The sequence below is a fragment of the Deltaproteobacteria bacterium genome, from assembly GCA_016178705.1.
GTDB lineage: Bacteria > Desulfobacterota > Binatia > HRBIN30 > JACQVA1 > JACOST01.
Genome location: JACOST010000006.1, coordinates 1 through 57671, shown reverse-complemented (window position 1 = coordinate 57671; position 57671 = coordinate 1). Strand labels below are relative to the sequence as shown.

General features: G+C 64.6%; 42 protein-coding genes and 4 pseudogenes (1 of these 46 running past the window's edge). 20 read left to right on the top strand and 26 right to left on the bottom strand.

Annotated features, from left to right (window positions below):
• Nucleotides 1–384: the 3' portion of a hypothetical protein gene (locus tag HYR72_02770; GenBank protein MBI1813880.1), read on the top strand. It extends 348 nt beyond the left edge of the window; only the last 384 of its 732 coding nucleotides appear in the window; its start codon lies off the left edge, out of view; its stop codon occupies nt 382–384.
• A 105-nt stretch (nt 385–489) separates the two neighbouring features.
• Here the strand turns inward: HYR72_02770 and HYR72_02765 are convergent, their stop codons facing one another.
• The 4 genes from HYR72_02765 to HYR72_02750 all read right to left on the bottom strand — a co-directional run bounded on the left by HYR72_02765 (nt 490) and on the right by HYR72_02750 (nt 4477).
• Nucleotides 490–693 (bottom strand): hypothetical protein, encoded by a 204-nt coding sequence (locus tag HYR72_02765; GenBank protein ID MBI1813879.1) that lies wholly within the window; start codon nt 691–693, stop codon nt 490–492.
• Nucleotides 694–934: 241 nt separating this feature from the next.
• A complete protein-coding gene (def, locus tag HYR72_02760) occupies nt 935–1483 on the bottom strand; it encodes a peptide deformylase (GenBank protein ID MBI1813878.1) in 549 nt (182 codons plus the stop codon).
• A gap of 109 nt (nt 1484–1592) precedes the next feature.
• Nucleotides 1593–4022, bottom strand: coding sequence for a primosomal protein N' (gene priA / locus HYR72_02755; GenBank protein ID MBI1813877.1), 2430 nt, complete (start codon nt 4020–4022; stop codon nt 1593–1595).
• A gap of 74 nt (nt 4023–4096) precedes the next feature.
• On the bottom strand, nt 4097–4477 hold the full coding sequence (locus HYR72_02750) for a response regulator (protein MBI1813876.1): 381 nt from the start codon (nt 4475–4477) through the stop codon (nt 4097–4099).
• A 136-nt stretch (nt 4478–4613) separates the two neighbouring features.
• On the opposite strand from HYR72_02750, the gene HYR72_02745 reads away from it, so the two are divergent.
• Complete coding sequence (locus HYR72_02745; GenBank protein MBI1813875.1) at nt 4614–5021, top strand: nuclear transport factor 2 family protein; 408 nt, start codon at nt 4614–4616, stop codon at nt 5019–5021.
• A 407-nt stretch (nt 5022–5428) separates the two neighbouring features.
• On the opposite strand, the pseudogene HYR72_02740 reads toward HYR72_02745, so the two are convergent.
• Nucleotides 5429–5536 (bottom strand): annotated as a pseudogene (locus tag HYR72_02740) (thrombospondin type 3 repeat-containing protein).
• Between the two features lie 1492 nt (nt 5537–7028).
• Here HYR72_02740 and HYR72_02735 point away from each other — a divergent pair.
• From HYR72_02735 to HYR72_02680, 12 genes and pseudogenes are all read left to right on the top strand, one after another.
• Nucleotides 7029–7748, top strand: coding sequence for a hypothetical protein (locus HYR72_02735; protein ID MBI1813874.1), 720 nt, complete (start codon nt 7029–7031; stop codon nt 7746–7748).
• A gap of 6 nt (nt 7749–7754) precedes the next feature.
• Nucleotides 7755–9266 (top strand): DNA polymerase Y family protein, encoded by a 1512-nt coding sequence (locus tag HYR72_02730; protein ID MBI1813873.1) that lies wholly within the window; start codon nt 7755–7757, stop codon nt 9264–9266.
• Nucleotides 9259–12051: pseudogene (locus HYR72_02725) on the top strand (error-prone DNA polymerase). Before HYR72_02730 ends, HYR72_02725 begins: the two are co-directional and overlap by 8 nt.
• Nucleotides 12052–12187: 136 nt before the next feature.
• A complete protein-coding gene (locus tag HYR72_02720) occupies nt 12188–12562 on the top strand; it encodes a four helix bundle protein (GenBank protein MBI1813872.1) in 375 nt (124 codons plus the stop codon).
• Between the two features lie 679 nt (nt 12563–13241).
• A pseudogene (locus HYR72_02715) lies at nt 13242–13457 on the top strand (tyrosine-type recombinase/integrase).
• Between the two features lie 1303 nt (nt 13458–14760).
• A complete protein-coding gene (locus HYR72_02710; protein MBI1813871.1) occupies nt 14761–15537 on the top strand; it encodes a DUF91 domain-containing protein in 777 nt (258 codons plus the stop codon).
• Between the two features lie 733 nt (nt 15538–16270).
• Nucleotides 16271–16507 carry a DUF4926 domain-containing protein gene (locus HYR72_02705; GenBank protein ID MBI1813870.1) on the top strand — a complete coding sequence of 79 codons (237 nt, stop codon included), beginning with the start codon at nt 16271–16273 and terminating at the stop codon, nt 16505–16507.
• Between the two features lie 119 nt (nt 16508–16626).
• Nucleotides 16627–17355: a hypothetical protein gene (locus HYR72_02700; protein ID MBI1813869.1), complete on the top strand. Its 729-nt coding sequence runs from the start codon at nt 16627–16629 to the stop codon at nt 17353–17355.
• 107 nt (nt 17356–17462) lie between these two features.
• Nucleotides 17463–18086, top strand: coding sequence for a LysE family translocator (locus tag HYR72_02695; protein ID MBI1813868.1), 624 nt, complete (start codon nt 17463–17465; stop codon nt 18084–18086).
• A gap of 26 nt (nt 18087–18112) precedes the next feature.
• Nucleotides 18113–18757, top strand: coding sequence for an SGNH/GDSL hydrolase family protein (locus HYR72_02690; GenBank protein MBI1813867.1), 645 nt, complete (start codon nt 18113–18115; stop codon nt 18755–18757).
• A 19-nt stretch (nt 18758–18776) separates the two neighbouring features.
• Entirely contained in the window at nt 18777–19451 is a 675-nt protein-coding gene (locus HYR72_02685; protein ID MBI1813866.1) for a hypothetical protein, read from the top strand.
• 54 nt (nt 19452–19505) lie between these two features.
• Nucleotides 19506–19723, top strand: a pseudogene (locus tag HYR72_02680) (type II toxin-antitoxin system HicB family antitoxin).
• 183 nt (nt 19724–19906) lie between these two features.
• On the opposite strand, the gene HYR72_02675 reads toward HYR72_02680, so the two are convergent.
• From HYR72_02675 to HYR72_02660, 4 genes are all read right to left on the bottom strand, one after another.
• Entirely contained in the window at nt 19907–22690 is a 2784-nt protein-coding gene (locus HYR72_02675) for an Hsp70 family protein (protein MBI1813865.1), read from the bottom strand.
• A gap of 32 nt (nt 22691–22722) precedes the next feature.
• On the bottom strand, nt 22723–23364 hold the full coding sequence (gene can, locus HYR72_02670) for a carbonate dehydratase (GenBank protein MBI1813864.1): 642 nt from the start codon (nt 23362–23364) through the stop codon (nt 22723–22725).
• 10 nt (nt 23365–23374) lie between these two features.
• Nucleotides 23375–25177 carry an Hsp70 family protein gene (locus HYR72_02665; GenBank protein MBI1813863.1) on the bottom strand — a complete coding sequence of 601 codons (1803 nt, stop codon included), beginning with the start codon at nt 25175–25177 and terminating at the stop codon, nt 23375–23377.
• An 83-nt stretch (nt 25178–25260) separates the two neighbouring features.
• On the bottom strand, nt 25261–25917 hold the full coding sequence (locus tag HYR72_02660; protein ID MBI1813862.1) for a DUF2760 domain-containing protein: 657 nt from the start codon (nt 25915–25917) through the stop codon (nt 25261–25263).
• 256 nt (nt 25918–26173) lie between these two features.
• Between HYR72_02660 and HYR72_02655 the strand changes: the two genes are divergently transcribed.
• From HYR72_02655 to HYR72_02640, 4 genes are all read left to right on the top strand, one after another.
• Nucleotides 26174–26725 carry an Lrp/AsnC family transcriptional regulator gene (locus tag HYR72_02655; protein ID MBI1813861.1) on the top strand — a complete coding sequence of 184 codons (552 nt, stop codon included), beginning with the start codon at nt 26174–26176 and terminating at the stop codon, nt 26723–26725.
• The gene (gltB, locus tag HYR72_02650) at nt 26722–31266 is read left to right on the top strand and encodes a glutamate synthase large subunit (GenBank protein MBI1813860.1); all 4545 of its coding nucleotides are present in this window, start codon (nt 26722–26724) and stop codon (nt 31264–31266) included. The genes HYR72_02655 and gltB overlap by 4 nt, the downstream gene beginning before the upstream one ends.
• A gap of 111 nt (nt 31267–31377) precedes the next feature.
• Nucleotides 31378–32832 carry a glutamate synthase subunit beta gene (locus tag HYR72_02645; protein ID MBI1813859.1) on the top strand — a complete coding sequence of 485 codons (1455 nt, stop codon included), beginning with the start codon at nt 31378–31380 and terminating at the stop codon, nt 32830–32832.
• Nucleotides 32833–34276: 1444 nt separating this feature from the next.
• Entirely contained in the window at nt 34277–35032 is a 756-nt protein-coding gene (locus HYR72_02640) for a 50S ribosome-binding GTPase (protein MBI1813858.1), read from the top strand.
• A 437-nt stretch (nt 35033–35469) separates the two neighbouring features.
• On the opposite strand, the gene HYR72_02635 is transcribed toward HYR72_02640, so the two are convergent.
• The gene (locus HYR72_02635; GenBank protein MBI1813857.1) at nt 35470–35733 is read right to left on the bottom strand and encodes a hypothetical protein; all 264 of its coding nucleotides are present in this window, start codon (nt 35731–35733) and stop codon (nt 35470–35472) included.
• Nucleotides 35734–35863: 130 nt separating this feature from the next.
• Complete coding sequence (locus tag HYR72_02630; GenBank protein ID MBI1813856.1) at nt 35864–37147, bottom strand: hypothetical protein; 1284 nt, start codon at nt 37145–37147, stop codon at nt 35864–35866.
• Here HYR72_02630 and HYR72_02625 point away from each other — a divergent pair.
• Complete coding sequence (locus HYR72_02625; GenBank protein MBI1813855.1) at nt 37116–38096, top strand: hypothetical protein; 981 nt, start codon at nt 37116–37118, stop codon at nt 38094–38096. The two genes, HYR72_02630 and HYR72_02625, sit on opposite strands and share 32 nt — an antisense overlap.
• 58 nt (nt 38097–38154) lie before the next feature.
• On the opposite strand, the gene HYR72_02620 is transcribed toward HYR72_02625, so the two are convergent.
• The 12 genes from HYR72_02620 to HYR72_02565 form a co-directional block, all read right to left on the bottom strand.
• Nucleotides 38155–38634 carry a DUF421 domain-containing protein gene (locus HYR72_02620; protein MBI1813854.1) on the bottom strand — a complete coding sequence of 160 codons (480 nt, stop codon included), beginning with the start codon at nt 38632–38634 and terminating at the stop codon, nt 38155–38157.
• Nucleotides 38634–44246 carry an ATP-grasp domain-containing protein gene (locus HYR72_02615; protein ID MBI1813853.1) on the bottom strand — a complete coding sequence of 1871 codons (5613 nt, stop codon included), beginning with the start codon at nt 44244–44246 and terminating at the stop codon, nt 38634–38636. The genes HYR72_02620 and HYR72_02615 overlap by 1 nt, the downstream gene beginning before the upstream one ends.
• Nucleotides 44243–44998 carry a 4'-phosphopantetheinyl transferase superfamily protein gene (locus HYR72_02610; protein ID MBI1813852.1) on the bottom strand — a complete coding sequence of 252 codons (756 nt, stop codon included), beginning with the start codon at nt 44996–44998 and terminating at the stop codon, nt 44243–44245. The genes HYR72_02615 and HYR72_02610 overlap by 4 nt, the downstream gene beginning before the upstream one ends.
• Nucleotides 44995–45759: a 1-acyl-sn-glycerol-3-phosphate acyltransferase gene (locus tag HYR72_02605; GenBank protein MBI1813851.1), complete on the bottom strand. Its 765-nt coding sequence runs from the start codon at nt 45757–45759 to the stop codon at nt 44995–44997. The genes HYR72_02610 and HYR72_02605 overlap by 4 nt, the downstream gene beginning before the upstream one ends.
• Nucleotides 45741–45989 (bottom strand): acyl carrier protein, encoded by a 249-nt coding sequence (locus HYR72_02600; GenBank protein ID MBI1813850.1) that lies wholly within the window; start codon nt 45987–45989, stop codon nt 45741–45743. Before HYR72_02600 ends, HYR72_02605 begins: the two co-directional genes overlap by 19 nt.
• A 25-nt stretch (nt 45990–46014) precedes the next feature.
• Nucleotides 46015–47292 carry a beta-ketoacyl-[acyl-carrier-protein] synthase family protein gene (locus HYR72_02595; protein ID MBI1813849.1) on the bottom strand — a complete coding sequence of 426 codons (1278 nt, stop codon included), beginning with the start codon at nt 47290–47292 and terminating at the stop codon, nt 46015–46017.
• Nucleotides 47289–47822, bottom strand: coding sequence for a beta-hydroxyacyl-ACP dehydratase (locus tag HYR72_02590; GenBank protein ID MBI1813848.1), 534 nt, complete (start codon nt 47820–47822; stop codon nt 47289–47291). Before HYR72_02590 ends, HYR72_02595 begins: the two co-directional genes overlap by 4 nt.
• A complete protein-coding gene (locus HYR72_02585; protein MBI1813847.1) occupies nt 47740–48468 on the bottom strand; it encodes a 3-oxoacyl-ACP reductase FabG in 729 nt (242 codons plus the stop codon). The genes HYR72_02590 and HYR72_02585 overlap by 83 nt, the downstream gene beginning before the upstream one ends.
• On the bottom strand, nt 48468–49061 hold the full coding sequence (fabA, locus tag HYR72_02580) for a bifunctional 3-hydroxydecanoyl-ACP dehydratase/trans-2-decenoyl-ACP isomerase (GenBank protein MBI1813846.1): 594 nt from the start codon (nt 49059–49061) through the stop codon (nt 48468–48470). Before fabA ends, HYR72_02585 begins: the two co-directional genes overlap by 1 nt.
• The gene (locus HYR72_02575) at nt 49058–50050 is read right to left on the bottom strand and encodes a ketoacyl-ACP synthase III (GenBank protein MBI1813845.1); all 993 of its coding nucleotides are present in this window, start codon (nt 50048–50050) and stop codon (nt 49058–49060) included. The genes fabA and HYR72_02575 overlap by 4 nt, the downstream gene beginning before the upstream one ends.
• Nucleotides 50047–50901, bottom strand: coding sequence for an SDR family oxidoreductase (locus HYR72_02570; protein ID MBI1813844.1), 855 nt, complete (start codon nt 50899–50901; stop codon nt 50047–50049). The genes HYR72_02575 and HYR72_02570 overlap by 4 nt, the downstream gene beginning before the upstream one ends.
• A gap of 390 nt (nt 50902–51291) precedes the next feature.
• The gene (locus HYR72_02565) at nt 51292–51561 is read right to left on the bottom strand and encodes a hypothetical protein (protein ID MBI1813843.1); all 270 of its coding nucleotides are present in this window, start codon (nt 51559–51561) and stop codon (nt 51292–51294) included.
• A 76-nt stretch (nt 51562–51637) separates the two neighbouring features.
• Here HYR72_02565 and HYR72_02560 point away from each other — a divergent pair, with 76 nt between their 5' ends.
• Nucleotides 51638–52069 (top strand): DUF814 domain-containing protein, encoded by a 432-nt coding sequence (locus HYR72_02560; protein ID MBI1813842.1) that lies wholly within the window; start codon nt 51638–51640, stop codon nt 52067–52069.
• Nucleotides 52070–52075: 6 nt separating this feature from the next.
• Here HYR72_02560 and HYR72_02555 read toward each other — a convergent pair whose 3' ends face one another.
• The 3 genes from HYR72_02555 to HYR72_02545 all read right to left on the bottom strand — a co-directional run.
• Nucleotides 52076–52567, bottom strand: coding sequence for a HEAT repeat domain-containing protein (locus tag HYR72_02555; protein MBI1813841.1), 492 nt, complete (start codon nt 52565–52567; stop codon nt 52076–52078).
• A 12-nt stretch (nt 52568–52579) separates the two neighbouring features.
• Nucleotides 52580–54331 (bottom strand): hypothetical protein, encoded by a 1752-nt coding sequence (locus HYR72_02550; GenBank protein MBI1813840.1) that lies wholly within the window; start codon nt 54329–54331, stop codon nt 52580–52582.
• A gap of 411 nt (nt 54332–54742) precedes the next feature.
• On the bottom strand, nt 54743–57671 hold a 2929-nt coding region (locus HYR72_02545; GenBank protein MBI1813839.1), incomplete at its 5' end, for a hypothetical protein.

Here is a 57671-nt window from a genome sequence, read left to right as displayed (position 1 = left end):
TTGGCGGTGGGGCGAGCCATCTGGAATCGTTTTGGCGACATCAGAAGCTTCGCAGTGAACGTGCATCTAAAATTCCCGTTCGCTGTGCTTGGCGGCATCATGACAGTGCCCACGAAAGAGCGCGAGGCGTCCGGGGAGGACACCGCTTGGAAGCCCACCACGCATCTCATTTCGCGGGCCATCGATCGGTTCATCCGCGCCGGTGGCCGGCTGACAGAGGGGCACGCAGCCCATTTGCTAGAAGCGATAGCGGTGCTTGTATTTGATCACGAAACGGGCGTTGTCGATGCATCCCTTCCGCCGGTTGGCAGCGGACTACGCTGGGAAGAGTTCATTGACGCCATCGCAAAGACCTATCGAGCCCGATTCGAGGAAATGTCCTAATTTCCCGCGCTCAGCGTCCTGTTCAGACAGTACCCGCTGCCCAACGGACAGAGCCGATCGCAAGAGGTGGGCCGGAGCGGCAGCGGCGAGAACTGTCGTCGAACTCTACCCGAGCAGTTCGCCAAACGCCTCCGCCTCAAATCCGACGAGCAGGGTCTTGCCGGCTCGCATCGTGGGCGCGCGCAGGTTGCCGCTCGGCCCGAGTAGCAATGCGAGCAATTGATCGTCGCTCGGTCGGTCGCGCTTCAAGTCGAGGTGAACGACCTTCTTGCCCTTCGCGACGTAGACCTGAGAGGCGGCGCGCGCCAACGCCAGCGCGTCCTTCGGCCCGAGCCGTTCCTTCTTGGCGTCGACGACGACCTTGGGGGCGATCTGTTTGTGCGCAAGAAACTCTTGCGCTCGGCTGCAGGTCAGTCAGCCTTTGCGGTGGTAGTACCAGTCAACCATCGGAAGTCACAAGTCCAAAGTCCAAAGCTGAAAGTTCAAAGTCCCTACGCCCCGCTCTCCGTCTTGCTTTCCGCTTTTCACTTTCCACTTTTCACTGACGCGCTCAGATCGCGGCGTCGGACGGCTTCTCTTTCGACTCGATCGGGATGCCGTCGCGGATCATCTTGTTGATCTTGCGCTTGTAGAGATCGCGCTTGAGGCGGCTGATGCGATCGATGAAGAGCTTGCCTTCGAGGTGATCGATCTCGTGCTGCAGCGCGACGGCCAGTAATTCCTCGGCTTCGATCTCGACTTCCTTCTCGTCGAGGGTCCAGCCCTTCACCAGCACGTGCGCCGCGCGCCGCACTTCGGCCCGGTAGTCGACGACGCTGAGGCAGCCTTCTTCCCACACGATCTCGCCCTCGGCTTCGGCGATCACCGGATTGATCAGCTTGATGAGATCCTTGCCCGGTTCTTCGTGATTGATGTCGATCACGATGATGCGCCGGCCGTCGCCGAGCTGCGGCGCCGCCAAACCCACGCCCGGCGCGGCGTACATCGACTCGACCATGTCGGTGATGAGTTCGTCGACCTGCCCGTCGATCGCGGCGACCGGCTTCGCCTTCGCCTTCAACACCGGCGCGGGAAATTTGAGAATCGACCGTACGGCCATGCTGCTTGGTGTGTAAACGCTTCAACAGAGTTGGTCAACGGTGTCGTGGTTCGTGCTCGTGTCTCGTGATCGTATCTGGCCGAACACGAGCTACGATCACGAACCACGATCACAACATCCCCTGCGGATCGATGTCGATCAGGACCCGCACGCTTGCTGCGCGAGCGGCGGCGCGCACCTGCTCGCGAGCGGCGGCGATGTGGCGCCGCAGAGCGGTGCCACTGCCGGAGCGGCAGAGGATCTGCCAGCGATGGCGGCCGCGCAGCCGCTCGATCGGCGCCGGCGCCGGGCCCAGCACGGCGAGTCCACGTTCGCGAGCGGCGCGTAGGTGCTCGGCCGCCGCGCGCGCGAGGCGTTCGACCGCCACGAGTTGCTCACCTTCAAATCGCATCAGCGCCAGCCGCGCGAACGGCGGGTATCCGAGTTCGCGTCGGTTGCTGAGTTCCTCCGCGGCAAACGCAGCGAAGTCGTGCCCAGCGGCGTGGCGCAGACTGAAGTGATCCGGTTCCAACGTCTGCACAATGACTCGCCCGGCGCGGTCGCCACGGCCGGCGCGGCCGGCGACTTGTGTCAGCAGTTGGAACGTTCGCTCCGCCGAGCGGAAGTCGGGGAAGTTGAGCGAGAGATCGGCGAGCAGTACCCCAACCAGCGTGACGCCCGGAATGTCGTGTCCCTTGGTGACCATCTGCGTACCGATCAACACGTCGATCCGCCCCGCCTCCCACGCCGCCAGCAACGCGCGCTGCGCGCCTTTGCGCGCCATCGTATCGCGATCCATGCGCGCGACGCGCGCGCCCGGTAGCAGCTCGCGCAGTGTGGCTTCGACTTGTTCGGTGCCTGCCCCCCACGACGTCAACGCGCGTTCACCACAGGTGGCGCACTGGCTCGGTTGCTTCACGGTGTGATCGCAGTGATGGCAGCGCAGCGCCTGCCACACGCGGTGATACGTGAGCGCCACGCAGCAGTTGGGGCAGGTGAGCGTATCGCCGCACACCTGGCACTGCATCACGTTGGCGAAGCCCCGACGATTGAGGAACACCAGACTCTGGCCGCCGGCGGCGAAGTTGGCTTGCAGCGCCGCGGTAAATGGCGCCGACAAGATCAATGAGCCCGCGTGCGCCGCGCCGCGGCGATGCTGGCGCAGATCGACGAGTTCGACCGCCGGCAATGGACGCGACTCGACGCGCTCGCGCAACTCGAGCAAGCGATACCGTCCGCTGCGCGCGTTGTGGTAGCTCTCCATCGACGGCGTCGCCGAGCCCAAGACGATGGGACACCGCGCCAAGCGTGCCCGCACCACCGCGACATCACGTCCATGATGACGCACGCCGTCCTCCTGTTTGTACGACGAGTCGTGCTCTTCATCGACGACGATGAGACCCAGGCGCGGCAACGGCGCGAACACCGCCGAGCGCGCGCCGACCACAATCGGCGCCTCGCCGCGGGCGATGCGCCGCCACTCGTCCCAGCGCTCGCCGACGCTCAGGGCACTGTGCAGCACGGCGACGCCAGTGCCGAAGCGGGCGTGCAAGCGATCGACGAGTTGGTGCGTCAGCGAGATTTCCGGCACCAGCACCAACGCCGTGCGCTCGGCGGCCAGCGCGGCGGCAACCGCGCGCAGATAGACCTCGGTCTTGCCGCTGCCGGTCACGCCCCATAGCAGAAACGGTGCGAACGCGCCGGCGGCGGTGATCGCCGCAATCGCATCCGTTTGATCCGGCGTCGGGACTACCGTGCGATCACTCGGCGTGGCGGCCGCCACCGGGCGATACACTTCTTCGTCGCGCCACTGAATCAATCCGGCGGCGAGCAACGCGCGCAGTTTGGCTGTCACGTTGGGAAAGCTGCCGCGCAATTCCGCCACGCTTGCGCGTTTGAGCGGATGATCGCGCAAGTAGTGATACACCGCAGCCAGCGCGGGGCGGCGGGCGAAGTCCGTCGTCCCGCGCACGTGGGTGCGCGCTTCGTAGAACCGCAAGTGCTTGGTCGGCGCGCGCTCGCGCAACGTCTCTCGAATCTCCACCACACCCTTGCGCCGCAGCCGATCAATCAGGCGCGCCACCGCCGGCGCTGACAGCGCCAGCGCGCGCTGGAGCGCGGCCTGCGGCTGCGCACCGGCGCGCAGCGCGGCCACCAGCGCGCACTCGTCGATGCGCATCGTCGTCACGTCGAGTGCGGCGCCGCTCAGCACAATCGCGCGTTCGGTTTCGATCTGCAACGTGCCGGGCAATGCGGTGGCCACCACGTCGGCGAGCGAGGCGAGATAGTAGTCGGCCATCCAGCGACAGAGCGCGAGCAGTTCCGCGCCGAGCACCGGCACCGGATCGAGCAGCGTGTCGATATCCTTCAGTTGCGCGCGCGCCGAAGTCGCCGGCACGTCACAGACGACGCCGAGCACGCGGCGGCGTCCGAGCGGTACCAGCACACGACGCCCCAGCAACTCCTCGCGCGCCAGCGATGGTGGAACACGATAGTCCAACTCGCTCAGCCCACCGACCGCCGGCAGCAGGACCACGCGCGCAACGCCGCCATCACTCACCGGACTCGCCATAGCTCCGGTGGTTACCACGAACCGCGACGGTGCGCCGCACGGCGCACCCGCTGCACGCTGGGTTAGTTGGGGGAGGGCAGATACTTCTGCACTTCCAGCAGAAGCTGCTTCATGTTGAACGGCTTGGGAATGAACCCATTGACGCCGACCTGTCCCGCCGACTGCGCGATGCCGTCCCACACATGAGCGGTGACCGCCAGGATCGGGATGTGTTGGGTCTCGGGATCCTTCTTGATCGCTTGAATGACCTCGACGCCGCTGACTTTGGGCATTGCCAAGTCGGTCAGCACCAGGTCGGGGCGCTGTGACTTCACCTTACGGATCGCATCTTCGCCGCCATACGCGTGCACCACGCGATACCCCGCCGCGGTCAGCGCGTGCGTGATGATCCGCATGATGTCGGGTTCGTCTTCAACGACGAGGATCTTCGGGCCCAGGTTCACGTTGCTACCTTCACTCAGCCCATTTTTACCACGGAGCTTCTAGGCACACCACCGCTTTTCGTTCCGTTGCGGCGCTCACTATGCCTTGCTACAAGCCCTGCTCATCGATCGCAGCCGCGCACTAGGAGGTTTCCCGATGTCATCCGTCTTGGAAGAAAAAGACGCCATCCGCGAGTTGCAAGCACAGTACTGCTTCCATTTCGACAACGCGGAATTCGACCGCTGGCTCGATCTGTGGACCGCTGACGGCGCGTTCGACGTTGGTCGCATGGGGCGTTTTGTCGGTCGTGAGGTGCTGCAGAAATTTCTCAAATCGATCCCACTGACCAACGGCTCGCCGATGATGAAGCACTGCATGATGAATTCCATCGTCGCGGTCACCGGCGAACGCGCCACGGCACAAAGCTACGTCGTCGTGGTGCGCGGCGGCGACACGCTCGGCCTCAGCATCGCCGGACGGTACGAAGACCAACTGGTGAAGACCGCGGGCGGCTGGCGGTTCCAAGAGCGGAAAGTCCTTTTCGACCTGATGGCACCGCGCTAGCGCTACGGGAACACCAACATCCCATCGTTGCGGCTGTGCAGCGGGGTCGGGCTATTAGTGGCCGCGTTGCGCAGCGTCACCGTCACACTCACTGGTTGCGAGCGCGCGCGACTCAAGTTGTGTGGCCACGCGGTCATTTCGAAGACGAGGCGATCGCCACGGCGATGTAAGCGGAAGCGCCGCACCTCGTTGCGCGGCTCTCTCCGCAACCGCCAGCGCTGACCATCACGGCTGCGCACCCACGACCCCGGCGGGATCGAGGCCTGATAGACGGCCCCTTCCGGCAACATCAGCGCGACGCGCACGGTATCGCGCGCGGGATCGAAGCCATCAGGCGGCACGACGGTGCCCGAGACCTGCAAATGATCGCCCGACCCGGTCGCATAGCGCACCATCACGCGGCGCACCGTGAGCGGATCACAGGCATCGCCGGCGCCGTCTTGGTCGCGATCGTGCTGATCCGGATTCGCCACGGCCGGACAGTTGTCGTCCGCGTCAGGCACCCCGTCGCCATCGCCATCGGGCGCCGCCTGTCGGTGCGGATAGACCGCACACACTCCGTCGATGTCGTCGGCTTCGATGGTGGCGCCGCGGCCATCGAAGTGGCGGCCGAAGAACATGGTGGCATTGCGCAGCCGTTCGTCTGCCTCGGCGGGATTCTCCGAGCTATGGCCGAAGCCGAGGGCATGCCCCAACTCGTGCGTGAGCATCTCGGCGAGATTCTCCGCCGTCCAGAAATTGCACGCCGCAAAGCCATCGTTAACCACCACGTCTCCCTCGATGATGGTTTCGAAGCTGGTGCCGCCGACCATCGAAACCGGATCAGACACCGCGCAGAAGCCGCCGGTCGACACGATGCCGCTGCACCCGATCGGCGGCGGCACTTCGCCGAAGGGATCACCAAAAATGATCTGACTATGACCGTCGCACGCCCCGAACGGCGCCGGCACCGCGTCGCCGCCATCGGTGAGTCGCAAACCGGAGCACTCCTGCCCACTCCATGCCGTCAACGCGGCGCGCGCCGCAGCCACGGATGCGGCTGCGCCGATATCGGGATCACCGGCCGGATCAATCAGAAACGGAATCGGTGTTCCGCTGTCCGGCTCGCTCCAGCGCGCCGCGGGAGGGCCCAATGAGATGTAGTGCATGGGGATGTGGCCAATTGGCGTCGGAGCCGGAACAATGCTGCCCGGCTGGTACGTGTCACGCGCAGCCTGCTCGATGATCTGCCGCAACCCGCGCAGCGATCGCGTGGTGTGCGTGCTGGCACGACGCAATCGACCGGCCGACGGCTCGAAGGCCATCGCCCCGTCTCCGAGGGAGCGCATGAGCTGCTCATCGCCCGCGTCGCCACCAGTGACGTGATAGGTTCCGAGCGCCAGCGCCACCGACTCGAACGTCCCGTCGGCCCGGCGCTGCAGAAACACCATCACGCGCTCGCCCGCTGTGTAGCTCGGTGCTCCGGCAACGATCCGCCGTACGTTGTCGACCGCACCGCCCGGCACGCGCACCTCGAGGGATGCCGGCACCTCGCCTTTCAGTGCTTCGATAACGCTGAGCGTGACGAACGTGGCGATCGCACCCGTGGCCGTCGTTTCACTGCGCAGTTGTTCGACGCGACCGAGCACTACAACATCGGCCGCCGCCGCAAGCTGCTGATCGCTGGTGACAACGAAAGTCGCACAGCGAACCGAAGGCACCGCGACCAGCGAGAGCGCGATCGTCATCACCAGAATCTGTCCCACTCGCCACCACACCAACATCACGCGGACCTCGCTTCCCTTGAGTGGCGCGGCGAAGACGCAACTCATGTGCCAGTACGCGACGCAGGTGCCATGGACGGAACGCTCTTCCCGAAATGCGAGCGGGGATGATCGCGCCGTCGATGCGTTACGCAGACAACGACGGCGACAATGTGCGCGGAGGATTTCGCTATGCGGCCTGCCTGATCTTCATCGCCGCTTGCGTCCACTTGATCGAAAGCGAAAATTAAGCGAAGATTCACGCGTGCTGGCCTCCACCTCACCCAGTGACGCTCGCCGTCTGCTCGCTGCGCTCACGCTCCCCGGTACGGTGCGAGTGGGTGTGGCCGACCCGCCGGTGCGGCGGCTCGCGACCGGATTGCCGCGACTCGACGCGGCGCTCGACGGCGGCTTGCCGCGCGGACGCCTCACCGAACTCACCGGGCCCGTCACCTCGGGCAAGACGTCCGTGCTGCTGGCGTGCTTGGCAGCGGCCACTCAACGCGGTGAGGTGACGGCGCTCATTGATCTTCCAGACTGCTTGCACCCCGCGACCGCGCACGCGTCGGGTATCGAGTTGACGCGGCTGTTGTGGGTGCGCCCGCCGTCGCTCCCGGCGGCTTTGCGGTGCACGGAACTGTTGCTCGAAGCTGGCGGCTTCGGCTTCATCGCCGTCGATATCGGCGCGGCATCCCATCACCGGCCACTGCGCGCCCCGGTGTGGCCTCGCCTGGCTCAGGCCGCGCGGCGCAGCGACGCCGCACTTGCCATCGTCGCCGATCACCGCCTGGCCGGCAGCTTCGCTGCGCTGAGTCTGACGCTGACCGCCCGCAGCCATTGGAGCGGTGGCGCCTGGCCACTCTTCGATGGGATGCAGCTCCACCTCACGGTGGCCCGCACCAAACTCAACGCGACACGCAGCGCCGAAAGCGTTCAGTTGAAAGCTGTTCCGACTGTCAGCTTTTTGCTTTCAGCTTTGGCCTGAGCCGCCATGTCCCGTCTCGCCTGTCTTTTCGTTCCCGACTTTCCATTAGCGGCAATGCTGCGCAGCGAGCCGGAGCTGCGCGGCGAGCCGGTGATCGTCACCGACGGGAGCGGACCGCGCGCCACCATTGTAGCGATGTCCGCCGCCGCCGCGCGCCGCGGCATCACCACCGGACTCAGTGCGGGGCAAGCGCACGCGATCTTCGCCGCACTGATTACGCGCGCGACTTCACGCGACGGCCGGCGGGCCGCCCAAGCGGCGCTCGCCGACGTCGCGTACTCGTTTTCACCGCGGGTCGAGGAAGCGAGCGACGGCGAAGTGTATCTCGACATCGTTGGCTCCGCCGCGTTGTTCGACAGCGAAGCCAAACTCGCCCACATGCTGGCGGTGCGCGCGGAACACGTCGGACTATCTGCGCAGGTTGGCGTGGCCGGCTCGAAAATCGCCGCCTACCTCGCCGCGCGTAACGGCGGCGGTGTCACTGTCGTGCCAGCGAACGAAGAGTGGGCCTACTTGGCGCCACTCGCGGTGAGTTTGCTGGCGCCAAGCCCAGCGCTGCGCACCACGCTGACACGCTGGGGGATTCAGCGCATCGGCGACTTGGCGGCATTGCCGGCCAGCGCGGTCGGTACGCGGCTGGGTCCAGAGGGACTGGCCTTGGCCCGGCGCGCGCGCGGCGAAGACGAGCAACCGCTGGTGCCGCGCTCCGCACCGTTGCAGTTCGAAGAGAGTGTCGAACTCGACTACGGCATCGAAACCATCGAGCCGCTGACGTTCGTCCTGCGCGGCCTACTCGATCGACTGACGGCGCGCCTGGCGGTACGCGGTCTGGTGTGTGGCGATCTGCGGCTGTCGCTCGGTCTCACCAATCGCGCGCGCGACGATCGCACCGTCGTCGTCGCCGCGAGCAACGACGTGAAGGCGTTGCTCACCCTCGTGCGTTTACACCTCGAAGCACAACCACCCGCTGCGCCGGTCGAAACGATCCGCGTCGGCGTCGTGCCCGAGCGCTTGCGCACGATCCAACTCGATCTCTTCCGTCCCAACGGCCCCGCACCGGAGCGTTTGGCGGTGACGTTGGCTCGGCTCACCGCGTTGTGCGGCGCCGATCACGTCGGCACACCGGCGGTCATCGATACGCATCGGCCGGAAGCGTACGGGGTGAAGGTTGCTACGTTGTTTGGCTGTTACGTTGTTAGGGAAGAAGGGGCCAGCTCGGAATCCGGCCTAACAACCAACAACCTAACAGCTAACAACCTTCTTCCCCTTGCGCTGCGCGCCATTCGTCCACCGCGGCCGCTGGAGGTGCACTGCGATCGCGGGCGGCTCGCGTTCGTGCGCGGCGATGGCGTGAGTGGCCGAGTCGTCTCGTGTGCCGGCCCGTGGCGGATTACTGGCGAGTGGTGGCACGACGGCGCGTACCGGCGCGACTACTACGACGTCCAACTCAGCGACGGCGGCGTGTATCGCGTGTTCCACGATCGGCAGCAGTGGTTCGTGGCGGGGGAGTATGACTGAGGAAGGGTTCTCCGCGTACGTCGAGTTGCGCTGCCGCAGCGCGTTCAGCTTTCTCGCCGGTGCGTCGCTGCCGGAAGATCTGATCGAGCGCGCGGCGTCACTCGATTACGCGGCCATAGCGCTCGGCGATCGCGATGGCGTCTACGGCGCGCCGCGCTTTCACAAAGCCGCACAGCAAGCCGGGGTACGCGCGTTGATTGGGTGTGAAGTCACAATGCAGGTTGTTACGTTGTTAGGCTGTTACGCGGCTAGGGTTCCCCCTCCTCCCCTAACAGCTAACAACCTAACAGCTAGCACCCTAGCTCCTAACAGCCTGTATCTGCTCGTTGCCAATCGCACCGGCTACCAGAATTTCTGCCAGCTCCTCACGCAGGCGAAGCTACGCGCGCCGAAGGGCGAGGCGGTCGTAACGTGGGATGATCTCGATGGCCGCACCGACGGCCTCATCTGTCTTTTCCGCCCCACCGCAGCCCAGCTCCAAGGGGTTAAGGGGCTACGGGGTTATGGGGTTAGGGTCGGAGAAGAGGGCCGCCTAACCCCTAGCCCCTTAACCCCTAACCCCCTTCTCTTGAAGCGTCTCTTCCCCGATCGCCTCTACCTCGAACTTCAGCGGCATCTCGATGCCGACGAAGAACGGCTCAATCGCACCCTGATCGCGCTCGCCGAACACTGCCGGCTTCCGCTCGTCGCCACCAACGACGTGCGCCACGCCACGCCCGCAGGACGGCCGCTGCTCGACGTGCTTACCTGTATCCGCGAGAAGACCACGCTCGATGCCGCTGGCCGTCGCTTGCTGAAGAATGCCGAGCGTCATCTCAAGTCACCGCAGGCGATGGCCGCGCTCTTTCGCGATCTGCCGCAGACCGTCAACAACACGCAGCGCATCGCCGAGCAGTGCGAGTTCACGCTCGCCGATCTCGGCTATCGCTTTCCCGATTTTCCGCTGCCGCCGGGTGAAACGATGCACGGTCACCTGCGCCAGCTCACCTACGCCGGCGCGGGCGAGCGCTACGGACACCTCACCGAGAAAGTCCGCCGCCAACTCGAACACGAGCTGACGATCATCGGCAAGCTCGACCTCGCCGGTTACTTCCTGATCGTGTGGGACATCGTCCGCTTCTGCCGCGAGCAGCGCATCCTCGCGCAAGGCCGCGGCTCGGCCGCCAACTCGGCGGTGTGTTACGCGCTCGGCATCACCGCCGTCGACGCCGTCGGCATGGAGTTGCTGTTCGAGCGCTTTCTCTCCGAAGAGCGCGGTGAGTGGCCCGACATCGATATCGATCTGCCGAGCGGCGATCAGCGCGAGCGCGTCATCCAGTACGTCTACCAACGCTACGGCGAACGGGGCGCGGCGATGACCGCCAACGTCATCACCTACCGCACCCGCAGCGCCGTGCGCGAAGTCGGCAAAGCGCTCGGCTTCACCCTCGAACAAGTGGCCAAGCTGTCGAAGCTGCTCAACCGTTTCGAGTTCCGTGACGACATGGACGAGCTGGCGAAGCAACTCCGCGCCGGCGGCGTCGACCCCACCGCTCCGCGCGTCGCGCTGCTCGTCGATCTGGTCGGACAGATGCAGAACCTACCGCGTCATCTCGGCCAACATTCCGGCGGCATGGTGATCGCGGCGGGACGGCTCGACAGCGTGGTCCCGCTCGAACCCGCGTCGATGCCCGGACGCGTCGTCGTGCAGTGGGACAAGGACGACTGCGCCGACCTCGGCATCATCAAAGTCGATCTGCTCGGGCTCGGCATGATGGCGGTGCTGGAAGAGACGATTCCGCTGGTGCGCGAGCACGAAGGCCGCGACATCGATCTCGCGCATCTGCCGCAGGACGATCCCGCCGTGTACGGCATGCTGCAACGCGCCGACACCATCGGCGTGTTTCAAGTCGAGAGCCGCGCGCAGATGGCGACACTGCCGCGCATGAAGCCGGAACGCTTTTACGATCTCGTCGTCGAGGTCGCGATCATTCGCCCAGGCCCGATCGTCGGGCAGATGGTGCATCCGTATCTGAACCGCCGCAACGGCCGCGAGCCGGTGACCTATGCGCACCCCGAACTCGAACCGATTTTGAAGCGCACGTTGGGCGTGCCGCTGTTTCAAGAGCAGCTCCTGCGCATGGCGATGACGGTGGCCGGCTTCACTGGCGGTGAAGCCGAAGAGTTGCGGCGCGCGATGGGCTTCAAGCGCTCGACGCAACGCATGCAGCAGATCGAGGCGCGACTGCGCGCCGGCATGACGGCCAAGGGCATCGTCGGCAAGAAGGCCGACGACATCGTGCGCAGCATCACGTCGTTCGCGCTCTACGGCTTTCCGGAGAGTCACGCCGCCAGCTTCGCGCTGCTGGCATACGCGTCGGCGTACTTGCGCGCGCATCACCCGGCGGCGTTTACCTGCGCCCTGCTGAACAACTGGCCGATGGGGTTCTATCACCCCGCCACCATCATCAAAGACGCCCAACGCCACGGCGTGCGTGTGCTGCCGATCGACGTGACGCGCTCCAACTGGCGTTGCCAGTTGGAGCAAGGGGCTATGGGGTTAGGGGGTTATGGGGTTAGGGGCGGAGAGAAGCCGTTGTGTCTCCGCTTGGGCTTGCGCTTTGTTTCCAACCTGCGCGCGGACGCCGGTAAACGCATCGCGGAAGAAAGAGCACGTGCGCCGTTCAGTTCGATCACCGACGTCATCCATCGCTGCGGTCTGCGCGAGGCTGAAGTGCAGACGCTCGCGCACATCGGCGCGTTCACCGCGTTCGGCCTCACTCGTCGCGAAGCGTTGTGGCAGACAGCGGCCATCTCGCGCGAGCCGTTGTTCGCGCGGCTAGGGGTTACGGGGTTAGGGGGTTACGGGGTTAGGGGCGGAGAGGGACCCCTAACCCCCAACCCCCTAACCCCTAGCCCCCTAGCATTGAAGGAGGAGAGTTATGGAAGGACGCAAGGAACGGGGGTTTCGCGAACTGCTCGTGTGGCGCCAGGCGATGGATCTGGCCCGCGACTGTTACTTTCTGACGAAGAGTTTTCCGAAGGAAGAATTGTACGGTCTGACCAGTCAGATCCGCCGGGCGGCAGTTTCGGTTCCGGCCAACATCGCCGAAGGGAACGGGAGGGGGACGAGAAAGGATTATGTCAGCTTCCTTCGCATCGCGCAGGGGAGCCTGCGCGAGTTGGAGACCTACCTGATCCTGATCGTGGAAATAGGGTTGGTTCGGCAAGAAGCCGTCGCGCCGCTCTCGGCGCAGGTGAACTCAGTGGCAAGACTTCTGAACCGCCTCATCCAGTCCTTGCTTCCGAACCCCTAACCCCTAACCCCGTAACCCCGAACCCCCTTCCCACCATGTCGCCAATGGACCGCACTCTCGCCGATTACGCCGGCACCGGTCTCACGACTGGACCGCACATCATGACGTACCTACGCGACGAGTTGACGCGTGCGGGTGTGTTGCGCGCGAGTGATCTCAAGCGCGCGCGCGCTGGGAGTTGGGCGAAAATCGCCGGGCTCGTGATCGTGCGCCAGCGACCGGGCACGGCGAAGGGATTTTGTTTTCTCACGCTTGAAGACGAAACCGGCACGGCCAACGCCGTCGTCGTGCCCGACATGTTCCAGCGCCACCGCGCGCTGATCCACACAGCGGCGCTGTTGCAGGTCGAAGGCCCGCTGCAGAAAGTGGGTGCGGGGGTTAGGAGCCAGGGGTTAGAGGTTGGTGCCGACCCCCGATCCCCGACCCCCGACCCCCAATACGTCATCCATGTGAGAGCGCGGCGCTTCACCAAGCTGGAGATTCCGCAGCAAGTCATCACGCAAGCTGGCCACGGCTATCGCATGCGCGTGACGCCCGCATCGGAACCTAACAACCAACAACTTAGCAACGAACAACCTGCTACTCTGCCCAAGTCGCATGACTTTCGATGACGCTGTGAGCTGGCAGCGCTTGACGGGGTTTCCCGGATCATGGCAATGCTGCTCTGTGACTCGGGACTGCGACGCACCTGCTTGAAGCCGGCTACGATATCCGCACCGTGCAGGATCTCCTGGGCCACCGCGATGTGAAGACGACGATGATCTACACGCACGTGCTGAACCGAGGCGGGCATGGGGTGCAGAGCCCTGCCGATCGATTGCTCACGCGTAACGCCGGGGCGCTAGCCCGCGAAGACGAGTCGCGTAGCAACCCCAAGCGAGAGCGTCCTTGGTGAGCTATGAACTTGATTCGCGTAGCGATTGCCAAGGGACACTGGATGAACCCGAGGGCTGCTATGCCGACGAGAAGCCGCGTGGCTAGCCGATTCCATTCGGGAGTCGAATTGTAGTTATGCGCCATGATCACATGTGGGACGAATTCCAGATGGGGTTCTGGCACCCCTTTGGACCGTACACTGGTCTTAGCACCCGCGAGATTCTCGAATGGAAGCGTGATGAGACGAACCGTTACGGCTGCACCTTCTGGTCGTTTGCATACTCACCGACCGCCGACATCTGGCTTGCGCACCTGAAGGAGGCGAAAGGTCAAGTGTATGCGCTGTGTTCATACAGCCCCGGCGCACGCGACCCGGACAGATACAAAGGAACTCTGCCCGCAACCCATTATCGCGAACTCGACGAAAGCGAGTGGCGGGCGATGCCGGACCCCAACGTGATGAAGGTGACCAACCCATTTAAGAGGCGAGGCCTTGCGCTAGCCTTCAAAGTTCGCCGCGTGATCGCGCTTGATCCCGTGATCCCCCCAATCCGGGTGGAATGGTTTCGAAAGCGAGATTGCACTTGGCGGTCAGACGTCCTTCCAACGCGAGGAGAGTTCCTAGTTCGGAAACGGCACAGCACTTTGGCTAGCGCTAAGCTCCGGCGTGTCGAGGCGTTGCTGGAACTGGTTCCACCCTATCTGGTGGTGTTGACGCGACGAGGGGGTCTTGCCCCTGCCGCATAACTTCGCGCTGCAGGGGACGCAGGCAAGCGCCGCTGCGCTTGCTTGCCTGCCCCCCTGAGCGCGGGCGTTCGGCGGGTAGGCCGGGGACGATCGGTAGGATGCCATTCCGTTCCATCAAGGAGTCGGCGCTGTGACCAACGAATTGGAGGGGCGATGCGTGTTGAAATGCGATGGATGCTGATGATGGTGATGTTGGCGTGTCACGGGTGCTACGCGAACCCATACGTAAGGCCCGCACCCAGGGTTGTCTTGCCGCAGACGACGGAGGCGCAAACATGCTCACGGCAATGCGAACAGCTGTTTGAGACGTGCTATGCCGGATGTGACAAGCCACTCATCGCACTCGGCCATCCGTGCGGCAACCGATGTGGAGAATCCTGGCAGAGCTGCCTGGCGAGCTGCCCGGGAGCGGGACCGTCGAGGTAGCCCCGCCTCTGGCGGTGCGGACCACGTCGCCCGGGGCCGAAGCCGCTGGAGGCGACGGCGGGGAGGTGCTGCGCGCTTGTACCGAGACACTTTTTCACCCGCCGCGCCTCAGCGGCAAACCGTTCGCCCCTCTGTAATGGCATGAACGTATGAAGACATACACCAAGAACGATGTCTCCGAGCGGGAACTTGAGGATCTCGTCCGATGCAACGCCGGATTGATTGAAGAGGGTCTGGTATACGTCGACCACCAGAAGCCTACTGCCGGAGGGCGCCTCGATGTCCTCATGGTGGACAGCGGCAAGTCGCTGGTGGTCGCGGAACTCAAAGTTACGCAGGACGACGGCATGCTGCTCCAGGGGCTCGACTACTACGACTACGTATCAGCTCACGTGGAGTCGTACGCCCGGCTCTACAAGGCGCACTCGATTGACCCGACGCAACAAGTGCGGCTCTTCCTTGTTGCCCCGACTTTTTCTCAAACACTAGTCAACAGATGCAAATGGCTTGACCTTCCAATCTCCTTGTTCACATTCGACTGCCTCAAGTTCGAGGGTGATGACGACGTCGTTCCGATCTTCCAAGAACGGGAGATCACCGCCCCACCGGAGATTATCGAGGTTACACACCTGGAGGACCACTTGGGATACATTACGGACGCAGCCGTCCGAGCCAAGGTCACGGCCCTCCTTGAGGAAATCAAGAACTGGAAGCCGGGGAGCATTTCACTTGACCCGATCAAGTACGGCATCTCCATGAAGGTCAACAATCGCGTTTTTGCTTACCTGTTACCGCGGCGGAAGCACTACATCATTGCGACGTTCGATGCCGATGACAAATGGAAGGAGTATCCCGTCAAGGGCGACGACGATCTGGAAAACGTCAGACCTATAATGCAGGCAGCGATGGAACGCCGCACGAAATGAACGGGCGAACCCGACGATGGACCTGGCGGCCCTGCTCAGCACCGCCCCACACCGCAGGTCATCGCCAGGCCGTTAGGCAACACGATAGACAGGCGGCGGCGCGTTCGAGACCGCGGCGGCTGATGCGCGCACAATCGCGTCGAGCGGCGCGACCGGGCAGAATAAGTCGGTGATCACTTCTCCCGGAGTTCAGCGGGTCGCGCTGCTCGCGCCGATGCGACCCGAGCTACGCCCTCTGCTACGCTCTCTCTCCCTCCGCCGGTCGCAGTCCGGCAATTTCGTTTTTTCCCGGAGACGATCGATCAGGGCGAGATCATCGCGACAATAACGGGCACGGAATCCGCGGGGACGAGGTTGCTGCCCATCTGTCGACCGCATAATCTCCCCTCGTGCGTCTACCGAATGGAGAGCGGGCAATCGTCGATGTCAGAAAGTTGTCGGACTATTGTTTGAATCCAGACAGCGCATCGGGTCGGCACAAGGCCCGGGTCTTCGCCGCAGTGCTCGGCTTGACTGCCGCTGATGCTCCGAAGTTGCGGGCCAAGTTGCTGGAAATCGCACGAGCTGGCCAGGCGAAGCGCGGCGACCTCGACGCGTACGGTCAGCGGTACACGATGGACTTCACGATGGTGACAGCAGTCGGAAAGGCGACGGTCCGTAGCGGCTGGATCGTCATCCGTGGTAGGAGAGAACCACGGCTGACCACGTGCTATGTCCAGCAGAGGAAACGGTGATGGCCCAACGAAAGAGAAGCCTCAAAGTACTCGACACCGTGGCATTGCTTGAAGACCTCCCGAGCCGCAAGCTCAAGCGGGGCGAGGTCGGCACGGTTGTGGAACTCCTCGCTCCGAATGTCTACGAAGTGGAGTTCAGTGATGATGACGGGCAGACGTATGCTGAACTCGCACTGCGGAGTGATCAGGTGGTTCTGCTGCACAATCGAGGAGAGGCGTTGAGAATCGTGGCCTGACTGGCCGAACCCCGCCGCTCCAGGCGGCGGTCCACGGACAAGCCGCGCCTTGAGCGCCTGATGTGTCGAGCAACACGAAGTACAGTCGGCGCCCCGCCCGCTCGCGCTGATCGGGCACAATGGGACCGGTGATCACCCCTCCCGCAGTTCAGCGCGTCGCGATTCTCGCTCCGATGCGGCCCGAGCTACGCCCTCTCCTGCGCTCCCTCTCCCTCCGCCGGTCGCAGTCCGGCGATTTCGCCTTCTTCTCGGGCACGATCGGTCGGGTCGAGATTGTCGCGACGATAACTGGAATTGGAATCCGCGCCGCCGTGCGCACGACGGAACGTGTTCTCGACTTTATCCCGATCGATCATCTCGTGGTGGTTGGCATCGCGGGAGGTATCGGACCGAGCGTCGACATCGGCGACCTCGTCGTGCCGGAACTCGTCATCGACGTGTCGACCGGCACGGAACATCGGCCCGCTCTTCTCGGCGACACCGTGCCGCGAGGCACGCTGCTAACATCAGACGGGTTGCTCGTCGACCAGAACGAGGTGGCCCGCTACGAACGGCAAGGCGTCATCGCCATCGACATGGAGACCGCGGCGATCGCCGCGGTCTGCGAGCGCCGCCGCTGCCCGTGGTCGGTGTTCCGAGGCATCAGCGATCGCGCCGATGATGGTTCGATCGACCCGGCGGTGTTCGGCTTGGCCGGACCCGACGGCGGTCCGAACCTGCCCGCGCTCGCCCGCTTCCTTTTGACGAAGCCGTGGCGCGTGCCGCAGTTGGCGCGACTCGCCCGCGGCATGAAGCTCGCCGCCACCGTAGCTGCCGACGCCGCCGTTCGTGCGATCGAGCGCATGTAAGCAGGCTGCGCGCGGCGGCTCGGTACTCCCCGAACCGCGCGGAGCACGTGTGCTGAACGTACCGATGCGCTACGCTGCGGCCAACGTTGGAGCGCCGTGAGGAAGCGATGACACTTCAAGCGTGGGCCTTCTTCTGCATGACCGAGCTGCTCCTCTGCCTCAACCCGGGACCATCCTGTCTGCTTGTCGTCTCGCTCGGGATGACGCGCGGCCAAGCCGCCGGGATTGCGGCGAGCGCCGGGGTCCTCGCAGCGAACGCGGTCTACTTCGGTCTTTCGGCGACCGGGTTGGCAGCCGTTCACACGATTTCCGCAGAGGCGTTTGTCGTCATCAAGTGGTTCGGTGCGGCTTACCTGATCTGGCTCGGTGTGCGAATGATCGTTCGATCCTTCGCGCGGCCAGCAAGCGTACGGGTCCAACCCGCATCTACTTCTACCGGGCGCGCCTTCTGGCAAGGCTTCGTCACCCAGGGAGCAAACCCGAATCTCATCGTCTACTTCACCGCGATTCTACCCCAGTTCATCGATCCGAAGGGGCCGCTTGCGCCACAGGTCGCAATCCTCGCCTTCAGTTCCTTCGCAATCGAGTTTGTGGTGCTGTCGGCGTATTCTGCGCTCTCTCACCGCGCGGGCCGTCGGGTCGCGCCGCGGTTTCGCTTGCTGATCGAACGCGTCGGCGGTGGCCTTCTCATCGGCGCGGCAGCCGGGCTGGCGACATTGCGGCGCGAATGAACGCGCGACCCACACGAAGCGATTCGATGCAGCACATTCTCGTCTACGCAGATTCCGTCACGTGGGGGATCATCCCGAACACACGTCGGCGGTTGCCCTTCGAAGCGCGTTGGCCCGGTGTCATGGAGGAAGGCCTCCGTGGCGCCGGACATCTGGTTCGAGTCATCGAAGACTGCCTCAACGGTCGGCGCACAGCTTGGGACGATCCGTACAAGCCGGGCCGCAATGGCTTGCTTGGCCTGGAACAACGAATCGAGATCAACTCGCCCTTGGCACTCGTCATCCTGATGCTCGGCACCAACGACTTCCAGTCGATGCACGAGCACACCGCGTGGCATTCCGCCCAAGGCATCGCCGCCCTCGTCGATGCGGTTCGCAGAGCGCCGATCGAGCCCGGAATGCCGGCACCGCCAATCCTCGTCGTTGCACCGCCCGCTATCCACAATCCGAAGGGACCCATTGCTCCTAAGTTCGAAGGCGCTGAACAAAAGTGCGCGGGGCTTGCTGCAGCCTACCAACAGGTCGCGCGCGAGCGCGGTTGCGAATTCTTCAACGCCGCGCAGGTGACGACATCGAGCCGCGTCGATGGCGTGCACCTCGATGCGGACCAGCATGCATCGCTTGGCCGAGCACTCGTCGGCGTCGTTGCACCTCTGCTCGCAAAAGGTTGACGTCCGATATGAGGGTGGAATGGACAAACGCGTAACCCGAATCACGGCCTATTCGGCATTGGCGATCGCGGTGCTGTTCCTGCCCACGATCGCGATCGAGATCGCGTATCCGATTCCCGGAACCGGCGCGTCGGCAAGCGAGCTCGCCACTTTCTTCGCCGACCATCAAACCCCGTTTCTTGTCAGCGTCTACCTAGCCTCGCTCGGATTCGGTGGGCTGCTGATCGTCTTCGGCGCCGGGCTCTGGGCGATCCTGCGGCGCGCGGAGGGTGGAGCCGACGTGTGGTCGGCGATCGCCTTCGCCGCATGCGTTGCGACGGCAGCCGGTATCCTCGTGGCGGACACGATATTCCTCGCGGTCATCCATCGTGCTCCGGTGCTCGATCCGGCGTCACTTCCGCTCCTCGTGGACGCTGCGTTCGCAGCGAATCTGATGACGGCATTTCCGAACGCGGTCTACGTCATTGCCGCCGGGATCGTGATCGTACAGACAGGCGTGATGCCGCGCTGGATCGCGCACGGTGCGTTCCTGGTCGCCGCCATCCACCTGCTGTCGGCCATGTCGCTCGCGCACGAGGGCGCGTTCGCCCCGTCTGGCGTGCTACCAACCCTGGCGCCGCTGTCGCACTTCGTGTGGCTCATCTGCGTGGCGGTGGTGTTGTTACGGAAGACGGGGCGCCAATTCACAGACTGATGCCGGACCCTCGCGATGCAGTGATTGTGAAGTACCATCTGGCAGGAGGCGATGATGCAAAGTAAGTGGAAGTACGAAATCATCATCTACTGGAGCGACGAGGACGAGGCATACATTGCTGAAGTTCCTGAGTTGCCGGGCTGTGCCGCCGACGGCGCGACCTACAAGCAAACCTCGCGAACGTCGAAGTAATCATCGGTGAGTGGATCGAAACGGCGCGCGAACTCGGACGCAGCGTCCAGGAGCCGAGAGGCCGACTACTCTATGCATGACCTCTATCGGGCCTCCGCTCGGAATTTCAATGCAGAGACGCTGAGACGCTGAGAAGAAGGAGAAATCGATTCGGCAGAGGGGAGTCGACACCACTGCTCCGCGATCCTCTGCGTCTCTGTGCCTCTGCGTTGATCCTTTTTCCGTCAGATCAAGACTAACCTCAGACAAAGAGCGCGAAGCCTCTATCCCTCCCGAATCACCAACCCGGCCGGCAGCGACTCGTCGAGGACGCGCGCGCGTTCTTGGGCTTCGAGCGCGACGAACTCGGTGACCAGCCTCGCGGCGCGATGTCCACCGCGTAGATCGTGCACCGCATCCGCGACGCGGCGGCGCACGGACTCGTCGAGGTCGCGCTCGCGGTCGTCGACGCAACGCGCCAATTGCACGAGTGTGAACACCAACGTCTCGGGCTTCGTCGGGTTCGGCGCGAGGAGTCGTGCGATCCATCCCGCGACGACTTTCGGACTCACCACGCAATTGAGTGGACCGTGAAACGGCGCGCGCGCGCCGAGCCGGCCGAGCGCCCACAAAGCCGCGGTGCCGCCTCTTTCAATCTGACTCACCAACTCGCCACCCAACTCAGCCTTCACCTCGGCGCTGAGTTGCTCGCAACTGCCGACCACCTGCCAGTACTCGCGAATCTCTTGCGGACCGACACGCGTCTTCAACTTCTTCTTGAGCCGCGGCAGCAGCGCCGGCGCCGCTTCATTGTAAAGCTGCTGCTGCTGCGCGCGACTCAAGCCGCCGGCCACGCGTTTCCACATGCTCCACCATTCGGCGCGGTTCTGCACCGCTTTGGGAAAGTGCAGGCCGGCGCTGAACAGCTTCCACAGTTGCTCGATGCGCCACGGATCGAGTTCGTGACCGAAGCCCGGCCGCAGCAGGAAACCGGCGAGATTGAGCCAACGCGCTTCGTGCGCCGCGGTGGTGCCGCGCGCGCCTTCGCTGGCCAGCACCGCGTCCCACAACTTGCGGATCGTTGGCAGCGGCCAGGCGTCCTTACTCGCGCCGAGGGCTTCCTCCACTGCCGCGCCGAGCTTCACCGGGTCGCCCGCAGGTGCGCCGGCAGATGGAAACACGTTGGTCAGCGCGCCGAGCGCCGCTTCCAATTGCGCGTCGTTGATCACCAGGTCGGCGGTGCGTTCTTCCGCCACGGTCTCGTCGGCGAGCGGCACAGCGTCGCGCAGTTGGAACTGCAAGCGCCAGCGATGCTCGCTGCGTTGCGAGTGACACCACACTTCGAGCGTACCGACCTCGGTGAGCTGCGTGACCACGTGGACCGGAATCCGCGTCGCCCCAATCTTCTTGCCGAAACGTAGCACGGTCCGGATCGGCGGCAGCTCGGCGAGCGAGTCGCGCTCGGCCTCGACGAGTTGTCCCGCGTGCTCGCCGCTGCGCGTGCTCGACGCGTAGAGCGGAAAGCTCACCGGCTGATTGGTCATCACATCGAAGTCGGGCGCGGCGATCTCCATCGGCTCGCCCGCTTCCATGCCGCGATGGACCAAGCACAGCGCGGGGATCGTGTTTGCAGTGTTCGTCGCGCCACCGATGCCGAGATAGTACGAGCGCGCCGCGCCGCCGCCGATGCGCACACCGTGCCCCCGCCGCACCAAGCCGTAGTACGCGGCACCGCGCGCCACCGCGAGATCGAGGTCGACGCTCTCCAGCACCGTGGGTTGCCACTCGCGCGTGCCGCTCGACACGTGTTGTTGACCGCACCAGCGACCGATCAGTTCGCGCAAACGGGTTCGTACTTGCGCTGGCTTGAGGGCGCCGCCGTTGAACAGAATGGCGTCGGGGCGCGCCAAACTCTCCGCCGCATCGCCGACGGCGTCCGCTCGATGTCGCCGCAGGAATGCGGCGAGGTGGCGTGGGACTTCAGGCTCGGTCGCGAACGGCAGCCCCCACTCCTGCACCCCCGTGCGGGCGATCTTGCGCGGCGCGGCATCGGGGTCAACGAACGGAAAATATCCCTCCATCACCGTGCGTTCGACTTCATCTCGCGTCAGCGTCGCCGTCAACACGCCGCCGACCACTGACTTGCCGCGCCCGATCAGTCTGATCGGCATCTCGTCCGCGGCGCCGTCGGCGAGCAACGTTTCCTTCGCCGTACGGCAGAGATTGGTGAGCGCATGCCAGCGTTGGCTATCGAGCTTACCGCCGAGTCGCGGCTCGACCAGGCGCGCCAGCGCGATGTCGATGTTGTCGCCGCCGAGCAGCAAGTGATCGCCCACCGCCAGCCGTTCAAGGATGAGCCCACGCCCTTCGTCACGCGTCGCGATCAAACTGAAGTCGGTCGTGCCACCACCGACGTCGATCACCAACACCAAGCGCGTGTCGGCCAATCGCGTCTGCCAGTCCGACTCATTCACACTCAGCCAGGCGTAGAACGCGGCTTGCGGCTCTTCGAGCAGGATCAGGCGCGGCAGGCCCGCCTTTTCGGCGGCGGCGACAGTCAGCTCGCGCGCGACTTCGTCGAACGACGCCGGCACCGTCAGCACGACATCCTGCTGCGCCAGCGGCGCATCGGGGAACCGCTGATCCCACGCGTCGCGGATGTGGGCGAGGTAGCGCGCCGACGCGTCAACCGGCGAGACCTTTTTCACGTCGTCGGGCGCGCCGTAGGGGAGAATCCGCGCCGTGCGATCGACGCCGCCGTGGCACAGCCACGATTTCGCCGACGAGACCAAGCGCCCTGGCACCCGCGCGCCTTGCACGCGCGCGAACTCACCGACAGCGTACGTTCGCGCGGCATCCCACGGCAACGCCAACGCTCCCGGCGCCAGCTCGTGTTCGCCAGCCAAGTACAGGAACGACGGCAGCGTGCGCTGCGCCGCCATCGATCCTTCGCCGACGAGTTGCGGAATGGCGAACGACTCGATCGTGCGGGCGCCATCACGAGTGTCGACGTACGCCGCTGCCGAGTTAGTGGTGCCAAGATCGATGCCGACGATGTAACGAGCCATGGAATCAATCCGGGATAGAGAGGGATTGTGTCTTACTCGACGAGGCCGGTCTGGCTATGGATCGAATTGATGCCCGCGGGACCCGTGACGGCGAAGCCAAGGTCGCGCAAGACGCCGTCGCTGACACGGTAGATCAATCCGTGCACTGAGAGTGATTGGCCCCGGCGCCACGCCTGCTGCACAAACGTGGTCGAGCAGACATTGGCGGCTTGCTCGGCAACATTCAGCTCGCACAGCCGGTCGAGCCGCGCGGTATCGGAGTCGAGAACGGCGAGAACCTTGCCGTTGTGCGACGCAATGAGCCGAATCTCGCGCAACCAATTGTCGATCAGCCCATGCTCACCCGGATCCAGCGCCGCATGTACGCCGCCGCAGCCATAGTGGCCACAGACGAGGATGTGCTCCACCTTCAGCACCTCGATCGCGTACTGCAACACCGACAGGCAGTTCATGTCAGTATGGCTGACCAGGTTGGCGACGTTGCGATGCACGAACAGCTCGCCCGGCTGCAGCCCAACGATCTCATTCGCCGGCACGCGGCTATCGGCACAACCGATCCACAGAAACTTCGGCGACTGCTGGTGCAAGAGCCGAAGGAAAAAATCCGGGTCGTGCGCGGTCATCCGTGCCGCCCACTGGCGGTTGTTGTCGAGGAGCTTCTGCAAGATCGACATCAGCGTGCTCTTATGTTGATGCGGCGCGGACGTTGAATTCGAGCTTCCACCGCCGACTGCCGTCACGACTGACAAACCATAACTCCAGCACGCCGACTTCACTGACGCGCGCCTGCAATCGCACCGGCACGGTGGTGCCCTCCTGTCCTTCCCATTCGAGCGTGCTGTCGAGCGGCGGTAGCTCCTCGATATCGTCGGTCCACGATTCGACGACCGTGCCGACGCAGTCGTCGCGGCGCGTCGACGAACTGAGGAAGCGAAACTCCGCCGGCTCGCCCACCACCAGACCGAATTCTTGCTTCGGCAATTCGACCTCGCTGCCTTCTTCGATCCCGTGCGGGACCACGCACAACGCTTTGATCGGCGGCCGCAGGCCCGGCACCGCCGGCATCGCGGTCTCGACGCCGAGATAGAACGCCCGCGCGGTGCCACCGCGAATGCGCACGCCACGGCCGCGCCGCGCCAGACCGTAGTACGCTGCGCCGCGTGCGACGGCGTGTTCAGGATCACCGCCGGTCAGCACTCGTAGCGTCGGTGCGCCGACACTGTGCAACCACCCATTGACCACGTCCGCCAGCCGTGTCCGCAAACCCGCTGCCCGCATCACGCCGCCATTGAAGAGCACCGCCGTCGGTCGCGCGAAGTCGAGCGCAGCGCCGGTGGCTCCATGATGACGAGACAGAAATTGCGCCAGGTGGCGGGTCACCGCCGCATCGCTCGCGTACGGCAGCCCCAACTCCTGCACAGCGGTGCGACGCTGCGCTTGCGGCCGATCGCTGACGGCACAACTCGGGAAGAAGCCTTCGACAAGGGTCCGTTCGACCTCGCTGCGCGTGATCTCGGCCCGCAACGTGCCGCCGACCACCTTGCGGCCGCGCCCGAGGATCGCCACCGGTACAGACGTCTCTTTGCCCGCCGCCAGCAAGCGCTCCTTCGCGGCGCGGCAACTCAGCATGAGGCCGCGGAACTGCCACGCGTCAAGCGCGGTGCCGGCGGCGGTCAGCCGTTCGCGCACCGCGTACGCGAGCGTGAGGTCCATGTTGTCGCCACCGAGCAAGATGTGATCGCCGACAGCCACGCGTTCGAGTGCCAACTCGCCTTGCGCGTCGCGCACGGCAATCAGGCTGAAGTCGGTGGTTCCGCCACCGACGTCGCACACCAGAATCACGTCGCCGATCCGCACCGCTTGACGCCACGCATCGCCGCCGGCTTCGATCCACGCGTAGACGGCGGCCTGCGGCTCTTCGAGCAGCGTGAGATTCGCCAACCCCGCGTCTTGCGCCGCGCGCGCCGTCAGCTCGCGCGCGACCGGATCGAACGATGCCGGCACCGCGAGGTAGACCTCTTGCGCTTCGAGGCGCGCACTCTTGTCGCGCCCGGCCACGACGTGATTCCACCCATCGCGGATGTGCGCGAGGTAGCGCGTCGAGACTTCGAGCGGCGACAGCTTGGCGACATCGTCCGCAGCGCCCCACGGCAAGATGGCCGCCGTGCGGTCGGCACCGGCAAACGACAACCACGACTTGGCCGACGCCACCAGACGACCGGGCACTTCGAGGCCGCGGCGATGCGCAAACTCGCCGACGACGAAGTCGCGCGCCTTCGCCCACGGGAGATCGAGCGCCCCGGCGGCCAACTCCCCCGCCCCGGCGAGATAGAGAAACGAGGGCAGCACGTCGCGCGGCTCCACCGCCCCCGCGTTAGCGACTTGCGGAATCCCGAGTACCCGCAGTCCCGGATCCGGCGCGTTCGCATCCGCGAACGCAACGACGCTGTTGGTGGTGCCGAGGTCGATGCCGACAACGAACGACATGGTCTCTGGTTTCTGGTTTGTGGTCCCTGGTTTCTGGTTGGTGGTTTCCAATCAGAGACCACGAACCAGGGACCACGAACCAACTAGGAGATTTCCACCTCGGCCGGCGCGACGATGGCGGCGTCGGTTGCCGACTCCGGGAGCGTGATTTTGACTGCGCGCCAGCCGCCGTGTTGCAGCGTGCCGCGGAACGGCGGCGCACCGGTAACGTTACCGGTAACGCGGATGGTGGCGGGATCAAAGCCGGCGGGCACGTCGACGATGGCCCCGTCGTCCTGCTCAATCACACGTTGAAGCTGGACGCGCTCACGCAACACTTTGCGGCAACCTTCATGAATTGAACGCACGGCGGCGCCGACCTGCGCGTCGTCGTAGGCGGCGATATCTTCCTCGAGGAAGTCGATCAAGCGACCCTCGTGTTGCAGCAGGGCAAGCATGCGCAGCGCGGCATCGGGTGATGGTGACCCCGGGCGCGCGCCCTCGATCAATGGCGCTGGATCGACGACGCGGCGCGCCCGCCGCATCGACCAAGCGGCCAACACGAGACCCGCCACAACCGGCACGCCGGCAAGGAAGATGACACACGGCGCACACTGATGAAGCGCGTGAGTCACCTCGTCGAATGATACAATTCCCGCGCCGCCATGCACGAAGATCTCCACATTTCCCGCTGCGGACGCGAGGGCGACGATCATGATGATCAACACCGCGGCGAAGCCGCCGCGCGATTGCTCTGCCATTCCTTGTCTCCCTGTACAACCAGCCGCGTCGTGGCACGCAGCGCCGGGTTCTTATAGCGGATCGCAACTCCAAAGACAGCGGCGCACCGCCGAGTCGATCCCCGCACGTCCCGCATTCCGCATTCCTCATTCCGCATTCCGCGCACCGCATTCCTTCGTTTCAACGTCCGTGGCCGAATGTCAGTTCCCCCGAAGAAACCATTGACATCGGAACCATACTCTGGCACTTCATTCGGTAATACAGCGAGGTTGCCTAATGAAACTCGGCTCGGAAAAAGTGGACCTCGACGCCACTGACCTCCACATCCTCAGTATCCTGCAGGATGACTGCAAGCTGCCGCTCGCCAAAGTCGGCGAGCAGGTGGGGCTGTCGGCGCCGTCGGTCATTGAGCGCGTCAAGAAGCTCGAAGAGAGCGGGGTCATCCTCGACTATCGCGCGATCCTCGACGCGCGCAAGATCGGCAGGGACGTCACCGGTTTCATCGGCGTCGACATCAGTCATCCCAAACTGATCGCGGCGTTCGAGGGCGTGGTGTCGGCGTTCGAGGAACTGCTCGAATGCCACCACGTCACCGGCCAACACACGCTGCTGCTGAAGGCGAAGACGAACAACACGGCCTCGCTTGAGGACCTGATCCGCAAGATTCGTTCGATCGAAGGTGTGACGCGCACCGAGACGATGGTCGTGTTGTCGACGCACACCGAGCGCACGCAGATATCGCTGCCGGTGCAGAAGGAGAACGAGAGCAAGCGGGTGCGCCGCAACGGCGAGCGCCATCCGACGAATCTGAAGAGGGCGTCATCATGAGCACACCGAGGCGGCGACTGTGCCCGCAAGGGCTGTATCACCCGTGGTTCGAGCACGACGCGTGCGGCGTCGGCTTCGTGGCCAATGTCAAAGGTGTCCGCTCGCACGACATCGTGCAGAAGGGGTTGCAGATTCTCCAGAACCTCACCCACCGCGGCGCCTGCGGCTGCGATCCGTTGACCGGCGACGGCGCCGGCCTGCTATTGCAGATACCGCACGAATTTCTCAAGCAGGCGTGCAAACCGCTGCGCATCGCCCTACCCGCCCCCGGTCAGTACGGCGTCGGCATGGTGTTCCTGCCGCGCAACGTGCGCGAGCGCAACGTCTGCCTCGAAACCTTCGAGAAGATCATCCACGAAGAAGGGCAGAAGTTTCTTGGCTGGCGCACCGTGCCGGTCGACGAGAACGCGCCGGGACCCGTGGCACGCGACGGGATGCCCGAGATCCGCCAGATCTTCATCGGCGCCGCCCGCGGCGTTGACGATCCGGCAACGCTGGAGCGCAAACTGTTCGTCATCCGCAAACGTGTCGAGCACGCGATTCGCGAGTCCGATTTGAAGGACTCGGAGAGCTTCTACCTGCCGAGCCTCTCGGGACGCACGATTTGTTACAAAGGCCTGCTGCTGCCGAACCAGATTCCGGCCTTCTATCGCGACTTGAACGACCCGACGTTCGTCAGCGCGCTGGCGCTGGTGCACCAGCGCTTCAGCACCAACACCTTCCCGTCATGGGACCGGGCGCATCCCTATCGCTTCATCGCCCACAACGGCGAGATCAACACGCTGCGCGGCAACATCAACTGGATGCACGCGCGGGAGAAGTTGTTCGCCTCGCCGGCGTTCGGCGATGACATCAAGAAGATTGTCCCGATCATCAATCTCGACACCAGCGACTCGGGCATGTTCGACAACGCGCTCGAACTGCTCATGCACACTGGCCGCTCGTTGCCGCACGCGGTGATGATGATGATCCCCGAGGCGTGGCAGAAGCACGAGAGCATGAGCGACACCAAGCGTGCGTTCTACGAGTATCACGCGTGCTTGATGGAACCGTGGGATGGTCCGGCGTCGATCGCCTTCACCGACGGCACCGTGATCGGCGCCGTGCTCGATCGCAACGGACTGCGGCCGTCGCGCTACGTCGTCACCAAGGACGGGCTGGTCGTCATGGCGTCGGAGGTCGGGGTGCTGGACATCCCGCCGCAGGACATCGTGCTGAAGAACCGGCTACAACCCGGCCGCATGTTTCTGGTCGACACCGCGCAAGGCCGCATCGTCGACGACGACGAGCTCAAGGAAAGCATGGCGGCGCGCCAGCCGTATCGTAAATGGCTGGCGCAAAACCTCGTCAAGCTCGATGCGCTACCGGCCGCTGATCCGAAGGCGCTGCCGCCGGCGTGCGACACGGACAGTCTGCTCACTCGCCAGCAGTTGTTCGGCTACACGCTCGAAGACCTGCGCATCCTGATGGCGCCGATGGCACTCAACGGGCAGGAAGCGGTCGGGTCGATGGGCAACGATACGCCGCTCGCCGTACTGTCGGACAAGCCGCAGTTGCTCTTCAACTACTTCAAGCAACTGTTCGCACAGGTCACCAACCCGCCGATCGATCCGATTCGCGAAGAACTGGTGATGTCGCTCAAGTCGACCATCGGTTCGGAGCAGAACCTGTTCGACGAGACAGCGGAGCATTGTCATCAGCTCGAACTCGAAAACCCGGTGATCGGCAACGCCGACCTGGCGCGGATCAAAGCGGTGCGCAACGGCAAGTTGCGCGCGACGACGCTGCCGACTCTCTACAAAGTGCGCGACGGCGGCGCGGGACTGAAAGCCGCCCTCGATGAGTTATGCGCGCGCGCCTCCGCCGCCATCGAGCAGGGCAACACCATCCTCGTCCTCTCCGATCGCGACACCAGCGAAACCCTTGCGGCGATTCCGAGTCTGCTCGCCACCGCCGCGGTGCATCATCATCTCATCCGCGAAGGCACGCGCACCCGCTGCGGGCTCGTGGTCGAGTCGGGCGAGCCGCGGGAAGTGATGCACTTCGCGTTGTTGGTCGGCTACGGCGCCGGCGCGATCAATCCGTACCTCGCGGGCGAAACGCTGATCGACATGGTTCGCAGCGGCCAGCTCAAAGACGTCGCCGAAGCCGTTGCGATCGAGCACTACCTCAAGGCCGCCAACAAGGGGCTGTTGAAGGTGATGACCAAGATGGGGATCTCCACGCTGCAGAGCTATCGCGGCGCGCAGATTTTCGAAGCCATCGGCCTCAATCACGAGCTGATCGATCGCTACTTCACCTGGACCGCATCGCGCATCGAGGGCGTGGGTCTCGACGTCATCGCCAAGGAATGCGAGCTGCGCCATCACCTCGCCTTTGAGGTCTCGCCGTCGTTGGACGGCGATCTCGACGCCGGCGGATTCTACCAGTGGCGCCGGCGCGGCGAGCACCACATGTACAACCCCGAGTCGATCGCCAAGCTGCAGCACGCGACCCGCGCCGGGAACTACAAGATGTTCAAGCAGTACAGCGCGCTGGTGAACGACGAGAGCCAGCGCCTGTGCACCATCCGCGGCCTGCTGCGCTTCAAACCGGGCACGCCGATTCCGCTCGACGAAGTCGAGCCAGCCACCGAGATCGTCAAACGCTTCAAGACCGGCGCGATGTCGCTCGGCTCGATCAGCCGAGAAGCGCACGAGAACCTCGCCATCGCGATGAATCGCATCGGCGGCAAGTCCAACACCGGCGAGGGCGGCGAAGATCCCGTACGCTACCAACGCGATCCCAACGGGGACTTGCGCCGCAGCGCGATCAAGCAAGTCGCCTCCGGCCGCTTCGGCGTGACCAGCTACTACCTCGTCAATTGCGACGAGCTGCAGATCAAGATGGCGCAGGGCGCCAAACCCGGTGAAGGCGGGCAACTGCCGGGTCACAAGGTCGACGAGTACATCGCCAAGATCCGCTACTCGACGCCGGGCGTGGGATTGATTTCGCCGCCGCCGCATCACGACATCTATTCGATCGAGGATCTCGCGCAGCTCATCCACGATCTGAAGAACTCGAACGACCGCGCCCGCATCAGCGTGAAGTTGGTCGCCGAAGTCGGTGTCGGCACCGTCGCCGCCGGCGTCTCGAAAGCCAAGGCGGACGTCGTGTTGATCAGCGGCGATTCCGGCGGCACCGGCGCCTCGCCGCTCACCTCGATCAAGCACGCCGGCATTCCCTGGGAGCTCGGTCTCGCCGAAACCCAGCAAGTGCTGGTGATGAACGATCTGCGCGGCCGCATCCGCGTCGAGACCGACGGCCAACTCAAAACCGGACGCGATGTGGCCGTCGCCGCGCTGCTCGGCGCCGAGGAATTCGGCTTTGCCAGCTCGGCGCTGGTCGCGTCGGGGTGCATCATGATGCGCGTCTGCCACCTCAACACCTGCCCGGTCGGCATCGCGACGCAGGACCCGGTGCTGCGCAAGAAGTTCGAAGGCAAGCCCGAGCATGTCATCAACTTCATGATGTTCATCGCCGAAGAGTTGCGCGAGATCATGGCCGAGTTGGGGTTCCGCAGCGTAGAAGAGATGATCGGACGCGTCGACCAGCTCGACGCCAGCGATACGGTCGATCACTGGAAGGGCAAGGGTGTCGACCTCACCCAAATCCTGCACCGGCCCGAGGCGGGCGCGAACGTCGCGATTCACTGCGTGCAGTCGCAGGATCACGGTTTGGAGCGCGCGCTCGACAATCAGATTATCGAGCTGGCCAAGCCTGCCCTCGAACGCAAAGAGAAGGTCGAGTTCTCGCTGCCGATCCGCAACGTGAACCGCACCGTTGGGACCATGCTGTCGGCAGAGATCTCGCGGCGTCACGGCATCGAGGGCCTGCCGCCGGACACCATCACCATCCATCTCAAAGGTTCGGCTGGCCAAAGCTTCGCGTCGTTTCTCGCCCCCGGCGTGTCGATCACGCTCGAGGGCGACGCCAACGACTACTTTGGCAAAGGGCTCTCGGGCGGGCGCATCGTCATCTTCCCGCCGAAGGAATCCACCTTCGTGCCGGAGGAGAACAGCATCGTCGGCAACGTCTCGCTCTACGGCGCCACCGGCGGCGAAGTGTTCCTGCGGGGCATGGCGGGCGAGCGCTTCGCCGTGCGCAACAGCGGCGTTACGGCGGTTGTCGAAGGCGTCGGCGATCATGGTTGCGAGTACATGACCAAGGGCACCGTGGTCGTGCTCGGCAAGGCCGGCCGCAATTTCGCCGCCGGCATGAGCGGCGGCGTCGCCTACGTGCTCGATGCCGACGGCACGTTTAAAACGCGCTGCAACATGGGCATGGTCGAAATCGATCCGCTCACGCCGCACGACGTCGAGACGTTGCATGCACTCATCCGCCGTCACTACGACTACACCCAGAGCGCGGTGGCGTGGCGGATGCTGTCCGGATGGAAAGAATACGCGCCGCAGTTCGCCAAGGTGATGCCGGTCGAGTACCGCAACATTTTGGCAAAGCAACATCTGAATTCCGACGCCGCCAAGCTGGCCAGCATTTGAGTGACAGTAGGCAGTAGGCAGTGAGGACAAGATGACCACTCACGAATCACAACTCACGCGTCACACGTCACGCATTACGCGTCACGACTCACGAGTCACGAGTCACGACTAATGGGCAAGATCACAGGTTTCTTGGAAATCGAACGCGAACTGCCGGCGCGCCGACCGGTGCCGGAGCGTTTGCATGACTGGCGTGAGTTGGAAGGCAAGCTGCCCGAAGACAAACTGCAAGCGCAGGGCGCGCGCTGCATGGATTGCGGCATTCCATTCTGCCACAAGGGCTGCCCGCTGGGAAACATCATCCCCGACTGGAACGACCTCGTGTATCGCGGGCGCTGGAAGACCGCGATCGATCGCCTGCACTCGACCAACAATTTTCCCGAGTTCACCGGTCGCGTCTGCCCGGCTCCGTGCGAAGAGGCGTGCGTCCTCAACATCAACAACGATCCGGTCACCATCAAGCAGATCGAGAAGCAGATCATCGATCACGCTTGGAAGGAGAACTGGATCGTGCCGCAGGTGCCGCCGCATCGCACCGGCAAGACGGTCGCAGTGGTTGGCTCAGGCCCCGCCGGGTTGGCGTGCGCCCAGCAACTCGCGCGCGCCGGACACCTCGTGACCTTGTTCGAGCGCGCCGATCGCATCGGTGGATTGCTGCGCTACGGTATCCCCGATTTCAAGATGGAGAAGCATCTGATCGACCGCCGCATGCAGCAGATGGCGGCCGAAGGTGTGACCTTCCGTCCCAGCACCAACGTCGGCGTCGACTATCCGGTGGAGCGGCTGCGCAAGGAGTTCGACGCGATCGCGCTGTGCGGCGGCGCGACGCACCCGCGCGATTTGCCCGTGCCCGGGCGCGAGCTGAAGGGCATTCATTTCGCGATGGAGTTTCTGCCGCAGCAGAACAAAGTCGTGGCTGGCGATACGATCGCCAAGCAGATCATGGCCACCGGCAAGCGCGTCATCATCCTCGGCGGCGGCGACACCGGCTCCGACTGTTTGGGCACGTCGAACCGTCAGGGCGCGACTTCAGTGCATCAGTTCGAGCTGCTGCCGCAACCGCCGGAGACCCGCACCAACGGCGTCGCACCGTGGCCGTACTGGCCGATGATCCTGCGCACCTCCTCATCGCACGAAGAAGGCGTCGTGCGCGACTTCAGCATCAACACAAAATATTTCAGCGGCGACGAGCACGGCAACGTCAAACAGTTGCACGGCGTCCGCCTCGAATGGGTGAAGGACGACAGCGGCCGCATGACGATGAAAGAAATTCCCGGCAGCGAGTTCGCCATCGACTGCGAGCTGGTGCTGCTCGCGCTCGGCTTCCTCGGTCCGGAAAAGCCGGGACTGCTGAGCGACCTCGGGGTCACGCTCGACGAGCGCGGCAACGTCAAGGTCGACAAGACCTACATGAGCAGCGTCCCCGGCGTCTTCGCCAGCGGCGACATGCGCCGCGGTCAGTCGTTGGTCGTGTGGGCGATCTGGGAAGGCCGCGAATGCGCCCGCGGCGTTGACGCGTATCTGATGGGAGCGACGGATCTGCCGGCGAGTCCCGATCCGTTCTAACCGCGTGCGACCTCTGATTGCACCCAGGCCCGCCTGACGCGCTACGAGGACGCCGCGCGCCGGGGTCGTGCGATACGCGCTGGAGCCACACACATCGAGGCGAGGTACGACATCCGCACCCTACAGGAACTCCTCGGGCACGGCGACGTGGCCACAACTAATGATCTACACTCGCGTACTCAACAGCGGCGGTCACAGCGTCGAGAGCCCGACGGATCGGCTGCTCGCGGAGGAACCCTTCGGGGGATAACCCGCGAGCCTGGCGGGTATCTGGCCCCGTGCGCCACCACCCGGTGGCCAAAAGACCTAGACGGCGCAGGCGATCTGGAGTAACGGACAGCCGGAAGGTGAATTGGATGACCCGCGAAGCTCGCGTGATCAGTCTAGTCGGCCTCGCGGGCTAATTCTTGTTTGGCTGGCGGAACCGACTGATCATGGGAAAGCGCGGCGTCATCGTCAAGCGAGGGGTATAGTTGGGGTTAGTGGGGATGTACAGCTTTGCGACTCAGACTCAGCGTAGGTAAGAGGTCGTTGCAGCAGATGGCCTACACTTGTGAGCATGGTCGACGAATTCAAGGGGCTTTCCGAGAGTGCCCTGACTGTGGGCAAGCTGAAGACGTAGCGCGTGCCGCCGATGCCATTGAGGATCTCCGTGATCAGGCGAAGAGAGAGCCATCTTCGAGCCCATCAGACATCGACGCTCCAAGTTCACCAAGTTCAGGCGGCTTGAGCGGAGCGGCTTCCGGTGTCATCGCTGGAGCACCCGGGCCAGTGCCCCCAGAGGGCCCGTCCGAGACCTTCAAACGCAAGTGCTGGCCATGCGACGGAGCAGGCTACTACGGTTCCAATGCGAAGGACACGTGCACCGTCTGCCGAGGGAGGGGCGAGCTTGTGGTTCAGGGGAAAAGCAGCGACTACATCAAATGCTGGCCGTGCGAAGAGTGGGGCTATTTTCGCCCGGATCACAAACATACCTGCACTGTATGCCGCGGACTTGGCGTCGTGTCCTTGAGCTTGCAGGGCCAGAAGGCGTTCTTGCAGGATTGCTACCCCTGCGGCCAGTGGGGGTATTATGGCCCGCATTACGGTGGCTCGAAGGGCAACAACATCTGCAGGGTGTGTGGTGGGAAGGGAAAGATCATGGTGCCAGGCAATCGTAGCGACTACCGGGAGTGTAAGCCGTGCGGAGGGCGGGGATATTACGATCCCAAGAAGACCGACACGTGCAACGTCTGTGGCGGAGTGGGCCTTGTGAAACCGACGGAATACAGCCCGCATTGAAGGGGATGACTCTCGGAAGGGTTGCCGTCAGGCACGGGGTCGGTGCGTAACGAATGGCGTAGCACGCCGACAGGGCGATCGAGACCGACGCGAGAAGAACGCGCGGCTCGTCGCCAAGGCGTGGGCAGCCAAGTTGCGACCAGATAGAAAGGGGACATTGACGATGGCTGAGAAGGGGCTGAGTAACGACGAGCTTGTCGCGCTAAGAAGGGAGATTCTGAAGGAAGTCGACAACAATCCGCCTACCATAGGCATAGTGGGAGTATCAGGTGTCGGGAAATCTTCGACCGTAAACGCCCTCTTCAAGACTTTGCTGCCAGTGAGTCACACTGTGGCGTGCACGAAGACGTTCACCAAAGTTGACTTGTCCTTACAGTTTCGCGCCGGTCAGGGAAAGGATCTCCCTGTGTCGCTCCGTGTGTTCGACGCCCCCGGCCTTGGGGAGGACATCGAACGAGATCCACCATACATACGTATGTACACAGAAGCTCTGCCACAGTGTGATGCCGTTATCTGGGTAACCGCGGCACGCAACAGGGCTATCGCCTTGGACCAGCAGTACCTACGTCTCTTGTCCGCATTTCATGGTCGGCTCGTATTTGGCCTCAATCAAGTTGATTTGGTAGATCCACTGAACTGGAACGAGAAGATAAATCTGCCGTCCCCTCAGCAGGTGGAAAATATCGATGAAATTTGCAGAGATCGAGCCGAGCGGTTCGCGAGCATTCTTGGCCGAGAAGTGACTGTGACACCGTTCTCCGCTGCTCGAAGGTACAATCTCGAAGAGATGTTTGGAAGCATCATCGACAGCTGCATGCCAAAGCGACGTTGGGTCCTGGACGGCCTCAAGGGATTTCACTATGCGGACTTTCTTCCTGTCGCCATTCGAGATCGGTTCTTCCAGGATCAGCAAGGGTGAGGAAGGCTACGATCGACCATGGACCTGACACCGGACGAAGAAGCACAACTGCGACGGATCTTGGGCAATGCGCGCGAGAGAGAACAGGCGACGGCGACCTCGTCCAAGGGCGGCTTCTTGGAGTGGCTGCGCAGCACGTCCTTGGGTTGGCTAGTTGGTAAGCTTTTTGACGTTGCGTGGAGCGTCATCAGAAGACTGCTCGGGTTCTAGTTCTGAGGAGAGTAGAGCTGTGTGGACGCTGCCGAACTCGACGGCTCCAGGCGACAGCGGGGGGCTTGCTCCCTTGGTCGGCGTGCTTCGGGCGGAGCTTGGTGCCAGTGCGCCGCCGCGCCTGAGCCGCGGGCGTTCGGCCGGTGCATGATGGGCGCGACCGATCGCGCACGAGCCCGGATCGTCTTGGAGAACCTTCGTTCCCACTGATGATTGTCGAGGAGTGCTCACTCACGGCGAGAAACGGCTCGGTCGCTACGAACGGGGTTCAGCGCCTCAGCGAGCTTGCGAGGAACTTCGAGGCAAAAGAAACGATCGGCATCGTAGCCGTAGCCTTCGCCACTCTCGTCGACGACGCGGAGGTAGCCACGGGCTCTTGCGGGCACGTCGGGGATGATGCGGTAGAGTTTCCCCGCCTCCAATGAAGCCTCGTATCCGTCGTTGTTGATGCAGACGGCGAACTGTTTCTTCGGCGTGGAGCGTCTTCTCATCGCTCGTGCAGCAACATCCTTCGCACGGCGGAACGTCTACCATTCCTTCGATGAAGCGGACAACTCACGTGAGCGCTTGGGACCCGCTCTGACGAATGCGCGCGGAGTCAGACGCGATGAACCTGCGCAACTACCGGCAGGCGGCAGGTTCCAATGTCTGGAAGGTTACCGCACACACGCCGTCGCGGTTGTCGCCGCGGGCGATGCCCATGCGGCCGGCGTTGTCACCGAGGAAGTGGACACTGGAACCGAGTGCCGGGGCGGAGAGTGTGAACGGTGTCAGCGTCGCGTTGACGTTGCCCTGATCATCGACCAGTTGGAACACCGCGAGCGGTTCCACACCAACTCCCTGCCAGCGCGGGTAGTGCACGACCCAATCGCCGCCGACCGCATTGATTTGGGTACTCCAACGAACGTTCGCCTTCTGCGCGGTGACGTCGAGTAGCTGGTCGGCCATCGGACTCGCGCTCGTCCAGGTTTGCCGGAAGCTGCCGAAATGCACCTGCCACGGTGCGGTACTCGACCGCCGCGAGTTCTCTGTCCAGATCGATGCGAAGTGATTGCCGTTCCACGCGATGTCGGGGAACTCGTCCCACTGGTACTCTTTGCTGGGCACCACTTTCGCCGGAGCGCTCAGGCCGAAGCCGTTGGTGGGCAAGTATTTCGTCTGCACCCCGCCGAGGCTGATGTCGATGTCTTTCACCGTGATGATGGAGAAGCCGACGCCATCGTATGCGGCCGCCGGATAGAACGAGTGGGTGAAATCGAAGTCGACGAGATTGTAGACCGTGCTGAGCGGCGCCCCGTGCGGATCGAGGCGGAAGGCGTAGCTGCACGAGTGCGCTTCGCAATCGCCTTCGATGACGCCGAGAAACCCGCCCGGGTAGCTGTCGAAGTCGCTGGTCGCCTCATTGTCGTAGACCGAACTGTAGAACAGCGGCGGCCCGACGATGCGCTGCCCCGAGAGCACTCCGTCGATCGAGAGGTCGTAGTAGTAGAGCTTGGTGACGCTGGCGATGATCAGGCCGTAGTGGTCAGCGTGCCACGCCGCGTTGTAGTAGCGATCGCGCGACGTCACGCGCGGGATGTCCATGATCCACGTCGGCCCAACCGTGAGCTGTCCCTGGAAATCGACGTGGGCGTAGTAGAGGCGGGCTTTGTTCGCCACTGCCGGATCGGCCCGCAGCCAGAAGATGCCCCAACCGAAGTCGGTCGGCACGGTCTTGGTGAGCCACACGCTGCCGCCTTGCTGCTGATCAATCAGGGCGCCAGCGGAGAAGTCCCAGTTCAACCCGTTGACGCATGTCGGCGTGGCCGTCGCCGTCGGCGTCGCAGTCGCCGTTGGCGTCTTGGTGGCGGTCGCGGTGCGCGTGGGGACCAGCGTGCGTGTCGGCGTGCGCGTGATGGTCGGCACGCGCGTGAGCGTATTCGTTGGGGTGCGTGTCTCCGTTGGAGTGGACGTCGGTCGCCGCGTGTTCGTCATGGTCGAACTCGCGGTCGGCGTCCGCGTCGGCACCGGCGTCACCGTTGAGGTCGTCGTCTTCGTCGCGGTGGGCGGCCGCGTCGCGGTCGCGGTGCTGGTGAGCGACGGCGTCGCCGTCGGCGTTTTCGTCTTCTTCGGCGTGCGGGTCGCGGTGGGCACGCGTGTGTTGGTCGCCGTCGCCGTGTTGGTCGGCGTCCGCGTCGGCGAAGTCGTCGCCGTCGAGCTAGCAGTGTTGGTCGGCCGCTTGGTGGCGGTCTCCGTCTTGGTCGGAGAACTGGTCGGTGTCGCCGTCGGCGGTCGTGTATCGGTGGCGGTGATCGTCGGACGCGGTGTGATCGTCGCGGTACGCGTGGCAGTCGGCACGCGCGTGCGCGTTTCGGTCACACTCGCCGTCGCGGTTCGTGTCACCGTCAACGTTCGAGTTCCGGAGGGCGTTCTCGTATTGGTCGCGGTCGAAGTCGCCGAAGGCGTCCGCGTCTCGGTCACCGTCGGCGTCTCGCTCGCGGTTGCCGTCGGAGTGCGCGTCGGGGTCACGGTTCGCGTGTTGCTCGGCGTGCGGGTCGGCGTCGCCGTCGGTGTGAATGTCGGCGTCGATGAGGGCACCCGAGTGCGGGTGAGAGATGGCGTTAGAGTCGGACGCAGCGTCGGGCTCATGGTGATGGTCGGGGTTTGGGTCGGGGTCCAAGTGAGAATGCGCGTCGCCGTCGGCACGGTCTGCGCCCACGCGGATGCGCAAGCGCACAGCACTCCGGCGAGCACTGCGAAGGAGATTCGACGGAATTTCACTCGCGACAACATTCAACCTCTTCAGTTCAGCAACCGCCATTCCACCGCTGGATCTTCACGCGAGGTTGCGTGTCGGCACGTTAGCCGTCACTGACGCATCACCGACGCATCAGTCGCGTCCAAAAGTGACTGCGATGTGCCGCGGCAGCGGTTCAGGCTGCGCCGGCCAACGGGATCACACTGATCGAGCCGTTTTCCTCGAGGACGGCGAAGCGAACCTTCGACGGCTCGGTGATCCCGCTCCGCCGCAGGGCGCCGAGCAGGTCATCGTGCGTGATGCGCTCGCGCTTGAGGTTCGCTTCGAGGATCTTGCCATCGTGAATGAGCAACGTGGGTACCGCCTCCAGCCAGCGTCGAGCGCGCTTGGAGCGATACGTCAATTCGACCACGGCCGCATTCAGGGCGAGGATGACCACCGCACCAATGAGGCCGCCGCCGAGCGAGTTGTCGTTGCCGATGACGGCGTTCTGCACCACGTTGGAGATCAGGAGCAGCAGCACCAAGTCGAATGGCGTGAGCTGCCCGACTTGCCGTTTCCCGGTGAAGCGGAACGCGGCGAGAATGAAAAGATAGACGACGACCGAGCGAAAGACCTTCTCGGCCACCGAGATGTCGGGAACAAACAAGTGCATCATCGTATTGTGTCCTCCGCGCCGGTACGCTGCTCGCTGGCGCGCACAAGACCTTGAATGAGGTACGGACGCAATTCACTGGCCGGGATGATGGCTTCCAACGACCCGACGGCGCGCGCGCGCTCGACGGTGTGAATCGCATCGAACTCCGCCGCCACTTCCGCCTGCTTCTCGATGATGATCTCGGCCAGCGTGCGCTCGATGTCCGCGTGGTGCTCGCCGTCCTCGTGCTGAATGCGGCTGCGCCGGACCGCAACCATGCGCGGATCGGCGACCGCACGCGCGCGCACCTCGCGGGGAAATACCACGGCGGCGGCGGGTCCTCCGCCGATGACCGACGCGTACGAGCCCGCCAGCGCCGCGGCGCGCAAGTCATCGTTGAGCGCGCGCGAGAACACCACGTACGCGCCGCCGTGGTAACGCGACACCACCGCGAAGAGCAGCGGACCCGCGAAGTTCACCACCGCCCGCGCGATGTCGGCACCATACTCGAGTTGCAACTTCCGCATCGACTCGGGCGAACCATCGAAGCCCGACAAATTGGCGAGGATCACCGCCGGCCTGTTGCCGCTGGCGGCGTTCAACGCGCGCGCCACCTTCTTGGCGGAGAGCGGAAACAAAGTCCCTCCGTTCCACGTCGACGGGCCGTCGAGCGGTCGAAAGCCCTCGCGTGGGACGTTCTGACTTTCGATGCCGATCACGCAGACCGGATGGCCGCCGAGGTACGCATCCCACACGATCGCCGTCTCGGCTCCGACCATCGCCCGCCAGCGTTCGAGGTGACCGCCATCGTCGTCGATCACCGCGCGCATCACCGCGCGCATGGCGAACGGCCGCTTGCGGTCCGGATTGCACTGGTCGTCAAAAATCTCTCCCACCGTCGCGAAGTCGTGCCCCTCTTCGGCGTCGTAGGGTGCCGTGCAGATCGAACGTGCCGGCGAGTCGGTCGTCACTCGCGCTCGCGGGGCCACTTCACCCGGCACGACGTAGGTATAGCGATAGTGGTCGTAGAGAATGCGATAGGCCTCGACGAGGTTGTGGGCGTAGTACTGCGCTTCGCCGTTCGGACCCATGACGCGCTCGAAGCCGCCGATGGCCACCTCGTCTTCCGCCGCGACGGCGCCCGACGCCTCCAGCGCCGCGCGTCCGGTGAGCACCATCGAACCGCCGGGGGTCATGATGAGCACGCCACGGGTATGCGTGAGCATCGTGCTGAGTGCATCGAAGTAACTCTGCGCGCCGACGTTGACCCCGTGCACGATTACGTGAATCACGCCGCCTGCGTCGGTGAATGTCACGATGCGGCGCACCACTCGCGCCGTCGCATCGAGATTCTCGGTGCCGCTCTCCATGGCGATGCGCGCGCCGCTCGACACCGGCACCCACTCGACCGGCACGCCCAGCCGTTCCGCTAGATCAATCGCCGCCACGATCCGATCGCACTCCGGCGCCGCCAGCGATCCCATGCCCACCGTTGGATCAGAGAGAATGAGTACCCGCCGCATGCCTTCGGGAACCGTATCCGTCGGCGTGGTGATCACGCCCACCACGACGGAGCTGGGATTCAATCCATAGGGTCGACCGGCCACGCCAACGACGGTCGGAGAAGCAGCCGTTTCGTCGAGGTCGAACTCTTCGAACGCACCAGACGGAAACTCGGCCGAGTCGTTCGCACTGGCGCCGTTGCCGCGCGTCCCGCCGGTGAGCAGCCGGATAATTTCGTACGGATACACCAGCCCGCGCCGCCGCGCGTCAACCACTTTGCGCTCGTAGTCGGTGGCCGGCCGCAGCGGCTCGTGATGCGGCTCGCGCCAGGTGATCTCCATGCGGCTGCCGGTCGGGTCGGCGATCACGATCTCAACCGGTCGAGCCGCGCGGCGTGGGGCCTGGCGATCGAAGAGATGAACCCGTGCCACCACCTTCTCCAACCCGAGGTGACGGATCGCCGGCGCCAGACGCCGCGCCAGGCGTTCGGCCATCATGCGATCGAGGAAGATCTCCGGCGCGACGAACAGCGCGATGCGGTTCCACTGCAAGTGCCGGCGCTGATCGCGCACGCCGAGGGTGGTACGCAACGTCCGCGTGGCGGCGTAAAAGGCGCGCTCGAAGGCGGCGATGTGCAGCACTGCTTCGGGCTCGTCGGCCGCGCGCTCGCGCACGTCGGCGAGCACGAACACGCGCTCGTCGCGCGGCACGGCGCGACTGCGACCATAGAAACTATAGACGCCCTCCGCGCTCTCGATGCGTTCGAGTTCAAACGCCGCCAAGCGGTCGAGATCGATGCGGCTCGCGGTCTCGGGGTGGAGCCCGTGCAGGTCGTGCCGCTCGCGGACACCGCCAGTGGCGGGCACGAAGGTCGTATGCACGCCACCGCTCGCCGCCGGCAGCAACGTGACCGTGAAGCGGCCCGCATTCAACTCGTTGGCCGCCAAGTACGCCGCAACGTCGGCGAGCGCGGCACGATTGCGATCATCGGCCGGCGCCAGCAGTTCGATCGCGTGCACCGTACGGCGCTGCGCGCGCGCCGCCTCACAGAGCCGTTGCGCCGTGTTCACCAGATCACCCGTCGCGCTGACACCGCCGACCACAACTTGGCCGTCGGGAAACTCCACCCGATCGACCCGCACGCCATCGGCCTCGGTGCAAATGTGCGCGCTCGGAACATTCGGCGCGTACAGCCACCGCAAATGCGCTGCGAGCGCGACCGCACGTCGGCGCGGATCGGCATGATCAAGCCACCGGCGAACGCGCTCGAACACCGGGCGCGGCGCATTCGCCAATTGGCGCAAGACCGACTCCGGCGGCGGCGCCGGAGTCGCGTCCGCCGTCGCCAGCCAGTCGTCGATGCGCGCGATCGCGCGCGCCGCCTGTCGCTCCAGCTCCGGTCCTTCGAAGATCACGTAGCCGGCCTCGGTCGCCCCATCGGCCAGCGCATCGGGCACCAACCCGCGTAAGCGCGCAATCCGCGAGAGCGCTTTGACCAGCGGCCGAGCATCGCCCACATAAAGACCTGCGCGCGCCAGCGCGACAACTCGCTGCACCACGCCCATCACCAAACGGTGGCGCAGCTCGGGCGCGCGTTGCGACGCGAACAGCCGCAACACCGCGCGTTCGAGCGACGCCCGCGGCGCGAGATCGGGCACGCCGTAGTGCCGCAGCGCCTTCTCCACCAGCGCGAGAAAACCCTCGGCGATCCCCGCGCCGCTCGCCCGCATGCGGCGCACGTACATGGCCAGGCGAGCGCTGTTCGACGGCCGCAGCGTGCCAGTCGCCGATACCCGCGGGGTGCGCAGAAACAGTTGCTCGATGTCGGCGAACAGCGTCAGCTCATGGCGGATCTCGGCGAGCTCGCGACGAAACGTCTCCGACAGCTCCGCCGGCAGCGGCGCCTCGAGGAAAGCCGCCAGCAACACGCCGCGCTCGGCATCGGCGTCGTAGCCGAGCAGCACGCGACGGATCTCTTCGCGAACCGCATCGATGGCCACGCGGCGCACCACCGGGTCCGCACGCTCAGCCGCCCCCAGATCGGGCGCAGCCGACCCGGTAGGAAAGAACAGCGCCAATGGATCGGGCTGCTCAGGCACGCGGAGACGCTGCCCGTTCGGTGTCTCGACGCTGGCCGTCGACGCCGAATCGATGACCAGCAGCACATCGCCCGCCGCGACCTGCTGGCCGCGCAGCACGCGCAGCTCGGTCACAACGCCCGCCACCGGCGCCACGAAGCTCACCTCCATCTTCATCGCTTCGAGCAGACCCAGCGACTGTCCGGCCGCTACCCGATCGCCCGGCTTCACGTGCAGCGCGATCACCACGGCCGGCGTGCCGGCACACACGTGCCCGGCACTCTGACGACCGAAGCGATGCGGGCGGCCTTCGATTTCGACCCGCAAGGACGCATCGGTCACGTCGTACAATACGCGCAGCATCCGGCCGCCGAGCCGCAATCGCGCCGCGTGTGGTCCATCTTCCCGCACGGTGACCGACCCGACCCGCCCATCGAGATGAATACGATAGCGCCACGACCCAGTCGCGAAGACGTGCACGCGGTACTGCTCACCGCGATGCGCCAGATCGATCTGCTGGCCCAACGACGGCGGCACACGCGTCGGTGACACGTTCGCACTGTCGGTGTAGAAATTGAGGCGGACGGCGTAGCGCGCCTGCTGGTAGACTACCACCGCGGCAACGATCAACGCCTCGACCCCGTAGTCGTCGTCATCCAGCGCCGCGCGTTGCATGCGTCCGGCGCTCCACCGGTCGAGCCACGCGGTGTCGATCGCGGCTGCGCGATACTCGGGCGCGGCGAGCAGCTCGAGCAAGTAGCCCTTGTTGGTGGCCCCGCCGGCGATCACGAGTTCAAAATCACTCAGCGCGCAGGCGAGACGCGCGACCGCTTCCTCGCGCGTGTCACCCGTGGCGATCACCTTCGCGATCAGTGAGTCGAAGTCCGGAGGCACGACACTACCGGCAACGACTCCGCTATCGACGCGCACCCCTGGTCCGAGCGGCGGATCGAAGCGCGCCACGCGGCCGGGAGCGGGTTGAAACCCGGCGTCAGGATCTTCGGCACACACGCGCGCCTCGATCGCCACGCCGCGACTGCGACCATCGTAATCCGGGAGCGCCTCCCCACGCGCCAGGCGGATCTGCAATTGGACGAGGTCGATGCCGGTGATCGCTTCGGTGATGCCGTGCTCGACCTGCAGCCGCGGATTGATCTCCAAGAAGTAGAACTCGGAGGGCGTCACGAGAAACTCGACCGTGCCGACGCCGCAATAGCCGACGGCGCTCGCCAGCGCGACGGCCGCCTCTTCCAGTTCGCGCAGCCGTTCACGCGGCACGCCCGGCGGCGGGGCTTCCTCGATCACCTTTTGATGGCGGCGCTGCACCGAGCAATCGCGACAGCCGAGGGCGATGATGCGACCGTGCTGGTCGCCGCCGATCTGCACCTCGATGTGGCGGCCACCGACCACGCGCCGTTCCAAAAACACACGGCCATCGCCGAACGCGGCGGTCGCTTCCGACGCGGCGGCGCGAAACGCTTCCGCGAGTTCGTCCGGCGTCTCGACCATGCGGATGCCGCGCCCGCCGCCACCCGCGGAGGCCTTGATCACTAGCGGGTACCCGAGCGTGCCCGCGTGCTGCAACGCGGCCGATGCGTTCGCCACCTCACCGCCACTCCACGGCGGCACCGGCACGCCGACGTGCTGGGCGAGCAGCTTGGCGGCGATCTTGTCGCCGAGCCGTCGCATCGTGGCGCCCGATGGACCGAGGAAGCGCATTCCCGCCGCCACCACGCGCTCGGCGAAGATCGGATCCTCGGCGACGAATCCCCACCCTGGCCACACGGCGTCCGCGCCGCCTTCCTGCAGCGCCTGGATCAACAGATCGTGATCGAGGTATGCCCGCACCGCGCTGCCACGCATCGGCAACGCGACCGCGATGTCGGCGTGCCGCACGAAAGGGGCCTCGCGATCGACCTCGGTATAGAGCGCGAGCGCACGCAGCGCGCCACCTTCGAGCGCGCGCAGCGACTTCACCGCACGCACGCAGCGCATCGCCGCTTCGCCGCGGTTGACGATACCCAGGCAGCGAATCGGGTCCGCCGTCATCGCGCGCCTCGCCAACACGAATGACGCGAGCACAGCAACGCAGCGAACGCGACGAAGCGTCCGTGGTGCGACAGCGACAGATCCACCGGCGCCAGCCGATCGCGCAGCCACATGCGCGGCACTCGGCCGTCACGTACAATCGTCAGCTCGTCTGGATCGACTCCGAGGCGCGGCGCAAGTGCCGCGATCGCCAAGCGACGCACGGCGACACTCGGGCACTCAGCGTCGACCTCTGCCCTCTCGGCAATCACCACCTCGCCATCCGTATCGGTCTGCGCGATCACATGTACGGCGCCCTCGGTCTCGACGGCGCCAAACGAAATGCGCCAGCGACCGTGACACACCATTCCGTGTGCACAAAAGCACCGAGCCGTGGATCCGTCATGCCGGCGAACGCCGGCATCCAGGCAAGGGCGTGGGTCTTGAGCCTGGATTCCGGCCTTCGCCGGAATGACGAGCGGGGAGGTCCCTTCGTCGTTGTGAACGGTCGCCACTGGATGGGACTCATCGTGGAGGCATCGGGCGACCACCAAGCGTGCGGGCGAGAATACCAAACTCGGGTCGTGCTTGCGGAACGCTTTGAACGCACTCTCCTTCGCCGCCCACAGGAGCCAGCGCACGCGGTTGGGCACCGGCGACGTGTGAATTGCCTCCAGCTCGGTGGCGGTAAACACCCGCGCGTCGAAGCGCGGATGAGTTGCCCCCGGCTGGGTGTCGGGGTCGCCGAGATCGACGATGTCATTGCCAATCATCGGACGACCGCCACTTGCGGTGTTCGCTGCTCGAAGTACTGCCGCTCCATGGCGGCGAGTTGGCCGATGATCTGGCGCGCCACATCGCGATCTGCGCGCAGACCACGCGCGCTCGTTTTCGGAGTGATCAACTCGAGGGCGACACAAAAGTGTTCGCCGCGCGCCGGCAGCTCAGAGAATCCGGTCTGGCCGTGGCCGCGCAGGTACACGCAGAGCACACGGCACCCAGGCAGCGAGTTCACGATGTAGCCAACCCCGTACGCGACGGACTCGACGTCCACCCGACCACTGCGGCTGCGACCGCCCTCGGGAAACACCAGCGCCACCTCGCCGCGACCAAGCACGGCACTGAGGCGCGCCAGCGTTTGCGCGACCTCACCGCGTGATCCACCGCGGGTGATCGGCACGCACTTCATCACATAGCTGATGGCCTGCGTCAGCCACCACGACGCGAAGTTCTGCCGCTCCGGCACATTCCAAGGGAGCGCCGAGTAATTCCGCAGCAGCCACCACGGCGAGCCCAGCGCCCACGCCACAATGGCCGAGTCGATGAGTGTAAGATGATTGGCGCAGATCAGCAGTGGACCATCGTACTTGCGTCGGATCTGTTGATACTGCCGCCGCGACTGCTCGACCGCCTCAATGCGATAGCCGCGCCAACGCAGCAAGACCGCGATCAGCGGGACCCAAATCGGTGCGAGCAGCCGCCCAACCTCACGTTGCAGGGTCAGCGCGGAACCACTTAGTTGAGCTTCTTGCAAATCAGGTTCACCGCGTCGCCAACCGTGGCGACCTTGTCGACTTCGTCATCGGCGACTTCGATGCCGAACTCGTCCTCGAACGCCAACACCACGTCGACGAGGCGCGCCGAGTTCACCTTGAGATCGTCGAGGATGTTAGTCTCGGGCTTCAGGCCGGCGAGCGCCGCCTGATTCTTTACGTACGGGGTGAGAATCGCCACCACCTTCTCGAGCACTTCTGATTGCTGCATGGTCTCTTCTCCTCTGGTTTTGATTCTATGAGTCCCATTTACGAAACACGACGCACGCGTTGACGTCGCCGAAACCGAACCCGGCCTTGAGCATCACGCGCAGCGTGGGAAGCTCGCGCGCCGTGTGCGCGATCGCCGCCGCATAGGGCTCGATCTCGGGATGGACATCCTCGCAGTTGATCGAGGGATGCACAAATCCGCGGTGCACCATCAGCACCGTCGCCACCGATTCGATCGCCCCGGCGGCGCCGAGCGTGTGACCGATCATCGACTTGGTCGCGGTGATCGGCGGCAAGCGCTCGGGCGTTCGCTCCAGCGCCTCGGCCCACGCGCGCACTTCCTTTGGATCGGCACCGGTGGCAGTGAGATGGCCGTTGATCGCATCGACATCGGCGGGACTGACGCCGGCGTCGGCGAGTGCCGCGCGGATGCAGCGCCGAACGCTTTCGGGATTGGGCGAAGTCATGCTGCCGCCGCCGCGATGGCCGCCGCAGTTGAGCGCGCCGCCGAGCACCTCGGCATAGATAGGCGCGCCGCGCGCCTGCGCGCTGTCGAGGCTTTCGAGTAGCAGCACCCCGGCGCCGCAGCCGGGCACGAAGCCCGCCGCGGTGGCGCTCAGCGGCCGCGACGCGCGCTCGGGCGCGTCGTTGTGGGTGCGGCACAGTACGCGCATCGCATCGAACCCGGCCCAGATGTAGTGGCTCGATCCCTCCGAGCCGCCGCACAGCATGCGCGCCGCGAGTCCGCGTTGAATGCGCAGATAGCCGTCCACCACCGCCTCGGTGCCGGTCGAGCAGGCGCTCGAATTGGTGGTCACCTGGTTGCCGAGTGCAAGCAGCCCCGACACCTTGGCGGAGATGCCGCTGCTCATCACTTGCTCGACCATGGTGCTACCGAGGCGGCGGACTTTGCCAGCGTCCGTCAGCGGCACAACCTTTTCGCCAATGGTGTCCATGCCGCCGATGCCGGTGCCGAGAATCGCGCCGGTGTCCCAATCGACGGCGTCGTCACTGGCTTCCGGACGCCGCAGCCCCGCGTCGCACCACGCATCGACCGCCGCGATGCTGGCGAAACGCAGGCTCGAGTTCATCGCCAAGAGTTCTTCCTCGCTGAAGTAGCCGGCGGCGATCTCATCGACGCCTTGCGGCACGCCCGCAACTCGGCAGGCGAACCCTAGCTCTGTGAGCTTCTCAATGAGGCGAATGCCCGAGCGGCCTTGCCGCAGCGCCAACTCGAAGTCGCGCACGTTGGTGGCGTTCGGCGCCACCACGCCGAGCCCGGTGATCACCACCCGCTGGTTCATCGCCGTACTCCAATACCCGACAGTTCGCCGGCGCAGACCAGTGTGCCGTCGGCGCGATGCATCTCCACTCGCGAACGCAACTTACGCATTCTGAAGAACAGCTTGTGCCCGGTCGTCGTGACCGTCTCGCCCGGGGCGACCACGCCCGAGAACTCGACCGCCGCTTCGGTGAACAACGTGACGAATTCATCGATGGCCCGCGGGCCACCAGTCTTCGACAGCAAATAGATCCCGAGTGCGACCACGCCAGCCTGCGCCATTGCCTCGATGAGCAACACGCCCGGTGTGACTGGGTTGCCAGGGAAGTGTCCGCGATAGAAGTCGGCCTCCGGGCGAAAACGATACGCCGCGACGATGTGATCGTCGTCGACTTCGCGGATCTCGTCGATGAAGCGGAACGGCGGCTGCTGCGGGACCGCAGCGAGTAGTTCCACCGGCGTGAGCAAGTTACCCACCGTAGAGGCCTCCGTTGACGTGAATAGTGCTACCGTGAATGTAGCTGCCGCGGGTGGCGAGAAAGGCGACGACATCGGCCACCTCCTCCGGCGTGCCCATGCGTTCGAGCGGCACCGCCGCCAGCATCGGCGCGCGCAGTTCAGGCGGAATGGCCGCTGTCATCTCGGTGTCGATGAATCCCGGCGCCACCGCGTTGACCAGAATACCGCGGCCGCGCAGTTCATGCGCCAGCGATTTCGTCATCGCGTCGAGTCCGGCCTTGACCATCGTGTACGGCACTTGCCCGCGATTGCCGGTGTGCCCGACCACGCTGGTGATGGTGATGATACGCCCGCGGCCGGCGCGAATCATGAACCGACGCAGCACCAGTTTGGTCAGGTACCAGGTCCCGCGCGCGACGCTCGCAACAGCATCGTAGTCGTCGAGCTTCATCGTCACCGTGTCGGCGTTGCGGTTGAGGCCGGCGTTGTTGACCAACACGTCGACACGGCCGGCGGTCGAGCGCAGCGCTTCGATCAAGCCGTCAATCTCGGCGGGCACGGCGAGATCGGCCGCGAGCGTCAACGCGTCGGGCAGCGCGGCGGCCAGCCGCTGGGCCGCGTCGGCGCTCGAACGATAGTGGATCGCAACGCGAAAGCCGTCGGCCGCGAGCGCGCGGCAACACGCGGCGCCGATGCCGGTCGCACCACCGGTGACCAAGGCGACGGGCCGGCCACTCATCAATCGGCTCCCATGCGACCGCCGCGCGAACGCGCCGACCGTCGCGGATAGTCCGCGTAGTCAATGTCGCGGAAGACACCGACCTTGGCGCGCTTGATCGAGTAGATCGGCTCGCTGTCGACCAAGAGCGTGGCATCGCCGATGGCGATCGTCGCGCCCGACGCCGGCAGCATGGTCGCGCGCACGATATCGACTTCGTAGCGCACGGTGTGGTCGTGCGGACGAATCTGGCCGGCAAACTCGATCTCGCCACAGCCGAGCGCGCGCCCAGTACCGAGCGCGCCGATCCACGCACAGTAGAAGCCAACGAGCTGCCACACGCCATCGACGCCGAGGCACCCCGGCTGCACGGGATCGCCGCGGAAGTGACATTGGAAGAACCAATCGTCGACGCGCACGTCGCGCTCGGCCACGATGCGACCGCGATGACCTTTGCGCGTGAGCTCGACGATGCGATCGAGCATCAACATGGGAGGGATCGGCAGCCGCGTGCGAAAGCCGTCGGGCGCATCGTCGATCAGCGTGCCGTGACCGAAGGCGAGCAGCTCTTCCTGCGAGAAGCTCGCGCGGCGGCCGAACTCGTCATAGGTCATGCCGCCGCCTCGAAGCGCAGGAGATAACTCGACCACGTGAGCCCGGCGCCCACGCCGACCACGGCGATGTCGTCGCCCGGCGTCCAGCGATCCCACTCCATCGAGATCACCGACGGGGCCGCCGCGCCCGCGGTGTTGCCGTACCATTCGACGTTGCTGTGGTGGAGATCGTCGGGGACGACGCACTGGCGGCAAACGTTTTCGAGCATGCGGAGATTGGCCTGATGGCCGACGAAGTGCAGCGTCCGCCCCGCGGTGCGATACTCTTCTTGCAATTGCTTGAGCAACAGCACCGTCTTCTTGATCGCGAACATCTGCACCGCGCGACCTTCCTGACGGAAATGGCCGAGGCGCGGCACCACGACTTTGTCGGCGCCGGCGGGACTGGACGCGAGCGTGTTGCCGAGAATGCGCGCGCGGCTGGGGATGCGGGTCGAGATCACCGCCGCCACGGTGGCATCGCCCCACAGCACCGCCGCGCCGCGATCACTGTAGTCAACGCAACGCGTGACCGCCTCCGGAGCCACCACCAACACGTAAGGGGGCAACTTGTCGGGCTGCATGAGCGAGAGCAGGTAAAGATTGACGAAGAAGCTGGTGCAGGCGGAGTTCACGTCGAACGCCGGCACTTCAAGGCCGAGCGCGCGCGCGACGTTGCACGCCTCGGCGGGCGACGCGGTGTCCATCATTGACGAGCCGGCCATCACCATGCCGATGTCGGCGGTGGCGATGCCGGCGCGGGCGATGGCCATCTCCGCCGCTCGACGGCCGGTGTCGGCGTGGGTGTAGAGCGCGGCTTCGACAGCGCCGCGCGGATCGCGATTGCGCGTGGCGCGGATGTAGTCGAGCGGCAGCGTGGTGCGGCGCGAGCGGATACCGACGCGTTCGAGGATCCACTCATCGTTGGTGCCGATGTCGAGGTCTTCGAGAAATTGATTGGTGATCTGGTTCTCGGGATGAAAGTGGCCGAGCCCGTGCAGGTACGTCATTGCAGGGTCACTCCCGAGACGTGTTCGCCGCCGTCGACGCGAATGATCTCACCGTTGATCCAAGCGGCTTCATCGCGCGCGAGCAGATAGATGACGTTGGCGACATCTTGCGGCGTCGTGATGCGGCCGAAGGGATTGCGCAGCCGCGCCTGGGCTTTCAAGTGCGCGTTGCCAGGGATGGCGCGCAGCGCGGGCGTGTCGGTGACCCCGGCTTGAATCACGTTGGCGCGGATGCCGTACGGCGCCAGTTCGACCGCGATCGCACGCACCACCGATTCGAGTGCCACCTTGGCCGCGGCAACCGCCGCGTAACCTTTCCACGCCACTTGGTTGCCTTCACTGGTGAGGCCGAACACGCGCGCGTCGGCGGCGAACAGCCCGCGCCCGTGGAGCGCTTGCGTCCATCCGAGCACGCTTGTGCCCATACTATGAATCGTGCGTGCGAGGTCCTCTTCGTCGAGGAACTGCGTATCGGAGTAGATTGGTGCACTGGCGAGGTGCTGCAGCGCATCGACCCCTTGTTCGAAAAGCGCGTCAACTCGTTCCGCCAGTTGCGTTTCATCGATACCGAGAGCCGCGGCCAACGCCTGGCGCGCGTGGTTGGGACGCGACTTCTCGGGCGCAACGAGTTTCAAGTTTCCGAAGGCGATCGAATGGAGCAGCACGCGCACGCGCCCGCGCTCACCCAGCGCGGCAGCAAGCTGATCGAGAATCGTACCGCGGGTAGTGGCATCGAGGGCATCGGCATTGCAAGTAATGAGCGACACACCGCAGCGCCGAATCGCATCGAACTCCGGCTCGATGCGCGCCATCGCACCGCGGCGATCGCGATGCACCAGACAGAGGTTCATTCCGTGCCGAGCCAGCTTGTGAGCAGTCGCCAGACCGAACCCGCTCGAGCCGCCAAGCACCAAACCCCAAACGTCTTCTCCAAACTCTCTCGCCAAATGGCTATCCTCTTCGTTCGTCGATTCCTTGCGAATCGCAAGCTCGGCCTCGCGCCGGTTTCCAAGTCATACCGGGTTATCGGTCACCGTCCGGTCACGGTCGGGTCACCCATTCACAAAATACCGCGGCTTGAGTTCATCGGCGGCGCACTAGCGCGATCATACACTACAGACGAATACGAGCGAACCAGTCCACAGTCTACCCGGGGATGTGCTGTCGAACACACGGGCGAGCAATTTCTGCGTGTCCGCTGCGACGACGGTCGCCGGCGAAGGCCTCGCGGCGAGCGCAGCCTATGGCGATGGTGCAAAGTGCGTAACGCGATGGCCCGCTTTGCCTTTCGCGTCGGTAAACGGTTCGACGACGTTGCGGCCATCGCACTTCGGGCACGGGAAGTAGCGAACCGCCCCGTCGGCCTTCGCCGTCCACGCGAGATCGACGTGCAATACGTTGTTGCTGTCGACCTCGTACGCAAGCAATCCGCCGCAGTCCGGGTTCAGGCACTTCAACACGTTGATGTCGACGCCTTTCTTGGGCGCTGGTTTCGGAGCGCTGGTTTCCACGCCGCGAGTCCATACCAGAGATCAGCGACGGGCTCCATGGCCTCGCAGTCCCAGGTAAGGTACACAGGCCGCCGTCATGACCACGCCGCGCAAAGGTCCGCCCCCGCCGTCCGATAGCGACGCGGGCGTCTGGCAAGGCCGCTCGGTGGCCCGCCGATTCGTGTCACCCGATGGACTGACCGTGCTCGTCGGCCGCACGGCCGAAGACAACGACATCCTGACGCTCAAGCTCGGCGCACCGCGTGATGTATGGATGCACGTGGCGGCGGAATCTGGCTCACATGTAGTTGTGCGCAATCCTGACGGACTCGATCGAGTGCCGCGCGAGACACTGCACTTCGCCGCCGGGTTGGCGGCGCGCTATTCCAAAGCGAAACACGGCGGACGGGTGACGATCCACGTCGCAACCTGTGCCGATGTCAGCAAGCCGCGTGGATTTGCGCCAGGTAAAGTTCTGCTGAAGCGTTTTACAAGCGTCCGCGCGTCGCCGGCCGACGCGGCCGAATGAGGCGACTCACACTGATCGGTGAACTAGGTGCGGGCGTGCGGAACTCGGGACTCGGTCGCGCGCATCACTTTCGGGCAACGGCTTGCCCTGGATAGCCGCCAACGCAGCCGACGCGACACTACGCGTCGCCCAATCGTTCTCCTGCAACAGCTCGATGAGCGCGGGCATGGCCTCTACCGCAGAGGGGCCAATCTTCCCGAGCGCCGCCATCGCGCTCGTGCGCACCAGTTTCTCCTCGTCTCCCAACGCCCGGATGAGCGGCCCGACGGCGGACTTCGCCGGCGGGCCGATCTTGGCGAGCGCCGACGCGGCCGCAACGCGGTTCTTCGAATCCGCGTCGGTCAGCGCTTGCATCCAGAAGGCGAGCGGCTTGCCGTCGTAGCTCGGCTCGATCGCCGGCGGTGCGTTGGACACTGTTGGAGGAACCGCAACGTCGGGCGCATACGGCACAAACACCATCGTCAACACAAGTAGCGCGGCCGGCGCTTGGCGCATCATCTGATCACCTGACTACTCGACCTTGAACAACACCAAGGAATTCGCGAAGGCTTCGATGTCGCCCCGCTGCGATGCCGGCAACGCTCGGAACGAATCGGCGGAGGCCGCCGCCTCACCGCGATCGCTACAGTTCACGCCGGGTCTTCCCGGCAGCGGTTGATTGAGCACGCAGGTGTGTTCGAGCACGGCTTCGGAGAACGTCGTCGCCCTCCCATCGTGCAGGTACGGCGCGGTGGAGCCGACGCCCCAGAGGTTCTCGGTCATGAACGTTCCCGCCGGAATCGTCGCACTGCCTTCGTTGATCGCTTCCGCCACGTTCGATCCCAGATTGTGGCGCTTCACGTCGCCAAAGCAGTCCACCAAAGTTTTGCCGAAGCCCGGCAAGAAATGATTGTCCTGTTTCCTAAAGTTGCCGAGGTCGGCAACTTTGAAGTGGAACGAGGCACTGAAGATCTGATTCTCAGAGATGTCGGTCGTGAGGTTGAACTGGATCGCGCCCGGCGCCGGCACCGCTTGCCCGGCTGGGAACGTCCCGTTGTCACGATGGAACGGGCTCAAGCTCGGCTCACTGAAGGTCGGGTCGCTCAGCAACAGCGACAGCTTGTGGCAGCTGGTGCAGCCGATGTTGTTGAAGACCTGCGTGCCTCGCCTGATGGCGTCCTTCTGCACGGCGGGCAGGGCCGGCGCGATGATGCCGACGTTGCTGAGCTCGACGGTGGTCACCGGGCGCGGCTGGCCACCCATGTATACGGCAAGCGCAGTCTGGTCACCGATGGTCATCTCGTTGGCGATGCCGTCGCCGTCCCCGTCGACGTTATCGCCGAATACTTCGACCGACTGCATGCCCAACTCGTTGTGCGAGGCGCCCCGTGTGAAGTCGCGAGTAAACCCGACCACGCCCTTCCATTGGAAGGGCCGGACGACGAGGTCCGCGTCTACCCCTTGCACGGCGGAGGTGTCGAGCGTGAAGGTTCGGGTCAGATCGCTCGGACAAGCGGTTCCACCACTAGCGACGCGCGTGGCGCTGATCGACCCGAAGTTGAGGGCTTCCAACGAGCCATCGATTTTGCGGGCGCGATTGGCGCTATTGAGGTTGCGGGTCTTGGTGACGCCCACCGCGGCGTTGCAGGCGTCCGCGATGACCGAGTTCTTCACGCCCTGCAGGTCGGCCGTAACTTCCTCGGCCACACGCTGCACCCCGCCCATACCGAACAGATGTGGCGTGTTACGCTCGACAAATTGGGAGACATTCGCCGTGGCATTGGGATCACGCACCGCATCGGCGTGCGAGCGCCCGGCGCGATCCTCAGCCGACAGATCGGTGATGAAGGCACCATCGGCTCTTTTGAAACGCGGCCGTCCAAAACGATCGAACAGCGTCACTTGATCCGCAGACATGGCTTCGGCGTGACAACTATTGCAGCTGTCGGCGTTGGCACCGGTCGCGCGATTCTGCGTCGCCCACTGGGTCGCGCCGGTCAGATCTGCGCGCGGCACGCGGGTGAAGCGTTGGCCGTTGCCGACGTTGTTGCCGACGCCGTCGAGGGCATTGAAGTGAGTGGCGAACAACACGTCACCGACCTCGAAAGCCAGATCGAACCCATTGGCTTCGAGTGTGGCTTCATCGCCATGAGAGATTTGCTGGCTCTCACTGACCGCGACGCTACTCAGGTCCGTCGCGCTGTTGAGGATGGCCTGAGCACGATCGCCCCCACCGACGATCACGGCTACTGCGAGGCTGCAAAAGCGAAATGTCAGGCGCATGGTATCCCTCCTGCGTTGGGTTAGCGGAACGGCGCTTCGGCGGCGTCGCAAGGTTTCCGCACGGCACACTCCGAATCGAACGAATCGCCGACACTGCAAGATCAGCGCCGCTGTACAGCAACGGATGTGCTACTCCCACACGACAAGGACGATCCTGTAGCTGTGGCTTTGGATGATCGGCTTATGGTCCAAAGTCAGTAGTCTTTTCTTGGAGCCATTCACGCGGCGCGTCGACACGCACTGCGAAGCGCACGGCGCGCACAAACATCACTGCGACGTACAATGGATCACCGGTGTTGATGATGGATCAATGACCCGTCCTCACTGATCCGACGCGAGGGTGCAGGACAGAACGTCGCGGCCCAAATCACCCCGCGGGGCGCGCGCCCCGCGAGGTGATTTGGGATCTCGTCACGCCACGCACATGAGCAGACGCGGATCGAGGCAGTTCGGAGCCGTCACGTCGATGGTGTGATCGCCGTTGGTATCGACGTCGACCGATTCGTCCGACCGATAGAAGATCTCCGCCGATCCGTTGCCGGAGTTCACCATGAGTTCACCCGCGTTCGGACAGCTATGGCCATCGAGCACCGTGAGCGTGGTCACCGTCGTGATGCTGGCGGGTCCGCCAAAGCACGGCGAGCTGATCCCACCGCCCAGGCGGAACTGCGTCGGATTGCCGCTGTCGTCGACGTCCATCGTCAGCGCGTTGAAGCTCGCGTTGATCGGATCGACGCTTGGGGCCAGCAGAACGACCGGACCGGTGAAGGTGAGGCGGTAGATCGTCGGGACACACCCCGCGTTGAAGGTAATGTTGTCGATCTTCATCGTCGTGTTCTGGAAGGTCACCGTCACCAGCGGACCGCCGGCTGGTCCCGTGGAAATCATCCCGCTCGTCAACAAGAAGGTTGCCTGGGTCAGCAAGCAGCTGCCGCCCAAGCTTGGCGAGATCGTTCCCCCAAGCACCACGTGCGCGGTGCGGGTCAGGACGCCCCCGCTGTTTTTGAACGTGGCGGTGATGTCGATGTTGAAAGTCGTGAGCTGCAAGCTGCCCTGCCCCAAGAACGTCACCGAGCCATCGGCCGTCGGCACCTCACAGTCCATCAACATGAACGAGACAAATGGAAAGCTGCCGTTGCGCTTCGCCGTGCCGTTGAGCGGACACGCGCCGGCGGCGCCGCCGTCGAGCCCCTCGAACTCGGCTGCAGCCCCACCGCCGAAGTTGATCCCGTCAGCCACCGCGGCAATCACGTTCGGGATCACGCTCATGGCATTGATCACCACCGAGGATCCCCCCGCGATCACCGCGGCGCCGCCCGGCGTTCCCCCACCGGTGGTCGCCGTTGCCGTCGCGGTGGCGGTCGCGGTGCGGGTCGGTCGGGTGGCACTCGGGGTGGCGTTGGGAACCGGACAGGTGTTGAGCGCGTTGTTCACGGCGAGGATCAACTCCTCAACCGTCACGGCCTGGTTGTTGTCCGCGTCGAACTGCGGGCACGTACCGAAGTCGGCGATGCCGAGCGCGATGTTCACCCCGACGATGAGTTCCTCGACGGTCACGGCACCGTCGTGACCGCAATCGCCGATGCACACCAGCTCCGTTGTCTTGGTGGCCGTGGGAGTCGGAGTCGGGGTACTCGTGATGGTGCTCGTCACAGTGACCGTTGCCGTCGCGGTGACCGTGGGCGTCGCGGTCACCGTCGGAGTGTTGGTGGCCGTCTTGGTTGGCGTCGGGATGCACTCGGGGAGATCGATGCACTTCGCATCGGCGCAGTCGGTCAAGCCGTCGCTATCGTTGTCGACGCCATCCAAACAGTTTTCCTGCGCGAAGGTCAGCGTCACGTCGGTGGGATTGTAGTTCACATTGAACCCCAGGCCGCCCCCGGTGACGAGTCCGCTGGTATGTGAAAACTTCCCGGTGTGGGAAGCGTACGTCATGATCTTGAAACTATTGCCAACACTCGGCGAGAAATTTGTCGGCCGCGTCACGGCGAGCGTACCGCCGAGAGTGGCGGCTTGCGTGATCGCGAGTTGATCGAAGCCACTGCCCGCAGTGAGACCGTTGATCTCGATCGCCAACGCGGCTCCGTCACCTTGAGTGTAGGTGCCAGCGACATTGAGCAACCCAGGCGACAACCCCGGACTGACCTCACCACTGCCACTCGCGTTGACGTTGCCGGTGATCGTCCCCGCGCCTTCGAGTTTGCCACCTTGGATGGAGAGCGGGGTCAGCGCGGTCACTGCCCCGCCGCTCAAGCGCGTAACGCCCGCCGTCTGCGTGTAGTCGTTGGTCACGGTGAGCGTGCCGCTCTTGACGTCGATGGTGCCGCGGTTTGTCACCGTGCTGCTGATCACCGTGATCCCGTCGCCGCTACCCAACTCCTTGGTCACCAGGCCATCGTTATTGAAGGCCCCCGAGCCCATGTCGGCCGCCGTCTTGATTTGAAAGGTTGCGCCCATCAGGTTGTTGAAGATCGCGTTGCCACCGAGCGAGAAGGCCCCCGGCCCCGTCCATGTCGCCACCCCCGCGTTGTTCAACGTGCGCGTATCGAACAGCGTGATCGTCGATGTGGTGCTCAACACCAACCCGCCGTTGGCGTTCACACTCCCCGTCCCGCGGATCAGTCCCGCCTGCCACGTCATCACGCCGGTCACCGTCAAGTCGTCGTCCCCGGTCAGCGTCCCCGCGGTCTGCATGTACGTCGTCACCGTCTTCGTCGTGCCCGTGCTCAGCGTCAGACTCCCACCCTGGACCTTCAGCGTATTCGACAGCATCGCGTTGGCGCCCGCCGCGAACGTGACGGCGGCATTGCTCACCAACGTCTGCCCGCCCACGCCGTACGTGCTACCGGACGTGAACGTGATGTTCCCGCCGGTGAACCCAATCGTGTCGGGACTCGTCAGCGAACCGCTCACCGTGTGATCGCCGCCCGTGAACGCCAACCCCGCGCCCGCCATCACCGTGGTCGTCCCTTGGTGCAGCCCGTCGCCCGCGAGTTGCAGCGTGCCACTGAGCACCGTCAACATGCCGGTGTCGGTGAGGAACGACGAGAGCACCGTGATCCCATCACCGCTGCCCAGCTCCTTGGTCACCAGCCCGTGGTTGTTGAACGCCCCCGCCCCCATGTCGGCGGCGGTCTTGATCTGAAAGGTCGCGCCCATCAGGTTGTTGAAAATCGCGTTGCCCCCGAGCGAGAAGGTTCCCGGCCCCGTCCACGTCGCCACGCCCGCGTTGTTCAACGTGCGCGTATCGAACAAGGTGATCGTCGAGGTCGTGCTCAGCACCAACCCGCCGTTGGCGTTCACACTTCCCGTCCCGCGGATCAATCCCGCCTGCCACGTC

Excerpts from the sequence above, each read along its gene's own strand:
- HYR72_02645 (MBI1813859.1), top strand. The coding sequence starts at position 31,378 with ATGGGCAAGATCACAGGTTTCTTGGAAATCGAACGCGAACTGCCGGCG.
- HYR72_02555 (MBI1813841.1), bottom strand. The coding sequence starts at position 52,567 with ATGATGCGCCAAGCGCCGGCCGCGCTACTTGTGTTGACGATGGTGTTT.
- HYR72_02675 (MBI1813865.1), bottom strand. The coding sequence starts at position 22,690 with ATGGCTCGTTACATCGTCGGCATCGATCTTGGCACCACTAACTCGGCA.
- HYR72_02685 (MBI1813866.1), top strand. The coding sequence starts at position 18,777 with ATGGACAAACGCGTAACCCGAATCACGGCCTATTCGGCATTGGCGATC.
- HYR72_02705 (MBI1813870.1), top strand. The coding sequence starts at position 16,271 with ATGGCCCAACGAAAGAGAAGCCTCAAAGTACTCGACACCGTGGCATTG.
- HYR72_02700 (MBI1813869.1), top strand. The coding sequence starts at position 16,627 with ATGGGACCGGTGATCACCCCTCCCGCAGTTCAGCGCGTCGCGATTCTC.
- HYR72_02695 (MBI1813868.1), top strand. The coding sequence starts at position 17,463 with ATGACACTTCAAGCGTGGGCCTTCTTCTGCATGACCGAGCTGCTCCTC.
- HYR72_02720 (MBI1813872.1), top strand. The coding sequence starts at position 12,188 with ATGGAAGGACGCAAGGAACGGGGGTTTCGCGAACTGCTCGTGTGGCGC.
- HYR72_02570 (MBI1813844.1), bottom strand. The coding sequence starts at position 50,901 with ATGAACCTCTGTCTGGTGCATCGCGATCGCCGCGGTGCGATGGCGCGC.
- HYR72_02560 (MBI1813842.1), top strand. The coding sequence starts at position 51,638 with ATGACCACGCCGCGCAAAGGTCCGCCCCCGCCGTCCGATAGCGACGCG.
- fabA (MBI1813846.1), bottom strand. The coding sequence starts at position 49,061 with ATGACCTATGACGAGTTCGGCCGCCGCGCGAGCTTCTCGCAGGAAGAG.
- HYR72_02550 (MBI1813840.1), bottom strand. The coding sequence starts at position 54,331 with ATGCGCCTGACATTTCGCTTTTGCAGCCTCGCAGTAGCCGTGATCGTC.
- gltB (MBI1813860.1), top strand. The coding sequence starts at position 26,722 with ATGAGCACACCGAGGCGGCGACTGTGCCCGCAAGGGCTGTATCACCCG.
- HYR72_02730 (MBI1813873.1), top strand. The coding sequence starts at position 7,755 with ATGTCCCGTCTCGCCTGTCTTTTCGTTCCCGACTTTCCATTAGCGGCA.
- HYR72_02610 (MBI1813852.1), bottom strand. The coding sequence starts at position 44,998 with ATGATTGGCAATGACATCGTCGATCTCGGCGACCCCGACACCCAGCCG.
- HYR72_02585 (MBI1813847.1), bottom strand. The coding sequence starts at position 48,468 with ATGAGTGGCCGGCCCGTCGCCTTGGTCACCGGTGGTGCGACCGGCATC.
- HYR72_02660 (MBI1813862.1), bottom strand. The coding sequence starts at position 25,917 with ATGGCAGAGCAATCGCGCGGCGGCTTCGCCGCGGTGTTGATCATCATG.
- HYR72_02620 (MBI1813854.1), bottom strand. The coding sequence starts at position 38,634 with ATGCACTTGTTTGTTCCCGACATCTCGGTGGCCGAGAAGGTCTTTCGC.
- def (MBI1813878.1), bottom strand. The coding sequence starts at position 1,483 with ATGGCCGTACGGTCGATTCTCAAATTTCCCGCGCCGGTGTTGAAGGCG.
- HYR72_02615 (MBI1813853.1), bottom strand. The coding sequence starts at position 44,246 with ATGACGGCGGACCCGATTCGCTGCCTGGGTATCGTCAACCGCGGCGAA.
- HYR72_02595 (MBI1813849.1), bottom strand. The coding sequence starts at position 47,292 with ATGAACCAGCGGGTGGTGATCACCGGGCTCGGCGTGGTGGCGCCGAAC.
- HYR72_02600 (MBI1813850.1), bottom strand. The coding sequence starts at position 45,989 with ATGCAGCAATCAGAAGTGCTCGAGAAGGTGGTGGCGATTCTCACCCCG.
- HYR72_02575 (MBI1813845.1), bottom strand. The coding sequence starts at position 50,050 with ATGACGTACCTGCACGGGCTCGGCCACTTTCATCCCGAGAACCAGATC.
- HYR72_02655 (MBI1813861.1), top strand. The coding sequence starts at position 26,174 with ATGAAACTCGGCTCGGAAAAAGTGGACCTCGACGCCACTGACCTCCAC.
- HYR72_02690 (MBI1813867.1), top strand. The coding sequence starts at position 18,113 with ATGCAGCACATTCTCGTCTACGCAGATTCCGTCACGTGGGGGATCATC.
- HYR72_02635 (MBI1813857.1), bottom strand. The coding sequence starts at position 35,733 with ATGAGAAGACGCTCCACGCCGAAGAAACAGTTCGCCGTCTGCATCAAC.
- can (MBI1813864.1), bottom strand. The coding sequence starts at position 23,364 with ATGTCGATCTTGCAGAAGCTCCTCGACAACAACCGCCAGTGGGCGGCA.
- HYR72_02710 (MBI1813871.1), top strand. The coding sequence starts at position 14,761 with ATGAAGACATACACCAAGAACGATGTCTCCGAGCGGGAACTTGAGGAT.
- HYR72_02640 (MBI1813858.1), top strand. The coding sequence starts at position 34,277 with ATGGCTGAGAAGGGGCTGAGTAACGACGAGCTTGTCGCGCTAAGAAGG.
- HYR72_02665 (MBI1813863.1), bottom strand. The coding sequence starts at position 25,177 with ATGTCGTTCGTTGTCGGCATCGACCTCGGCACCACCAACAGCGTCGTT.
- HYR72_02745 (MBI1813875.1), top strand. The coding sequence starts at position 4,614 with ATGTCATCCGTCTTGGAAGAAAAAGACGCCATCCGCGAGTTGCAAGCA.
- HYR72_02590 (MBI1813848.1), bottom strand. The coding sequence starts at position 47,822 with ATGTCGTCGCCTTTCTCGCCACCCGCGGCAGCTACATTCACGGTAGCA.